This window comes from Streptococcus sp. HMSC078H12 (assembly GCF_001814615.1).
GTDB lineage: Bacteria > Bacillota > Bacilli > Lactobacillales > Streptococcaceae > Streptococcus > Streptococcus salivarius_F.
On the sequence record NZ_KV817320.1, the window covers coordinates 57672 to 115194 of the forward strand.

Below are 57523 nucleotides of genomic sequence, written 5' to 3' on the forward strand. Positions count from 1 at the left end.
ACGTCAGATTGAGAAGCTCAAGGTAGCCCAACCCCATATTGTTATCGGAACACCAGGTCGTATTTATGACCTAGTTAAGTCTGGTGACTTGGCTATCCACAAGGCCCATACCTTTGTTGTTGACGAAGCTGATATGACCATGGACATGGGATTCTTGGATACTGTGGATAAGATTGCGGCAAGTCTTCCTAAAGAAGTGCAAATTTTGGTCTTCTCAGCAACCATTCCTCAAAAATTGCAACCATTCTTGAAGAAGTATTTGACCAATCCAGTCATGGAACAAATCAAAACTTCAACAGTTATTGCAGATACCATTGATAACTGGTTGGTATCTACCAAGGGGCGCAACAAGAATGAACAGATTCTTGAGATGCTTAAGGGGATGCAACCATACCTGGCAATGATTTTCGTTAATACCAAGGAACGTGCTGACGATTTGCACAGCTACCTAGTGTCAAATGGTCTTAAGGTTGCCAAAATTCATGGAGGTATTCCACCACGTGAACGTAAGCGTATCATGAATCAAGTCAAGAAGCTTGATTTTGAGTACATTGTAGCGACTGACCTTGCAGCGCGTGGAATTGATATTGAAGGGGTTAGCCATGTTATCAATGATGCCATCCCTCAAGATTTGTCCTTCTTTGTTCACCGTGTAGGGCGTACAGGACGTAATGGTTTGTCAGGAACAGCCATCACCCTCTATCAACCAAGTGACGACTCCGATATTCGTGAGCTTGAAAAGATGGGGATTACCTTTGACCCTAAAGTCTATAAGGACGGCGAGTTTCAAGATACCTATGACCGTGACCGTCGTGCCAACCGTGAAAAAGCCTATCAAAAACTTGATACGGAAATGATCGGTTTGGTTAAGAAGAAAAAGAAAAAAATCAAGCCTGGCTATAAGAAGAAAATTCAGTGGAAGGTTGACGAAAAACGCAAACGTGAGCGTCGTGCGGCTAATCGTGCTAAGGGGCGTGCTGAGCGTAAAGCTAAGAAGCAAAGTTTCTAAGTATTGGCTTCTAGGTGTAAGAAAATTTAGATATGTAAAAACTTGGCAGAATGATTGTCAAGTTTTTTTATAGCAAAAGTGCTACAATAGGAGTCATGAAAGACAAGATTCGAATTCTTCATATCAATGATTTACACTCTCATTTTGAACAGTATCCACAACTCAAGCGAGCTGTGGATGATTTGAGTCAGACAGATAGAGAGTTGATCAAGGTAGATCTTGGGGACAATGTGGATAAGTCCCATCCCTTATCTGATGCGACAGCCGGGCGTTTTAATGTAGCCCTGATGAATGAGTTGGGGATAGACTATGCGACTATTGGAAATAATGAGGGGATTGGTCTGGCCAAGGAGGAGCTAGACTGTCTTTATGAGCAGGCTAAGTTTCAGCCGATCATAGGAAATCTCAAGGATGAGGGGAGACAACCTGAATGGGCTAAGCCCTATCTTATCCACAAAACTAAAGCAGGTACAAACATTGCTTTCTTGGCCTATACCTTCCCATATTACATCACCTATGCTCCCAACGGTTGGCAAGTGTTAGAGCCTATGGCTCGGTTGGAAGAGGATTTGGCTCGTCCCGAGGTAAGGGATGCAGATATAGTCGTCGTTCTTAGCCACCTAGGTGTACGTTATGATGAGCAGATTGCAGAGACATATCCACAGGTAAATCTTGTCATCGGAAGCCACACGCATCACCTTTTTGAAGAGGGCAAATTAGTCAATGAAACCTATTTAGCAGCTGCTGACAGATATGGTTATTATCTTGGCTGTATTGACCTTACTGTGAAAAATGGGCAATTGATAGAGTGTCAGATTGAGGCTATCCCCACCAAGTCCTACATCTTGGATTTAGACAAGGAGGACGAAGCCTTTATCAAGGCTATGCGTGAGGAAGGCCATCGTCGTTTAGCTCAGAAAAAAGTAGCTAATCTAGGTCGAGAACTAGATTTTGATGAGACCTGTCAATTGGTTTTGCAGGCTGTTTGTCAGGAGACTCATAGCCAATTAACGCTTTTAAATACTGGACTCATCATGAAGACTTTGGGTCCTCAAGTGACCATGGCAGACCTGCAAGAAGCCCTTCCTCATCAGATGCGGATGGCTCGTCTAGTCGTGACAGGACAAGAGCTCAAAGAAATCTGTCAGGAAGTTTTTACTAAGGCTGAACTCCTTAAAAATCAAGCTATTAAAGGTATGGGATTTAGAGGGAAGACATTTGGTGAAGTAATCACGGGGAATTTTGCTTACAAAAACGGTAATTTGTTGTATAATAGAAGGGTTGTAGATTCCAATGAGAAGTTTAGTTTGGTCCTTGTGGACCAGTACTACTTTGCTTCTTACTTTCCTACAATTAAGGAAAAGGAAGTTACTCTTCTTTTTCCAGATTTGTTAAGGGAACTTGTGGCCAAGTATTTAGGAAAAAATGGTGCCAATTGGGATAAAATATAGAGACTTTATTACAGCATCATGATAGAAAATAAGAGAGAGCAGAAAGGATGGCACATGCGTAAAGAAATCTTGCCAGAAATGTTTAATTATAATAAATATCCAGGGCCAGACTTTGTGTATGTGGCTGATCTTCTGAAATCAGATGCCTGTCAGTTTACAGTTCTTGAAAATCACAAGGATGCTTTAGACGCTACCCGCTTTGGGCAACGTTTTTCTGAAATCATGCTCAAGTATGATTATATCGTTGGGGACTGGTCCAATGATCAGCTTCGCCTTAAGGGATTTTACGAGGACGAGCGCCCTAATACGCGTAAGACAGACCGCATTAGCCGATTGTCGGAGTATTTGCGTGAATACTGTGCCTTTGGTTGCGCCTACTTTATTTTGAAAAATGAAGAGCCGCAATTAATCGTCTTTGAAGAGGAGACAGAACCTCGTCGCAAGCGCCGTCGTTCTAATAATCGTCGTAATGCTTCTCAGGAATCTAGAGAGCGCAATGCTTCTCAAAAGAATAAGGGGCAAAAAGCTTCTGCTAAGCAAAAGCCAGACAAGTCCAAACGAAGAGATAGGGATCAAGAGGGTCCAAGCTTTGAGAAAATCAAGCGTCGTCCTAAGTTCAAATCTAGATCTGAGGATGGTGGTCGTGAGCGTAAGCCTAACTTCAAGAAGAGTCAGAAGCAAGCTCCAAATTCTAAAGGTCAAAACACTCCATCGAAGAAACAAAGCCAGACCAAGTCAGATGGTCAGCATTTCACAATCAGAAAAAAAGGAAATTAAACTATGTCAGAAGTAACAACACAAGCAAAACCAGAACGTCGTAAACGTCAGAAGTTAGAGGATATGGAAGGCTACAAACCTTCTATTTATGGTCTTACTCGTGACGAGTTGATTGATTGGGCTATGGAACACGGTGAAAAGAAATTCCGTGCTACTCAAATTTGGGATTGGCTCTACAAGAAGCGTGTGCAATCTTTCGAGGAAATGACTAACATTTCTAAGGATTTCATTGCTAAATTGAATGAGAATTTCTGTGTGAACCCATTGAAACAACGTATCGTTCAAGAATCTAAAGATGGTACCGTTAAATATCTTTTTGAATTGCCAGATGGTATGTTGATTGAGACGGTTTTGATGCGTCAACACTATGGTTTGTCTGTCTGTGTGACAACCCAGGTTGGATGTAACATCGGTTGTACTTTCTGTGCCAGTGGTTTGATTAAGAAACAACGTGACTTGACTGCTGGTGAGATTGTGGCGCAAATCATGTTGGTACAAAAATACTTTGACGATCGTGGCGACGGTGAACGTGTAAGCCACGTGGTTGTTATGGGTATCGGTGAGCCATTTGATAACTATGACAATGTGCTTCGTTTCTTGCGTACCATTAACAATGATAATGGTCTTGCCATTGGAGCGCGTCACATTACCGTATCAACATCTGGTTTGGCACCAAAAATCAAGGAATTTGCTAACGAAGGTGTTCAAGTTAACCTTGCCGTATCACTTCACGCGCCTAACAATGACCTTCGTTCAAGCATCATGCGTATCAACCGCTCATTCCCACTTGAAAAACTCTTTGAAGCTATCGAGTATTACATCCAAACAACCAACCGTCGTGTAACTTTTGAGTATATCATGCTTAATGAGGTCAATGACCATCCTGAAAATGCACAAGAGTTGGCTGATTTGACTAAGAAAATCCGTAAGTTGTCATACATCAACTTGATTCCATATAACCCAGTATCAGAGCACGATCAATATAGCCGTTCAACTAAAGAACGTGTGGCGGCCTTCTACGATGTGCTTAAGAAAAATGGGGTTAACTGTGTGGTTCGTCAAGAGCACGGTACAGATATCGATGCTGCTTGTGGACAATTGCGTTCAAACACTATGAAACGCGACCGTCAAAAAGCAGTGGCAGAAGCTTCTGGTAAATCAGAAGGTAAGTAAGATGTTTCGGCTTAAGACTTGGGTAGATAAGGATGGAGAACTAACACCAAAAGGAAGAAAGCTAAGCCGAGTTTTGGTCTATACTTATCTCCTTTGTTTAGTGCTCCTGTGTTGGACACCCCAGTACGGGCTAGTTGAAGGTGTTGACACCCCTGGTATTCAACATTTTGGTCGTGTTGTGGTCCTATTAACCCCATTCAATAGTTTGACCAACTTTTATCAGCTGGATAGTCTTAAGGAGATTGTCTTTGTCCTTGGGCAAAATGTGACCAACATTTTCTTACTGAGTCCGCTGATTTTAGGGCTTTTAGCCTTGTACCCCAGATTCAGGTCTTGGAAAAAGGTCCTTTTAGCGACCTTTGTCATGTCTTTGACGATTGAGGTTGGACAAGTCATTCTAGACCTTCTCATTGATGCTAATCGTGTCTTTGAGTTAGATGATTTATGGACCAATACTTTAGGAGGTTTGCTGGCATTAGCTGCCTACCGCCTCCTTGTGAAACTGATTCAAACGCATTTTAAAGAGTAAAAAACCTGGGAGCTTACGCGTCTCAGGTTTCACTTATTTTCTATCATACAAATACAACACATTCAAAAGAGGGAAAAATGAATAAACACGTTTGGAGAAATAATGAAACATTTAATGATGACAGTAGTCACCGTATTAACGTTAGGAGTAACAATGACGATGGTTAAGGCAGATACCTATCAAAGTGGCCGTGATGCCGATATCATGCGAGAAAGAGGACAGGTTTGGAATTATTCTGAGGCTAAGAGAGAGCCTCAATTAGCTAACTACAACACCGATGGTCGCTATCTCAGTGAGGCAACTAACTTTGAATTGTACAATTTTGTCAGAGAGTATAAGACATCTGATGAAATCAGACGCATTTGGAACCCTAAGAAAGATGAATCCGTTATCCATGATAAGGATAGCTACTCTATGGATGATGGGCACAAGGTCTATAATTTTGATTCCTTTGCTTATCAATTGCCAGAGTCTACTGATTTTGGGAAGTTATCTTATATTGGTCACTTTCAGTTAGAAGATGGCACAATCTATCGCTATTGGAAGTAACCTTATCATACGAGACTTATACGAGGTCTATTATTAACCATTTGTAAGGATAGGAGGAGTAACTTGTCTTTTAAAGAATCAATCATTGCAAAACTTTGGTGGTTTTTCAAGTTAGAAAAACGCCGGTATATTGTCGGGATTTTGGCACTGAGTCTGGTTTCGGTTCTCAATCTGATTCCTCCTATGGTTATGGGGCGGGTCATTGATGCTATCACATCGGGAAAATTGACCAATCAGATCTTGCTTCTGAATCTCGTATATTTGCTTTTGGCAGCTCTGGGGATGTACTATTTGCGCTATGTTTGGCGCATGTATATCTTGGCGACTTCTTATCGCTTAGGCCAGATTATGCGTTCACGCCTTTTTGAGCATTTTACTAAGATGTCGCCTTCTTTTTATCAAAAGTACCGAACTGGGGACCTCATGGCCCATGCAACCAATGATATCAACTCTTTAACCCGCTTGGCTGGCGGGGGCGTCATGTCAGCCGTGGATGCCTCTATCACAGCCTTGGTAACCCTAATCACCATGTTTTTCAGCATTTCCTGGCAGATGACACTGGTGGCTGTCTTACCCCTCCCCTTCATGGCTTTTGCGACAAGTCGTTTAGGACGCAAGACCCATAAAGCTTTTGGAGAATCCCAGGCAGCCTTTTCAGAACTTAATAATAAGGTCCAAGAGTCGGTATCAGGTATCAAGGTAACCAAGTCTTTTGGCTATCAGGAGGCTGAGCTTCAGTCCTTCCAAGAGACCAATAAGATGACCTTTAAAAAGAATATGCATACCATGAAGTATGATAGCCTTTTTGATCCTTTGGTCTTACTCTTTGTTGGCTCATCCTATGTTTTGACCCTTCTTGTCGGTGCCTTTATGATTCAGGCTGGTCAGATAACGGTCGGAAATTTGGTAACCTTCATTACCTATTTGGACATGCTGGTTTGGCCTCTAATGGCCATTGGCTTCCTCTTTAATATCACACAGAGAGGAAATGTGTCCTACCAACGTATTGAAAATCTTCTGGAGCAGGAATCAGATGTTCAAGATCCTGCGCACCCTCTCCCAAGTATTGAAAATGGTCGCTTAGAATATGCGATTGACCGCTTTGCCTTTGAGGATGAGGATACTTTGAGAGATATTCATTTCACCTTGGACAAGGGGCAAACCCTTGGTTTGGTTGGACAGACTGGCTCAGGAAAGACGGCCCTTGTCAAGTTGCTCTTGCGGGAGCACGATGTTAATCAAGGAGCCATCTATTTGAATGGTCATAACATCCGAGATTATCGCCTATCAGACTTGCGTAGCTTGATGGGCTATGTTCCTCAAGACCAGTTTCTCTTTGCCAGCTCCATTTTAGACAATATCTGCTTTGGTAATCCGGATCTCTCCTTTGACAAGGTAGAAGAAGCGACTAAGTTAGCTCAAGTTTATGATGACATCAAGGATATGCCTGAAGGCTTTGAAACAATCATTGGTGAAAAGGGTGTCAGCCTATCAGGCGGTCAAAAACAACGTCTGGCCATGAGTCGGGCCATGATTTTGGATCCAGATATTTTGATTTTGGACGACTCCCTATCTGCGGTTGATGCCAAGACAGAATATGCTATTATTGACAATCTCAAACATACCCGCAAGGACAAGACAACTATCATTACCGCCCATCGTCTGAGTGCGGTGGTGCACGCTGACCTTATCTTAGTCATGCAGGATGGTCGTATCATTGAACGTGGCCGTCATGAGGATTTGCTAGCTAAGGGTGGTTGGTATGCCAAGACCTATGAGTCTCAACAGTTAGAAATGGAAGGAGGAGAAGAAGATGATGCCTAATCAAAACCAATGGTCTGTGTTTAAGCGTCTCTTGACCTATCTCAAGCCTTACAAATTCTTGACCTTTCTAGCTTTAGCCTTCCTCTTGTCCACAACGGTTATCAAGAGTATTATTCCCCTTGTGGCCTCTTATTTTATTGACCACTATCTTCATGATATGAATCAGGCGGCAAGTTTAATTCTGATTGGTTACTATGGTCTTTATCTTTTGCAGACACTAGTTCAGTATTTGGGAAATCTCTTTTTTGCGCGTGTGTCCTACAGCATTGTCAGGGATATTCGCCGAGATGCCTTTGCCAATATGGAGAAACTAGGCATGTCTTACTTTGACAAAACTCCAGCAGGCTCTATCGTTTCCCGCTTGACCAATGATACAGAGACTATTAGTGAGATGTTCTCAGGGATTCTGTCTAGCTTTATTTCGGCTATCTTTATATTTGTTACCACCCTTTACACCATGATGATCTTGGACATTCGTCTGACCGGGCTTATTGTGCTCTTTCTTCCTCTGATTGTTCTTTTGGTTAATCTCTACCGCAAAAAATCAGTGGTCATCATTGAAAAGACCAGAGCCTTGCTTTCAGATATAAATGCCAAACTGTCAGAGAGTATCGAAGGGATTCGCATCATTCAGGCCTTTAACCAAGAGAAACGCCTCAAAAAAGAGTTTGATGCCATTAATGAGGAACACCTGATTTACGCCAGCCGTTCCATGTCACTGGATTCTCTCTTTCTACGCCCAGCCATGAGTTTACTGAAGCTCCTGGGCTATGCTGTTCTCATGGCCTACTTTGGCTACCGAGGTATCTATTTGGGCATCACAGCGGGGACCATGTATGCCTTTATCCAGTACATTAACCGCCTCTTTGATCCCTTGATTGAAGTGACACAAAACTTCTCAACCTTGCAAACCTCGATGGTCTCAGCAGGTCGGGTCTTCGCCTTGATCGACGAGCGCACCTATGAACCTGAGCAGAGAGGCACAGATGCCAAGGTTACTGAGGGGAATATTCGCTTTGAAAATGTCTCCTTCTCCTATGATGGCAAGCACCAGATTTTGGATAATATTTCCTTCTCTGTCAATAAAGGAGAAACCATCGCTTTTGTCGGTTCTACAGGTTCCGGGAAATCCTCTATTATCAACGTGTTTATGCGTTTCTATGAGTTCCAATCAGGCCGAGTTCTTCTTGACGGTGTGGATATTCGCGATTATAGTCAGGCAGAGCTGCGTAAGAACATTGGTCTTGTTCTTCAGGAACCCTTTCTCTATCATGGCACGGTTAAATCCAATATTGCCATGTATCAGGATTTAACTGATGAAGAGATTAAAGCAGCCGCTGAGTTTGTGGATGCCAATCATTTTATCGACAAACTTCCAGAAGGCTACGATGCTCCAGTTTCTGAACGAGGTTCAAGTTTTTCAACTGGCCAACGCCAACTTCTAGCCTTTGCTAGGACCGTTGCTAGCCAGCCTAAGATTTTGATTCTGGATGAAGCGACAGCCAATATTGATTCGGAGACAGAGGCTATTGTCCAAAATTCTCTAGCAAAAATGCGTCAAGGACGCACAACCATTGCCATTGCCCACCGCCTATCGACAATCCAAGATGCCAACTGCATCTATGTCTTAGACAAGGGCCGCATCATCGAACACGGTAGCCATGAGGAGCTCCTAGCCCTCGGCGGCACCTACCACAAGATGTACAGCCTACAAGCAGGTGCAATGGAAGGAGAGTAAGCTAATCTAGACCATAGATTCTATATTCGAAAAGATTTCTTAAAAATCAAAATCGAGTGGTGACATACATGTCACTACTTTTTTGTTGGCTTGCAACCTATAATAAAACCATAGCTTAAGAGAAAAAGCTAAAAAATAATATTTTAGGAGGTTGTTAGAATGACAACACAAACAATGAACAATTTTGAAACACTCGATCTCGAGGCACTTGCAAACGTTGAAGGTGGAAATAGATGTAAAGATTTAATCTTTGGAGGAGCTTTAACTGGCGCAGGTGCTGGATTTACAGGTGGTATGGCAGCATTTGGTGTTACAGCATTTCCAGGAGCATTTGTAGGAGCACATGTTGGAGCAGTTGCTGGTGGGCTAGCATGTATCGGAGCGAGCTTTTAGAGAGGTTAAAAAATGAATGTGACTAAGTATAATAAGATGTGCGATGCTGAGCTAGAAATTATTTCTGGTGGTGGGAAAGTTGGAGCAGTAATTGGTGGCTGTCTAGGTGGTATGCTCATGGCATGGGCAGCAGGACCTGTTTCCGCAGGGGGTTATACTATGATATGTGCTACTTCGGGGCTTGCAAATGCTTATTTTTGATGTTCCCGAAGTAAAATTATTCTTGCTGATAATAGCGGAGATTATATTATATTTGATTGCATATCTTAGTAATAGAAAAAACAAAGATATGTATATTCGCCTATTTAAAGTATCAGTACTAATGACGCTACTGTATTACATCTCCAGTAGAATGTAATCGCTAAGGTCTTTTTTGAGATCTTACAGCAGTATAAAAAAATACAGAAAGGAATAGAGTTTAATGTAATAGCTTATTCAGTTTACAAGACTGACTGAGGTTATTCATAATTTAGGTGTTTTATCATGAAGTTAAAGAATGTTAGTTCGAGAGTATTGCGATTTTCTAGGGTCGTCACTGCTGTACTGGCAGTTTTCCTTATAAGTACCAGTATTTCTCTCTACAAAAGCAAGACCTCTCCAGAGATTTGGTTAGCAGTCGGAGCACTAGCTTTAGTAGTCATTTTTGTAAATGGGCTGCTCTACCATATTCTTAAGAAGCGTCCAGATTCAGTGAATCCGTTAACAATACGGCAGTCCTTCATTGTCTTTCTGGTCATCTCATTTCTAGTGCTTTGTGTAGAGTTTTACACATTACTTACATTCAGTGATACCACAGACCGTATAGTACTAGCCGTATTAATGCTTTTGTTAATCCTCTGTGATTTTCTAGCTTATTTGCAAGTCAAAAAATATTTTAAAAGATAAAAGGTATCTATAATCATGACTAAAAAACACCTAGTATCTCTAATGATGTCTATGGGCTTCATCCTTGTTGCCTTACATAACTTGGGAGAAAAACTGAATTTTGGACTTCAATGCCTAAATATTATTGGGTTATGTCTTTTTCTCTTTCTTATGTGTACGATTATCAAGGATATAAGGTCAGACAAGTAGTGACATTTATGTCACTACTTTTTTATCGGCTTCCAATCTATAATAAAAATCATAGCTTTGCACAGAAAGCTAAAAACACTTTAAGGAGAAAAGTATGTTCAAAAACTCAAAACCGTATTTACTGGCTACCATTCTCATCGGAATGGGCCTCGCTAATCTATTTAGAAGTTTGGATGCAGTCCACCATACCATTAACTTGTTGGGGCTAACCTTGCTTCTTTATAGTCTGCTTTTTAAAAAATGGACACAATTTAAGAAATAATGTTGAGTCCTAGATAATCCGATTACTTGTGTTTTGTCACTATCTTGAGAGGAAAAGACTCTAAAGCTCACTCTAACCCCACCATTCAGAAAATATAGTAACCGTTTGTGACATTATTCAATTTACGTTGCATAAAAGTGTTACAATAAGAAAGTGATTAATGAAACATGTGAAAATTAGAGTGAATTTCCAATGTTTGAAGGATATTCTTCTATCGTATAGACAAAACTTGCAGGGTCTGGGTCTTCAAAAAATGTCATGAAAGGAGGATTACTATTGGAACAATTTGTTATTTCTAGAAAATATATTAAATTTATCGTGCAAGTTATTTTGGCTGTCTGTATTCAATGTGTGATAACATTTTTCTGGCATCAAGAAAGAACATTTTTATTTTATACCTTGTCACTTTATGTTTCTTCATCGCTCTCTGATGATCTTAGTCAGCTGATTTGTAGAAATGAGAAGTGATGTCGTTACTCTAGTCTGTCACGATTAATGTGATATTTACGAGGTTTTAGCTATTCTAGATTCAGAAATAATAGCCAATCATTTCTATGATAATACCTTATAATTTGTTTAAATAGTCCTAGTAAAAAAGGAGTTAAAATGGTGATATTACAAAAATTTAGTTCTGCTGTGTTACGTTCGTTACGTGTCCTATCAGCAATCCTAGGAGTAGTCATTGGGAATATAGCTTTAAATGCCCTATCTAATCAGCATCCAATCTGGATTTGGCTACCTCTGGCATTGCTATCAATCTTTTTACTTGTGTTGCCCCTGTTGATTAAGCAAGAGCTTGACCGTCGTCCACTTGAAGAACGACAGTTTACTCTTAAACAAATTTACGCTGGTATGGGCTTGGCGCATTTGGCTATAATTTTAGCTGGTATTTATCGTTTGCTGACGGTGAGAGATGCCGAATGGCGTCTAATCATTATTGTTGTGATTGTTTTGGATATTTGTTTGCTAGCTTTTCTGACACCTAGAGTGCTTAAAGTTATTAAACAAAGTGAACGAGGCTAGAATTCAGTTTATGATAGACACGCCTATAAAAATTGCGATGCTGTAAGTTCTTATCTATGCTTTGGTAACTTTCTAGGTGTTGTGAAAACTTTCTGTTTGAGAGAACCGTGAGGTTTAAGTTTTATGTCAAAAAATCTACGTGCCATTACGGCCATTGTTTTGTCCCAATTGCTTATTGAGTGGATGGGATTCTTTTTAGGTATTCCTCTAAGTAAGATTCTGGTTTTAACAGTACTTAGCAGTCTAGCAGAGATTTTGATGCATCTTTTCCTAATCAAAAAATCTAAAGTTACTTTGGGCGATAAAGAGATATGGCATCAATACTTTTTATTCTTTAAGAAGACGCTGTGGCTCTCCATTTTGTTAGTTGCCATTTTACTTTTTTATACGCTGACTAAATCTGATAGCTTTATGCTTTATTTTTAATGGCATATCTTTGTGTTGTTCCACTGTCTTGGCTACATCATTTGTTTAAATAACATTAAAATGAATCGTAAAAATTGAAGACTAAATCTTGTTTATTTCCACACAATAAAAAAATCCCATGGGAGTTCTCATCCTATGGGATTTTTGCGATAAAGACTAATAAGGCAATGTCATCTGACTTTGGCTTAGGTCCACAGTTAATTCGTAGTCACTATTGTCACGAATGGTGTGCTCAAAGTCTGTGGTATAGAGAACAAGTCGGAGTTTGTCGCCCTTGTTGAGTTTGTAGATGGTTGGTTGCAAATCCAAACCGATAGTCATCCATTCATTTGGAGTGACATCCTCAATGGTGAGGAGGTCTTTACGATTTTGCAGGTTAAGGTGTCCCTTGGTAATGACACGGTATTTTGCCTGCTTGAATGGCAATTCACGTAAGGCTTCTTCCTTGAAGAGACGGCCATTATCTAAATTCATGCGTTTGAGTGCGGGAATAGGTGCGAGATACTTCTTGTCACCCATTTCCAGAACTTGGGCCGAAATGAGACCACGGTTTGTGCTAGATTTGACTTTGAGCTCTAGATGGACACGGCCATTAATCTGGATGTCTTGGTCCAGTTCAAAGTCCAAGGTAATGGCATTGGCTTTGTCTGCAAAGAGGGCATCCTTGAAGCTTTGGTATGCTTTACCGTATTTGGTGAAGGTTTCCTCTTTATAATGGTTAGCGATGCTGGCTTCAGTCTCACCAAGCTGAATGCTTTTACCATTGTCGTGTCCAAAGTTATCGAGAACTTCCCAGGTCTGTTCAGACTGGTTGTTTTGCCAGATAACAGTAGGCAGTGTGTAGCCATTCTCCAAACCAAGGAGTTTCTGACAAATCAAGGCGTTCATGCTTTCTCGGAAGTCAATAGACTGCCAAGCATTCATGTAAACGTGGGCACCATTGTGGAAGAAGAGGTGTTTTTCAAGAGAGTCTGGAAGAGCATTGAACATTTGATAGACGTTAATCGGTTTGACATTCCAATCTTGGCTACCATGTGTAAAGACAACAGTAGCTTTAACACGGTCTGCGAACTGCACATAGTTACGGTCATGCCAGAACTGGCTATAATCACCATGCTTACGATCAATGGCTGTGCTTAGCTCTTTGAGGTAGGCTTGGTAGTCTTTTTGGTGGCGTAGGTATTCTCCAGCTAATAGGGCACGAGAATAGGTAAATTCAGTCAAGGTGTCGAGATCTTCACCAGGATAGCCTCCAGGACTGACGAGGAGTCCATTTTCACGATAGTAGTCGTACCAAGAAGAAATACCTGCTTCAGCGATAACCATCTCCAAACCGTCAACACCAGTTGTAGCAAGGGCGTTGGACATGGTACCCAAGTATGAAAGTCCAGTAGTAGTCACCTTACCAGATGCCCAATCTGCAGTGATGGTATGCTGTCTACTACGACTAGTAAAGGCGCGTGCACGACCATTGAGCCAGTCAATGACAGCTTTATAGGCCAGAACTTGTTGATAGTCTCCAGAGGTCATGAAGCCTTCAGAGTTGAAGGTACCAACACCCGATACATAGATAGAAGCCACACCACGAGCCAACATGTAATCGTTAAGCGTGTAGGTATCTGTGTGAGCAAAACGCTCCTGAGCCTTTGTGACAGGATTGATAGGCGTAAGGTCTGCCTCTGGTGTCTTGATTTCTGGTTGGCTAAGGGAGATTTCACCTGCTGGTTTGACGAGCAAATCACCTTCCATCTTGTGGGTGAGCTTATCTGAAGCAGGCTCGTTAGTCCCTTGTTGATAAGGGCTTGCGGTCATCATGGCTGGAACTGGGAAGTCCACATCAGGACGTAAGATAGTCACCTTGACCAAGTCTAACTGGCCATCTTTATCGGTATCTACAGGTGTTTCGACATAAACCACCTCACGGTGAAGCTGATTAGTGTCAAATGTTGCCAAGCTCTTACCATTAAAGAAGACGTAGTTATTACTTGCAGGGATTAAATCCTGAGCTACTAACTGATCAATTAAGGTATTGCCAGACTGTGTGCGTGTTGCCAACAACTGGTGCAGGTTGTTAAGGCTACCATCAAAAGTGATTGGAAAAGCCATTTCCTCTAGGAAAGCAACACTATCTGTAAAGTCTACATTAGGGACAAATCCTAGCATTTGAAGAGCTACCAAACCAAAGACGTCAGCAGTCAAAGGACGGTCTGATTGGAAGAAGGTTAGGAGATCAGTCTCTGTATCAGCAATCCAATTTTTCAAAGCTAAATCAGTATCTTCAAAGAAAAGGAAGTGCTTGCGAACAAAAGCCTCAAAATTAGCTTTGGCACTAGCGTTTAAAGAGACTTCAAAGCCCAAAGAACGAAGTTCCTGACAAGCAATTTCAGGATTAACAGGGATGTAACTAAACTGGTTAAATTTCATACTTTAAAACCTCAAAAAAAGAATACGTAAACATTTCAGAAATATCTTTACATCAGACATTATACTTGATAAAATGATAGATGTCTAAATTATTGTAAAATGTGAAAGGAAATAAAGAGACAAATGAATGATTTTCTAAAAGAAGCGCTCAGTCATGATTGGATTATGAAGTACATTACTGAGTTTATTGGGACAGCTTTGATGGTTGCACTTGGTAATGGTTCGGTTGCCAATGTTGAGCTTAAAGGGACTAAGGGTAGTAAGTCTGGATGGCTTGTTATTGGTTTTGGTTATGGTTTTGCGGTAATGATGCCAGCACTTATGTTTGGTGATGTTTCTGGTAACCACATCAACCCAGCCTTCACACTTGGACTTGCTGCATCTGGCTTGTTCTCATGGGTAGCCGTTCCAGGTTACTTGATTGCTCAACTTCTCGGTGCTTTCTTAGGACAAGCTATCGTGGTTTGGGTTCACCAACCTTATTATCTTCAAACTGAGAATCCAAACAACATCCTCGGTACCTTCTCTACAATCTCTGCTGTTGATGATAACTCAGACTCAGAGGAAAATCACAAACGTGCTTGGCTTAATGGTTTTGCCAATGAGTTTGCGGGTTCATTCCTTCTCTTCTTTGGTGCTCTTGCCTTGACTAACAACTACTTTGGTCACAAATTAGTCTCACAAGCAGTTCAATATGGGTATGATAAAGAAGCTGTAACAGGTCAAATGGCTAATGGTGCACTTGCGGTTGCCCACATCGGTGTTGGTTTCTTGGTTGCAGCCTTGGTTATTTCGTTTGGTGGTGCAACAGGTCCAGCTCTTAACCCAGCCCGTGACTTGATGCCACGTCTTCTCCACCACATTTTGCCAACAACAGTTCTTGGTGAGCACAAAGGTGATTCTAAATGGTGGTATGCATGGGTTCCAGTTGTGGCTCCAATCTTAGCAGGAGTTTTAGCTATAGCTTTGTTCAAGTTCCTCTACCTTTAATCAATACAAAAAATCTGAAGTTAGTGCTTCAGATTTTTTTATGCTTAAAATTTTGAAAGTAATAAAAAACTGAGAAAATATTCTCAGTCACATTGGATTAGTCATTACTAGAATGGTAGCACCTAAGGTGTAAAGATTCCATAAAACATGAAGTGTGATACTTGCAGATAAGTTTTCTCTTTTTTGGTAGACCATAGAGAGAGCCAAGCCCATTCCGATATAAAGAGTGAGGTAGGCAAGATTAGTTGGCATATGAAAGAGACAAAAGAGCCCAGTGCTGACTAGCACAGCTGTTTTCGAATAAGGAGCTAACCAGGTGAAAATCCACTTGCGAAAGAGGATTTCTTGGAGGAAGGCTGCCGAAATCATACCAATGGCTACTGGAAGGATAGGCGTTGTTGTGAGCGTCTTTTGAAGTTCTGCATGGTAGTTGGTATGGGTTAGTAGCATAAGATTACTGCCAATGACTCCCATCAAGAAGATAGTGAGAAAGCCCCAGATAATTGCTTTAGCATCCTTGAGGTCTAGTCTAAAACGAGTCATCAATCCTTCACTCTTTGCCCAGAGATAGGTAAGGTAAAAAATGATGAGATTGATAGCGATGACTCCCCAGCTTTCAAGCTTCGTAAAAGTCAATCCAGTCTGATTGTTATATAAGGTTGTCATACCTAAGGTGATGTTTGGGATAGCTATCATCAGCAGTAAAAAAAATCCCTGATAGGCATGTCTAAATGCCAGATTATTGACAAGAGTTTTCATAGACTCTATTATACTCTAAAATGAGGAAAATGCTAGCCCCAAAGTAAAGATAATGTAATGATTTTCATAATTTGTGTGAAAGAAAGTGAAAAAATTACAATACTGTTTTTTCTTAGGAAAATCCTTGTCACACAAGCTCTTTTCGGATAAAATAGAGAAGAATGGAGGTTGTCATGACGCAATCAGGGAATTTTAAGTTTCACACACCAATCTTTCGTGTGAATAATAGACAGGAAAATATTGATTTTTACCAAAATACATTAGGATTTAAGCTTTTGACTGAGGAAAATGCCCTTGCTGTCTTCACAGATTGGACAGACCGTAACTCACTTTTTGTGATTGAGGAGTCACCAGCTTATCGTTGTCGCGCTGTTGAAGGTCCTAAGAAAATTAATAAAGTGGTCATTAAAGTCTCAAATCCACTTGAGATTGAATACCTTTTGGCGCGTGATGATCACCAAGCCAAGGCTATTTTCCAAGGGGAAAAAGGGTATGCCTTTGAAACAATCTCACCTGAGAATGGTCTTATTTTGATGCATGCTGAAGATGACTTGTCTACTCTCAAGACAGTTGAATACGCAGATGTTGAAGAAAAAGAAGATTTCAAAGGAGTGTCAGACTTTACGGTTGAGTCTTTGACCTTGAACGTTGTTGATACAGCCCAAGCAGCTTTCTTCTACGATAATCTTTTTGGCGAAGAATTGCCTTTGTCTATCCACTTTGAAAAAGCAGAAGGTCCTGACCTCCAAGTGAGTTCAGACCAGACTTGGGATTTGGAAATTCTAGAGTTTAAGGTAGCAGAAGACTATGACTTGGTTGCCTTGCATGATAAACTTGAAAAAGAACAGTTCTCTAGTTACCTAGACAGCAAAGGGAACTTGCTCGCACTCACTGACATGAGCAATATTGAGGTTTGGTTTACAAAGTAATGACTAATTTTCAACAAACATTGTCAACAATTACAGACTACATCAAGGCTGACATCTTTCCAGGTGCCAGCCTTGCACTTTATGACGGACAAGATTGGCAGGAGCATTATCTAGGAACTCAGGATGGAAATCATCCGGTAGTTCCAGGACTGACCTATGATCTAGCTAGCGTTTCCAAGGTAGTCGGAGTTGGGACTCTCTGTCTTTTCTACTTACAAGCGGGAAAATTGGACTTGGATGAGAAACTATCGACCTATTATCCTGAAGTAGTGGATAAGACGTTAACCCTTCGTCAACTTCTTTCTCACAGTAGCGGAATTGATCCTTTTATTCCAAATCGTGATGACTTAGACCAAGAGGGCTTGATTGCTGCTATTAATGCCATCAAAGTTAAGGCTGATAAACCTTTCTTGTATACAGATATTAATTTTATTCTCCTAGGTTTGATGCTTGAGAAAGTCTCAGGACAAACACTGGATAAGCTTTTTGACTCCGAAATTTTCCAACCGTTTGGTATGTCTGAAACACGGTTTGGGCCAGTTGACCTTGCTGTTCCAACTGTTGAGGGGGTTCCGGGTGGGACTGTTCATGATCCCAAGGCTCGAGTTCTCAAAGAACACACAGGGTCGGCAGGTCTCTTTTCAACCTTAAAAGACTTAGAGATTTTTGTTAACCACTATTTGACGGATGATTTTGCTAAAAATATGACGCAGAATATCAGCCAATCCAACAAGGAACGTAGTGTCGCTTGGGACCTTAAAGGAGAGTGGATTCTTCATACTGGTTATACAGGTACCTTTGTTCTGATTAACATCCCAGCTCAACGTGCGGCGATTTTCCTCAGTAATCGTACTTACTACAAGGATGAGAGAGCTCAATGGATTAAGGACAGAGATGTTTTAATTGAGATAATGAAGAAGGAGTTGGTACATTCTGACAAATAAAAATAGAAGAGGGACATCTTTTAATCCTCTAGAAGGTGAGATTAGTGTCGGGGCGACACAATTGTTTATCTTTTTGAAGATATGTTTGATAGTCTTGTCTTATGTGACATTTGTATGGCTGAAGCATCTATTTGGTGTTGGTCAGGTCGGGCAAAAGGTGGATATTCCAAAAGTTATTGCTGTCATACTTTTGGTTGTGACATTTTATAGGATGTGGAATGGCATCTTATTTAAACTTTTTCATTTCTGTGGTTACCATGCCCGCCCCTTTGGAGAAGAGGATTACCGAGGTAGAACGTCATATATAGTATTTTTTGAAAAAACGACAGATGCCTACAAAATACTATATGATAAGCGCTCTCTTAGACATCAATTTCTTTATTTCCTAGCGACTCTTGGTAGACTCTACCTCTTAATCATCTTAGTTATTCTAATCGGTTATAGCTTCACCTTAGGAAAAGTTGGCTATATAATCTTCTTGCTCTTATGTGGTGTTTTGATTTTTTCTGTAAGATGGCTCATACATCTGAAAAGTCACTTTGTCCGTTATTTTAACTTAAAAGTTATCTCAGAGGAGTATTTTTACCCTATTTTTCTAAAGAAATAAAGACTAAAGTGATGCTTATACGAAGGGCTCACCAAGTTAATCAAAAATTACCATGTTTTGATTGGAATCATGAAGAAGGAGTTCATAATGGAACGGTCGCTTAAGCCACCTAAACAAAGTAGATTTGTCTCCTGGTTTCTGAGTCTTCTCTTTTGCATGCTTAACGGGAGTAGTCTCTTTGTCTGTGGTATGTGTTTTACAGTGGTGATCATTTTTTTGACGACGGATAGAGATGTAGACTCTTTTGTAGTTTTGGTATTTATTAGCTTGTTATCTAACCTTATTATTTCTTTTTATATTTTGATAAGAGAACTACTATACAAACTGATTCATTGCCTTGGGTATCGTGCCCAACCCGATTTAAAAGTCCTTCGTATGAGAAGAGGGTTTGATATTCATTTTCCTGTGTTTGAAAAGTATGGTCAAGACTATAAGTTGCTCTACAAGAGGCGTTCCAAGAAGCTTCAAATAGAGTATTTGCTTATATGTTTAGGGTACTTTTGTGCACTCACTCATATTGTGATTGGTTACGCCTTTATACTCAGGAAAATTCTGGAGTCCTTAAAATTGACATTTACCGACTTTGCTAGATATCCTGCTTTTTTAGTTTATATGGTAACGATGATCGTTATCATTATGGGAAATCGTAGCTGGAAAAAAATCACAGAGAGATTAAAAGCTAGAAAAAATGTGACAGTTCTAGCTGTCGAGCATGGTTATCCTATATTTGCGACAAAAGAAGAAGCTTAAGCAGTAGGTCAACTGCTTAAGCTTTTTTACTTATTAAGGATTTTTCAACAGTAATGTGTTGGATACCAGCTTCTTCAAAGATGTTACCGACTTCTTGATAGCCATTATTGAGGTAGAACTTAAGTGCACCGAGTTGAGCATGGAGAGAAATAGTCTGGAAGCCTTGTTCTTGTGCAAAATCTTCAGCTTCTTTTAGGAGAATGATCCCCAGACCTTGACCTTGGTAGTCAACAAGCACCGCCATACGTTGGAGGGTAACCTGAGTCAAGTCTTTATTCGGTAGTAGGCGTACGGTTGCTGCAGCCTTGCCTTTGTCATCATATAGAACAAAGTGGATGCAGTAGGCTTCATTCGCATCAATCTCGATGGAGCGAGGAACGCCTTGACCCTTTACAAAAACAGTGTTTCGGATGGCTACGGCATCGAGGTAAGTTTCTGAGAGTGTGTCTCTTGTATGTTTGATAATCATAGGGCAAGTGTAACAAAGTCTATAGTTAGTTGTCAATGAAAAAAAGCTCGATGCGAGGAGGTATCATCAAGCTTTTGATCTTGTTTTATTCTTTAATTTTTCGACCGTTTGTATCTTGGATAGGGCGGTTATTTTCAAATCCAAGGGTTTGGGTGAATTTTTCCACTTGTTCTTTGCTAACGGTTTCTTGATTCTTGAAGACAATCCAGTTAACACCCTCAGTACATGGAGGTGTTGTCAAGGAACCTTCGAAGTTGTAGTAGTCCTTGTCTTCAGGATAGAAATCGTCTAGTGATATAGCCTGAGGAAGCTCGGTTTCTGTATTGGCCGCCTGAGGCATTTTATCCCAGATTTGTTTTAAGGCTTGATTTTCATCGCCATAATTATAGAGAACTGAGATAACTGTGATTTTTCCATTATCTGTCTTATAGACGAAGTGCCCCTCTAGAGGATAAGTCTGACCATCAATTTCATTCTCACTAGGTGCGTGAAAATGAAACTGCTGTAATTTATAGACATCATCACCAATCGTTAGGGTATTCTTTGGATTTTTAAAGCTGACTTCAATCGTATGCCCGTTATTTTCAACTTGAGCTTCTGATTCTTGATTATTAAGGTTTAGTTCTGGAAGATCAACGTCCTCAGCTCCGGTGATATTGATCGGAGATTGTTCTTTACCATTTTTGCTGAGTTCATAATCTTTAGAAAGGTCACCCCAATGGTCTGGACCAGTAGCACCAGTATAACCCCATTGAACGTCCTTGGACTTTGAGGATTCGTTTTTTGTATCAGACTGGCAGGCTACGAGTAGGACAGTGCTTGCTACGAGAGAGACTAATCCAATTATCTTAAAACTTTTCTTATTCATTTGTCCTCCTTATACTCTTTAATCTTATAACAATGATAGTCTACGTGTTATTAGAAACCATCCGTTTAACAGTCATTGAGTATCGTTTCTCTAAGGTGCTTCTGAGAAGGAAGCGTTTGGAGATACCAAACGGAAACGCTTTTATTTTATAGCTAATCTGATGAAAAGTCAAATGTAAATGATAGTAGATTTAGAAAAATATAATGAAAACTAGTTTTTGGCAAAAATAAAAGAACCCGCTATTGCGAGCTCTTTAGTTATTTTATCCCAAAGCGTCGTCCATTGAAAGAACTTCGTGGAAGACACGTTGTGTCAATTCAGTTTTTTGTTCTGGAGTGAGGTATTTAGTGTTTACACAGTATCCAGAGATACGTACGATAACATCTTCACCGCTCATGATCTTTTCGTAAACGTCTGACAAGTCCATAACGTTCAAGTTAACGTGTTGTCCACCGTTTTCGAAGTATCCGTCAAGGATAGTTACGAGGTTGTCAACTTGTTCGTCGTGAGTCTTACCAAGGGCACGAGGTGATACTTGAGTAGTAAGTGAGATACCGTCAGCCGCATAACCGAAGTCAAGGCTTGCAAGTGAGTTCAAGTTTTGCAACCATCCACCTTTAGCTTTGTTAGATGGGTTAGCACCTGGTGAGAAGAATTCCAATTTAGACAAGTTCACTGAACCATCTTCGTTGAGGTATACCCCTTTGTGAACTGGAGAGTTACCAGTTTGTTTAGAGTATGCAACGTTAGAAGTGATTGTAAGAAGTGAAACTGTAGCTTCTGCATCTTTGTAGAGTTTGTGGCTACGAAGACGAGTAGTATAAGCTTCAATCAACCATTCTGCCAATTCGTTTGAACGTGGGTCATCTTCACCCCAACGTGGGTATTCACCGATTGTTTCGTAGTCGTAGATGTAGCCATCTTCGTCACGGATTGGTTTAACTGTAGCGTATTTGATTGCTGACAATGTATCAACAGTATTTGCAAAACCACAGATACCGAATCCCATGTTAGCACGTTGTTTAGTTGGCAAGAAGGCCATTTGAACAGCTTCGTAGTTGTACTTATCAGTCATGTAGTGGATGATGTTAAGGGCATCTACGTAAGTGTCAGTCAACCAGTCAAGAGATTTTTCGAAGTTAGCTTTAACAGTGTCAAAGTCAAGAACTTCGTCACGGATTGGATCGATGTCAAATACTTTGTAGTCTTTATGAACATCGTCGTAACCACCGTTCAAACCAGTAAGAAGGGCTTTAAGTACGTTAACACGAGCACCGAAGTATTGGATGTTGTGACGTTGTTCTTCGTTTTCTGGGTCAAGTGGTGATACACAACATGAGATACAGCTCATTTCACCGTATCCGTCTTTAGCCATAGTAGTTACACCTTCGTATTGGATAGAAGAGTGTTTGTGGCTCATGTGCATACAGTAGCGACGGAATGAGTAAGGCAATTTATCAGTCCAAAGAACTGTCAAGTTTGGTTCTGGAGAGTTACCGATGTTATCAAGAGTGTTCAAGAAACGGTAGTCCATCTTAGTAACACGGTGACGTCCGTCAGCACCCATACCAGCCATAGAAGTTGTGATGAATGTTGGGTCACCTGAGTACAATTGGTCGTAAGCTTTTGTACGAGCAAACTTAACTGTACGAAGTTTCATAACGAAATCATCAACGAATTCTTGGATTTCTGATTCAGTGTAAGTACCACGAGCAAGGTCACGTTCTGCATATACGTCAAGGACGATTGGCACACGACCAAGTGAAGTAGCGGCACCGTTGATTACACGACATACTGCCATGAAGGCGATGTTTGTCCATTGGATAGCTTCTTTAGTATCGAAGGCTGGACGACGAACATCTACACCGTAAAGGTCACCAAGGCGAACAACATCTTGAAGTGCTTGGTATTGAAGGTTAACTTCTTCACGAAGACGGATAGTTTCTTCGTCGATTTCTTTGATAGCATTCCAGTCGTTAACTTTTTCTTGCATCAAGTAGTCAGCACCGTAAAGGGCAAGACGAGCGTAAACCCCGATGATACGTCCACGTGAGTAAGCATCTGGAAGACCAGTAACTGTGTGAGCGTGACGTGCACGACGGATGTTTGAAGTGTAAGCACGGAAGATACCATCGTTAACTGTAGTCACGTATTTTGTGAAAATTTCGTGTACAGCTGGGTCTGGTTCATAACCGTGTTCTTTCAAAGCAGTTTCCGCCATACGGATACCACCTTTAGGCATGAAGTTCAATTTGAAGAGCTCATCATTTTGGATACCATAGATAAGTTCATCTTCTTTTGAAATGTATCCTGCGTCAATGTCAGCGATTGAAGTTGGACGAGTATCCATTGGGAAGCGTCCTTCAGCTTCATAGCCTGCTTTAGTTTCATCTACGATTTTTTTAATTTTTAGAGAGCGTTCAGTTGGTCCTGCAAGGAAGCTTTCGTCACCATCATAAGGTGTGTAGTTTGCTTGAACGAAACGTGAAACGCTAGCTTTTTCTTTCCAGTCAGTTCCTTTAAAGCCTTCCCACGCTTTTTCAAAAACATCTGTGTTAGTTTTAACCGTTGCCATAGTTTGGATCTCCTCTAATTCTAGTAACAAAATCATCTGTTACATTCTCTAGAAGTATTCTATCACACAGTAACCGCTTACACAACTTTAAAACTGTGTTTTTAGAGACATTCTTTTATAATACAGTTTTGAAAACGACAAATCTGTATTATAAATTTCTGTTTTTTGGTAGATTTTGGTATCATAAGGGGAGAATGCTTTGTAGTCCCAAAGTTTTATGTGAAAAGCTTTACAATGAGATAAATCTGAGAAAGGAGGCAGGGAGCCATGTTAGAGTTTCCTCTAATAAATGATACCAGTCGGAAAATCATCCATATTGACATGGACGCCTTTTTTGCTCAGGTTGAGATGAGGGATGACCCCAGTCTTAAGGACAAGCCGGTTATTATCGGTCACGATCCTAGAAAAACAGGGGGACGTGGTGTGGTATCAACCTGTAATTACGAGGCTAGAAAATATGGTGTCCATTCAGCCATGTCTTCTAAGGAGGCCTATGAACGTTGTCCCAATGCTATCTTTATCTCAGGAAATTATAGCCATTACCGAGAGGTAGGGATGCAAATTCGTGAGATTTTTAAACGCTATACCGACTTGGTAGAGCCTATGTCTATCGACGAAGCCTATCTTGATGTGACGATAAATAAGCTTGGTATCAAATCGGCGGTTAAGGTAGCCAAACTTATCCAGTATGATATCTGGCAGGAACTTCACCTGACTTGTTCAGCAGGAGTTTCCTACAATAAATTTATCGCCAAACTAGCTTCTGATTTTCAAAAGCCTGCTGGTTTGACGGTGGTGCTTCCAGAGGAGGCTCAAGAATTTTTGGAAAAGCTACCTATTGAAAAGTTTCATGGGGTAGGTAAAAAGTCAGTTGAACGTCTTCATGACATGGAAATATACACCGGTGCCGATCTTCTGAAGATTCCTGAGATGACTCTGATTGATCGTTTTGGACGTTTTGGATTTGATCTCTTTCGTAAGGCTAGAGGGATTTCCAATAGTCCTGTCAGGCCCAATCGTGTCCGTAAATCTATCGGAAGTGAGCGAACCTACGGCAAGCTTCTTTATAATGAAGATGACATCAAGGCTGAGTTGACTAAGAATGCTAGGCGGGTAGCCGAAAGTGCTCAGAAAAATAAAAAAGTCGGTCGAATTATTGTCATCAAGGTCCGTTATTCGGATTTTTCGACCTTAACCAAGCGTATGACCTTGGACAAATCGACCCAGGATTTCGACACCATCGAAAGGATTGCACATATCATTTTTGACCAACTGGAGGAAAATAGCAGTGGTGTTCGCTTGCTCGGTGTGACGCTGACGGGTCTGGAAGATCAAGAAGGCAGGCAATTGGACCTAGATGATTTGGAGTCATTATAATAGTAGAGTTTTGATTTTTTCTTTTGGAAAGTGACCTTGAAGAATCATCAGACCTATGCTATCTTAAATAGTAACTAAAAGAAATGAGGGAATAATCTTAATGAAAAAAGTTCTTACCTATTTAGGACTGATTCTGGCAGCTTGCTTGGTTCTCGTAGCTTGTGCTTCCAATAAGCCAGCTGAGAAGAAAAAAGCGACACCAACTCCGACAGAACGTGCCAAGGCTGATGCGACAGTTTTAATTGATACTATGCTTGGAAAATCTAGTAACGGTTTTTCAAAACTCTACGGTGAAAATTACGAAACCTGGACTGAAACGAAAGTCTTTGAAAAACAAGTTGCAGATACTATCGAAGAAAAGGGGTATACACCGGAAGACAAGTATACGTTTAAATACATTGAAGGTTATGATGCTAAGACCCCAACTCAAGTGCTTTCTAAGTTCCTCAAGGTCCGTCGTAATATGATTGGTAAGATTCAGGACTATAAGTTGAAAGATGTCAAAGTTAAAGGAAATGAAGCGACAGTTACCTTTACTTCGCGTTCTGTTAGTGCCTATGGAGCTGCAGCTGCTGTTCGTACTCTCCTTATGAGTCTCTATGACAACGACATTGACAAGTTGAAACAATGGAATCAAGCAGATAACAACGATGTGGAAAAAGGTAAAGCCAAAGATCTCACAACGAAATTCCTTTATGGTGAAAACTTTAACGGCGATTTGACACAATTTAAGGATATTGATAAAGAAATGGCCTATACACCTTTGACAGGTGCTGATGATCTAGAAAAGACCTTCAAGCTAACCAAAGATGATGGAGGCAACTGGACGATTTCTATAGAAGATTATAAAGAGCTTGCCGAAGCCTTGGTTGACCATGATGAATCAGGAAGCAGAGCCGTTTACGCTGAACGCATCCATAAGAATTTGTCAGATTATCAACCTGAAGACAGTAGCGATTCAAGCAGTAAGTCATCAAGTAAGGATAAGTAGAGTTTTATTGCATTTGATGTTAAACATGTACGGAAAGCTTTTTTGGACGAGAAGAGTTGTCACACCAGTGGCAGCTCTTTTCTTATTGTTCGTTGTATCCATTCCCCCTATAACCATTTTCTATCACCACTTAGGTTTTTATTATTAGACGAGTTTGGAGGAAGATGGTAAACTGTTATCACTAACTATTAATGAAAGTATCGAGGATTATAGATATGAAAAAATGGCTTGCAGGTTTAGGGATTCTTGGCTTGTCGGTTTTGACTTTGGCTGCTTGTGGGAACAAGAGTGACAGTAAGGCATCTGGTGAAAAGCAGACGATTACTGTTGCGACAGACTCTGATACGGCGCCTTTCACTTTCAAAAAGGGTGATGACTTCAAGGGTTATGATATTGATTTGGTCAAGGCTATTTTCAAGGATTCGGACAAATATGAGGTCAAGTTTGTAACGACACCTTTTGATTCCATCTTGACAGGGGTGGATTCTGGACGTTATCAGATTGCGGCTAATGACTTCAACTACAATGAAGAACGTGCTCAGAAATATGGTTTCTCAGATCCGATTTCACGTTCTAACTATGCCATCACTAGTGCTGAGGGTACCAAGTATACTAGCCTAGATGATTTGTCTGGCAAGACAACAGAGGTGCTTCCTGGCTCTAACTATGCTCAGTTGCTTGAAAATTGGAACCATGCCAATGCGGACAAGACACCAATTACTATCAACTATGCTTCTAGCTCAACGGGTCTTTCAACACGTATTCAACACATTCAAGAAGGAAAGATTGACTTTATCCTTTATGATGCGATTTCGTCTGAGTACATTGTCAAAGATCAAGGCTATAAGCTAGCTGTAAACAAGATTAAAGATGATATTGGTATGAAGACTGATGGTCTTGAATATCTTCTATTCTCAAATGATAAGCAAGGTAAGGAACTCAAGACCTTTGTCAATAAACGTATCAAAGAGCTTAAGAAGGATGGAACCCTTGCCAAACTCAGCAAGGAATATTTCGGTGGCGATTACGTCAGTGATTTGAAATAAGACTGATGAAGGTTGAGGTTGCCATCTCAGCTGTGGATTAAACACAAAGCTTTCTTTTGAGGCTTTCCTGAGGTGATGACGGACGTCAGCGACCTTCGTCGAAGCTCCATGACTAAGTTTTGAGCCTAAGGTCTCAAAACTTCCGAACACCTGAAACTTTAAAGTTTCAGGTGTTTTTCTCACGCCGGAAAGCCTCGGTTTATGCTCACTTTGTTCGTTAAATAAGGAATTAGTTCAAATCTTTTTGGTCTTAACAAGTTATTATTATCAGTGATATGATTTCCTTATCACTATGATAAGAAAAGACTATTTCACAGACTTTCTGAGTCGTGCTAAAATGAATACTATAAAATTATAATAAGATATTTGAACGGTTAGCACTAGGCTAACCTACTTTTTTAGAAAGAAAGGGCGACATTGTGAAAAAGAGTATAGAAGCATTTAATCGGTCACCTTGGTATCTCCAAGTTATCATTGGCTTGGTTGGTTTGGCAGTAGCTGTTGCTTTAGCCATTCCCTTGTCTTGGCTAGTAGAAATTCTTTGGGGCTATGTTTTGCAATTGATTACAATTGTCTTCAAGTGGATCTCATCTTGGATGCCAGCTGGTAAGCTCTTCTCATGGAAGGCAGTCTTTGATGCTGTTCCTAAGATTGTGGAACGCTTGCCTTTGACTTTGGGATTGACCATTGCAGGTGCTTTCTTCGGTTTGATTTTGGCCCTTGTCTTTGCGGTCGTTAAGATCAATCGAGTACGTATCCTTTATCCAATTCAAGCAGTTTTTGTAAGCTTCTTGCGTGGGACACCAATCCTTGTACAACTCATGTTGACTTACTATGGTATTCCACTCTTCCTTCGTTATTTGAATGGTGAATTTGGTTTGGATTGGAATATTAATGAGATTCCACCAGCTATCTTCGCGATTACAGCCTTTGCCTTTAACGAAGCAGCTTACATGAGTGAAACCATTCGTGCAGCGATTCAGGCTGTTGATGCTGGGGAAATCGAAGCTGCCCGTTCTCTTGGGATGACATCAGCACAGGTTTACCGTCGTGTTATTATTCCAAATGCGGCAGTTATTGCAACACCAAGCTTGATTAACAGTTTGATTGGTTTGACTAAGGGAACATCACTTGCCTTTAGTGCTGGTATCGTCGAAATGTATGCACAGGCTCAAATCTTGGGTGGTGCCGACTACCGTTACTTTGAACGTTATATCTCAGTTGCCCTTGTATACTGGGTAATCTCAATCTTGATTGAGTATATTGGTCGTTCAGTTGAAAATCACATGGCCATTAAGGCGCCTGAAGTGACTGACATTTCTGGAATTGGAGGTGACCGCTAATGATTAGTATCAAAAATTTGACCAAGGAATTTTCAGGTCAAAAGGTTCTCGATGGTATTGATATTGACATTAAAAAGGGTGAAGTTGTGGCTCTTGTTGGTGCCTCTGGTGCAGGGAAATCAACAATTCTTCGCAGCTTAAACTATTTGGAACAACCTGATTCTGGTACTATTACCATTGATGATTTCAAGGTAGATTTCGAAACAATTACCAAAGAACAAATCCTTACTCTTCGTCGCAAGTTGGCCATGGTTTTCCAACAGTTCAACCTCTTTGAACGTCGTACAGCCTTGGATAATGTTAAGGAAGGTCTTAAGATTGTTAAGAAACTTTCTGACGAAGAGGCTACTAAGATTGCGAAAGAAGAGCTTGCTAAGGTTGGGCTTTCTAATCGTGAAAATCACTACCCACGTCACTTGTCAGGTGGTCAAAAGCAACGTGTGGCCTTGGCCCGCGCCCTTGCAATGAAGCCTGATGTGCTCTTGCTTGACGAACCAACATCTGCTCTTGACCCTGAGTTGGTTGGTGAGGTTGAAAAATCAATCGCTGATGCAGCTAAGTCAGGTCAAACCATGATTTTGGTCAGTCACGATATGAACTTTGTTTATCAAGTGGCTGACAAGGTGCTCTTCCTTGAAAAAGGTCGTATCCTTGAACAGGGAACACCTGATGAAATCTTTAACCATCCAAAAGAAGAACGAACAAAAGAATTTTTCGCTTCTTATTCAAAACAATATCTTTAAGATGGGATTTTTGTTACAATAGAAAAGGTGGTGGGAGTGGGCGACATTTTAGTCCATAGTACAAGTCCCACAAGGATGATTAGGAACTTTTGAATGTTTCAAAGGCGACTATAGTCCAATCAGAGACTGCATCGAGCAGTTATTACTAGTCGAATTTAGGGGTTGGAGAATGTTATCTCAGCCTTTTCTATTTCTCACTTTAGGATGATTTATGTTATTAAATATTTTTAAATTTTACCTCTTAGGCCTTGTGATTGCTTTCTTTGTGTGCTTGGTGATTGGTGCCATTTGGCTTGGATGGCGTGCTTTACGTCGTGCGGACAAAACTGTGAAGGAGCGTCAAGGTGCCCTCTATGATGCTATTATGATGTCGATGGTGTCGATTCCCGTTTTGGCATTTGCTTTTATGGCGATTCTGATTGTGCTGAATGCATAATTCTAGCTTTGTTGGCACATTAGGTGTAAGATATCTCTACAAGAAAATCATATAAGGAGTTACTCATGTACGATACAATTGTTATTGGAGCTGGTCCTGCGGGGATGACTGCAGCACTCTATGCAGCACGTGCCAACCTTAAAGTGGCAACTTTGGAGCAAGGCGCTCCTGGTGGACAGATGAATAACACGTCTGATATTGAAAATTACCCTGGTTTTGAAAGTATTTCTGGTCCAGAATTGTCAATGAAGATGTTCGAACCTTTGGAAAAATTAGGCGTTGAAAATCTTTATGGTATCGTGTCTGGTATCGAAGACAAGGGTGACTATAAGGTTGTCAAAACTGGTGACGAGGAGTACCAAACCAAGACAGTTATCATCGCGACTGGTGCCAAACACCGCCACATTGGTGTTGCTGGCGAAGAAGAGTACAACAGCCGTGGGGTATCTTACTGTGCGGTGTGTGATGGTGCCTTCTTCCGTAATCAAGACCTCTTGGTTGTTGGTGGTGGAGACTCTGCCGTTGAAGAAGGAATTTATTTGACACGCTTTGCCAATAGCGTGACCATTGTTCACCGTCGTGATGAATTGCGTGCCCAAAAGGTTCTTCAAGACCGTGCCTTCGCTAATGAAAAGGTCAAGTTTATCTGGGATTCAGTCGTTGAAGAAATCAAGGGTGATGACATCAAGGTTCGCAGTGTTGATATCAAGAATGTCAAAACTGGTGAGGTGACTAACCACGAATTTGGCGGTGTCTTCGTTTATGTGGGACTTGATCCTGTTTCAGATTACTTGACAGGTCTCGACATCACTGACCAAGACGGTTGGGTAATTACAGATGATAAGATGGCGACACGTATTCCTGGTATCTTTGCCATTGGGGATGTTCGTCAGAAAGACCTTCGCCAAATTACAACAGCCGTAGGTGATGGTGCCACAGCTGGTATCGAAGCTTACAACTACGTGACTGCACTTGGTGATAAGTAAAATGAATAGAAACTCGGGAGGTTCTCGAGTTTTTTGTGTTCTCTTGGGGGGATTTAGCTTGTCTAGTCCCCTTTGGACCAACATCTATGCGTAATTTTTGTTATAATAGAAAAGTCTTACTAAAAATCAGTAAAAACGAGGTGACCGACTTGCGTGTTGTAGCAGGTGAATTTGGCGGACGTCCGCTTAAAACGTTAGAAGGCAAAACGACTCGTCCAACAACGGACAAGGTCAAGGGTGCCATTTTCAATATGATTGGTCCTTTCTTTGATGGAGGGCGTGTTTTGGATTTGTTCTCTGGGAGCGGTAGTCTGGCTATTGAGGCAGTTAGTCGTGGCATGTCGTCTGCTGTCCTCGTGGAAAAGGATCGTCGGGCACAGGCTGTTATCCAGGAAAATATCAAGATGACTAAGAGTGAGAAGCAGTTCCAGCTTTTGAAGATGGATGCGGCGCGTGCGCTGACACAATTGACAGGTCAATTTGATTTGGTACTTTTAGATCCGCCTTATGCCAAAGAGCAGATTGTAGCCAATATTACTCAGTTAGAGGAGCAAGGACTCTTGGCTGAGGAAGTTATGTTGGTTTGCGAGACGGATAAGGCTGTGGACCTGCCTGAAGAAATTTCAAACTTTGGGATTTGGAAACAGAAAACTTATGGTATCAGTAAGGTGACCGTATACGTGCGTTAGCCTTTGATAGGGAAGTTGTAGAAAGGAATGCTATGACAAAGATTGCTATGTTTACGGGGTCTTTTGATCCGATTACTAATGGGCATATGGATATTATTGCCAGAGCCAGCAAGCTCTTTGATGAGCTTTATATCGGTCTCTTTTATAATAAAAATAAGCAGAGCTTCTGGGACGTGGAGACTCGCAATCGTATCTTGAAAGAGGTTGTGGCAGATCTTTCCAATGTCAAGGTTATAACGGCTCACGATAGTTTGGCTGTAGATGTCGCTAGAGATCTTGGGGTGACTTATTTGGTCCGAGGTCTTCGTAATGCGACAGATTTCGACTATGAGGCTAATATGGATTATTTCAATAAGGGGTTGGCACCAGAGCTAGAAACGGTTTATTTGATTGCCAGTCATGAGGTGACACCAGTGTCCTCGAGTCGAGTGCGTGAGTTGATTTATTTTGAGGGGGACATTAGTTCTTATGTTCCTCAAGCAGTTGTTAAGGAAGTGGAGGCCAAGCGTGGCAAACAAGAACGAATCTAAATCACTATTAGGGAAACTTTGGCGGATTAAGTGGTGGTTGTTAAGTATTTTTACGGTACTTTTCCTCATATTTGCCCTCTTTTTCCCGCTAAATAATTATTATGTTGAGCTTCCGGGTGGTGCTTTTGATACCAAGGAAGTCTTGACTGTAGACAAGAAAGCTGATGATTCAAAAGGATCCTACAATTTTGTGGCGGTAGCTCAAACCAAGGCGACTTTAGCCTTGATGCTCTATGCTCAGCTTAATGATTTTGCAAATCTTCAAACGGCTGAAGAGGCAACTGGAAATTACTCTGATGAAGATTTCATGCGTATCAACCAATTTTACATGGAGACTTCCCAAAACCAAGCGATTTATCAGGGCTTGACTCTGGCTGGTAAGGAGGCTAGCTTGGAGTATATGGGTGTCTATGTGCTTCAGGTGGCTGATGATTCTAGCTTCAAGGGTGTCCTCAATATTGCCGATACGGTGACGGCTGTCAATGGCAAGTCTTTTGATAATTCTGCTGACTTGATTAAATATGTTCAAGGACTTAAGCTGGGTTCAAAAGTCATGGTCACTTATACGACAGATGATAAAGAAAAGACTGCTACTGGTAAGATTATCAAGATTGCCAATGGTAAAAATGGTATTGGTATCGGTTTGACAGACCATACCGAGGTCAAGAGTCCTGAAAATGTGAAGTTTAAACTTGATGGTGTCGGTGGACCAAGTGCGGGTCTTATGTTTACTCTAGCTATTTACGATCAGGTGTCTGGTCAAGATCTTAAGGCTGGTCGTAAGATTGCTGGAACAGGAACCATTGAAAAGGATGGTTCTGTCGGTGATATCGGTGGAGCCTACCTTAAGGTGAAATCAGCGGCTGATAGTGGTGCAGACATTTTCTTTGTGCCAAATAATCCAGTAACTAAGGAAATGAAAAAGGCTGATCCGGATGCCAAGACTAACTATCAAGAGGCCAAGGAAGCTGCTAAGAAACTGGAAACCAAGATGAAAATCGTCCCCGTTAAAACAGCTCAAGAAGCTATTGATTATTTGAAAAAGACTAAATAAGAAGCGAGAGTAGGACAGGCAGAAATCCATGTTTTTTGTCTGAGTCTTACTCTCTTTTTTAGGTCAAAGTGTTATAATAGTCTTTATGAAAAAACGTTATAGAACAGTCAATGATTACTATCGTGAGATTTTTGGCGAAAAGATTTTCAAACTACCAATAGATGCGGGTTTTGATTGTCCCAACCGTGATGGCACAGTGGCCCACGGTGGCTGTACCTTTTGTACGGTATCGGGGTCTGGGGACGCTATTGTAGCTCCTGAGGCACCGATTCGTGAGCAGTTTTACCATGAGATTGACTTCATGCACCGCAAGTGGCCAGAAGTTCAGAAATATCTGGTTTATTTTCAAAACTTTACCAATACCCACGCGCCGCTTGAAGTTATCAAGGAACGCTACGAACAGGCTATCAATGAGCCTGGTGTTGTTGGTATCAATATCGGTACCCGCCCAGACTGTTTGCCAGATGATGTGATTGATTATCTGGCAGAACTCACAGAACGTATGCATGTGACCGTCGAACTTGGCTTGCAGACGACTTATGAAGAAACGTCAGAGCTCATTAACCGAGCACACAGCTATGATCTTTATGTGGAGACGGTTAAGCGTGTGCGTGAGCGTGCGCCAAAGGCTGAGATTGTGTCGCATCTGATTAATGGGCTGCCAGGGGAAACCCACGAGATGATGGTGGAGAATGTTCGCCGTTGTGTGACGGACAATGACATTCAGGGGATTAAACTCCACCTCCTCCACCTGATGACCAATACGCGTATGCAAAGGGACTACCACGAGGGTCGTCTTAAATTGCTGAGTCAGGAAGAGTATGTGTCCATCATCTGTGACCAGTTGGAAATCATCCCTGAGGATATCGTCATTCATCGAATCACAGGTGATGCACCGCGAGATATGTTGATTGGTCCTATGTGGAGTCTCAACAAATGGGAAGTCCTCAATGCCATTGACAAAGAGATGGAACGTCGTGACTCATGGCAAGGGTGCAAAGTAGCTAACGAGAAGGAGGAAAAAGCATGATTAAACGACCAATTCATCTGTCTCATGACTTTCTAGCAGAAGTGCTGGATGATGAGAGTGTTGCTGTCGATGCAACCATGGGAAATGGTAATGACACAGCCTTTCTGGCTGGTCTTGCCAAGAAGGTTTATGCCTTTGACGTGCAGGAGCAGGCGCTCGAAAAGACTCGTCAACGCTTGTCGGACTTGGAAATTGAAAATGCGGAACTCATTTTAGACGGTCACGAAAATCTGGACCGTTATGTCACGGAACCTATTCGTGCAGCTATTTTCAATCTGGGTTATCTGCCATCTGCAGATAAGAGTGTTATTACCAAACCCCACACGACCCTTGAGGCCATTGAGAAAATTCTTGACCGTCTAGAGGTGGGTGGTCGTTTAGCTATTATGATTTACTATGGTCATGATGGTGGCGATATGGAGAAGCATGCTGTGCTTGAGTACGTTATCGGTTTGGACCAGCGTGATTTTACAGCTATGCTTTACCAACCCCTTAATCAAATTAATACCCCACCATTTTTGGTGATGTTGGAGAAATTACAATGATTACAGATATTAAAGAAAAGCTTGCAGATATGCAGGCCAAATATATAGATAAGCAAAGTTCCGAGGATACTTTGAAGAAGGTTGATAATCGTAAAACGGCTAAAATTAAGAAAAAGTTAGCTAGTCTTGAGGTCGAACGTTGCCATAAACTTTTGGCCAAGGAAGATGTCACTGCCATTGATAAAAAGATTAGTAAGCAAAAAGAACTATTCTCAAACTGTTGTCATAAGGAAGGGTAGGAGGAGCTATGCATTTATCATTAGCTTTGCTTGTTCTTCTTTTTAGCTTGATTTTATCGAACGTTATCAATCGTGTCTTTCCACGTCTTCCCCTACCTTTGATTCAAATTATTTTTGGGGTTGGTATTGGTTTACTTTTTAAGGGACGCGCTTTCGAGCTTGAAACAGAACTTTTCCTAGCTTTCATTATTGCTCCCTTGCTGTTTCGGGAGGGAGAAGAAAGTGATATTACCAGTATTTTACGTAACTGGAAACTTATTTTATTTTTGATTTTTCCAGTTATCTTTGTGTCTACTTTGGGAATCGGTTATCTTGCTAAGGCCGTCTTGCCTGCTTCGGTCCCCTTATCTGCCTGTCTAGCCATTGGTGCTGCTCTTGGGCCAACGGATTTAGTGGCCTATTCGGCTATTTCCAAACGTTTCAGTTTTCCAAAGTGGATTAGCTATATTTTGCAGGGTGAAGGTCTTCTGAACGACGCCTCTGGCTTGGTTGCCTTTCAGGTGGCGGTGACTGCATTGACCACAGGTACCTTCTCTCTCCTTGGGGCGAGCTGGAATTTGGTTATTTCTGTGCTTGGTGGTTTTTTAGTTGGCTTGATTACAGCCTTATTTAATCGTCTCTTTTTAACCATTTTGGACAATATGGATGCTGCAGATGTCACAGGTGCTCTCTTACTAGAGTTGGTACTACCGATTTCCTCTTACTTTGTAGCCGAGGAAATTCATGCTTCCGGAATTATTGCTGTTGTCGTAGCAGGGATTTCACTTGCCAGTCGCTTTAAAAAAATCACCGTTTTTGATGCCAAGTTGGATAGTGTTTCTCATACGATTTGGGGAACCATTACCTTCATGCTTAATGGCATGGTCTTTTTCCTCTTGGGGACAGAACTTCCAACCCTAGCAGCCCCAGTACTGCGTAGCACTACCTATGATAATCTCTGGATGCTTCTTGCTATCGTCCTTTTAACAGCGACCATGTTTGGCATTCGTTTTGTTATGATTAGTGCGGTATTTGCCCAAAGAGCTTGGAGGGCCAAACGATCACTGAAAAAAATCTGGAAGGGTGCTACTCTTTTAACCTTTTCTGGGGTCAAAGGAACGGTCTCTATTGCAACCATCCTTTTGCTTCCGGTTGCCAATATGACGGCTTTGGAACATAGTCTCTTGCTCTTTACGGTAGCGGGTATCACTTTATTAAGTTTCTTAACAGGTATCTTAGTCCTACCTAAGCTAGCCACTGGACCAGCGCACACAACCAACCATTATATGCAGATTGCCATTCTTAATGATGTGGTCGGTGAGTTGGAAAAAGATCTAAAACAGTCAACTAATCAAGGAGCTGTCTATGCTACTATTGACAACTACAATCAACGCTTGGAAGATTTAATCTTGGAGCAGGAATCAAATGATGTCAAAGAAGAGTTGGCCAATATCCGAGTCATGATTATGGAAATTGAGAGTGAGGGTCTGGAATATGCCTACAAGAAGGGTAAGATTTCAGAACTCGAATACAATCTCTACCAACGTTATATCAAGGGCTTAGAGCGTCGTATTAACCGTGGTTTTGTCTCTAGTCTTTCTTACGCTCTAGCTGTCTTTGTGCGTGGCCTTCGTAGATTGTTGCACTTGACTCTTACTTTCAAGTTTCGTATTAATCAGGATGAAACTAGGAGGGGTCCTAGGTTGACGGAAGAAAACCGTGACCATATGGCTGAACTTTATTTAACAAATACTGAGCAGATTTTGGAAGCCTTGAGTAATCTGGAAGGTGTTTATCACTCAGATCTCTTGTCTTATCTGAAGCGCAATCGACTTCAAGAAGCTGAAATAATTCAGTCAGGTGCCTTTGTTGAGCGGGTTATCACCCACCTTCATCCAGACAATGTCGATGAAATGTTACGAGGCTACTATTTGGAACGTAAGGTTATCAACGAGTACGAGCAGGCTGAGCTTATCTCTAGCCGTTATGCCAAGCAGCTTCGTAAGGAAGTCAATACTTTGGAGGATTACTCTCTCAAAGAAACTAGCAACACTTTAACCTATGATATGATTAATCTGGCTCGAGGTCGAGCTTAAGTGAAGAAGCCAAGATTTTTCTTGGCTTCTTTTTAATGTCTCTCTTTTTCATTATCGTGGTTTGGAAAAAGAAAGCCCAGTCCTAGACATGTTAGGATTCCTGCAACAATCAGGATACTGTTTGAGATAGGGAGCAAGTCATAGATTGCATTAGCAATCATTAAACCAATCAAAGTACTCATGAGGCTAGATTTATAATCTTTTTTGATAAGATTTTCTATTGCAAAGAAAGCAAAAAGAGCGACTGGAAAGAGTGGCCAAAGGGACACCTCCAATTTTGGGAAGCCGAGAATACTGTAAGTGATAACTGTTACTGCCGTACCGATTAATCCAATACCTATTACTTTAGTCATGTTTTTACCTCGTTTTCTATGTCTGAAAGATATTTTGTTTTAACACCTACTAAGTTATCAAAAGGTTAACTTACGGACAATATTATTTGTCTATGTGGTTCATTCTAGAATCTATTCGGTCAAAAAGGACTGTTTTGTTATCAAGTAAAGAAAAGTGGAGATATTTTACTGTAAAGGTAAAACGCTTACATAAAAAGGAGTATAATGATATTGAAAGATGTTTTCTCTAAGATTAAATGAAAGGTGGGGTAGTTGTATGTCCAGAAAAACTTGGTATTATATACTTATCTTTTTTGAAGTATTGTTAGCTCTTTCTATGCTTAGGTCTTATGGTTTGCATTTTGAGTATGAAACGCTCAATTCTGTATCTGTACTAAGTTCTCAACTTCCACAGCAAGTCGTTTTAGTATGGTTTGTTTTTAGGCTTTTGAAGGACAAGCGGAAAGCTGAGGGCGTCTTAGCTGTGCTTGCCTTCCATATTTGTCAGCTAGTTACCTATTTCATAATACCGGCTTCCATTTTTAAGCCTTGGTTGGTTTCCCCAGTTTTAACTATTATGTGCCTAATTTGGCTTGTCATTACGATTAGGAAGACAGAGCTTCCAACACTCTTAGCCTCCCTTAAAAGTTCGTCAGCTTGGCAGTCCTCTGTTCCCCTTATTGGACTAGGGATGGTAGCTGTAGTATGGAGCACACACTATATACATATTGATTTAGATGATTTAAGTAGTCTTACTTACATACTGTATCCAATATTAGAGTGTGCAAGTATCTTCCTACTCCTTATATTGATGACTGAAGAAAACCAAAAGAAATTAAGAATCTCTTCAATCCTTCTCATAATCATTAGTTTACTTGAGTTGATTTATGCTTTCTTGGTTGACCATATCATTACTGACGTTTCTCTTTTTCTCCTGGTAGTTTCATCTTATCTTGTCTACCGCACAAACGGAAACACTTCAACATTAGTTGAAAAATGGCAGCAGAAGTATGGCTTTGAGGTTAGAGAAGATGATCTGTTGGTGGAGAAAAAGACTAAGCCAGTCATTGAAAAGCGTAAGGTTTATGATTATGCGGAGAGCCAAAGACAACTCAATCTTCAAATTCTTCATTCTCCTTGGCTTTGGACCGCTTTTATTTTAGCGCTTAGGGATTTAGTTGTTAATTTAACTTCTGTCATTTACTATCCTATAGACGAATCTAATCCCTTAGCAGGTATTGGTTGGTTTATGTACTTCATTATGATGACTCCATTAATTATTATTCCTACTATGATGCTTCCAAGAGCTATAAGCACCGCTAACAAAAACCGTCTATATGTAGTTGCTGGGCTATTCATTGTTTCATATGGTTCTATAGAACAGCTTATCGTTCCAGCCTTAATTTTGTACGGCGTATCGAAAATAAAAGAGGAGTAGCCATAAAACAACAAGTCCCCTAGACCTAGTCTGGGGGACTTGTTGTTTTAGAATTGGCCCTAAATCAAGTTAATTTATGACTTGTCTCTATAAAAGAGGGTTAATGTAAAAACGATGGTCGTCAATTGGGATAATTTGAACAGGATTTTGGTAGAAGTCAGCTAGAACTTCCGGTGTGATAATATCGTTTTTTGGTCCTTGTGCCACGATTCTTCCCTGACGGAGTAGGAGAATGTGGTCCATTTTTTCAGTAATCTCTTCAGCGTGGTGGGTGACGTAAAGAACCAATGGAGCATGTGGAAGCGAGGTGATACGGTCAATCTGACGTAAGAGCTTTTCGCGGGCAAAGAGATCCAAGCCAACAGTTGCCTCGTCAAGGATAATGATGTCGGGATCTTCCATCAGACTACGAGCAATTAAACAGATTTGCTTTTCTCCCTGAGAGAGCCCACGGTATTTACGACCAATCAAATCTCCAGCACCAAGTGAAGTCAGCATATCCTTGGCTTCTTGTAGCTCTTTGTCTCCATAGGCTTTGTAGAGGATTGAGCTCTTGTATTTACCTGTAAGGACGATTTTTTCAGCAGTCATATGTTGAGGCAGACGCTCAGTGATAAAGGAACTGACGATACCGATGTGTTGACGAAGACCTGTGATGTCTCCATTACCAAAGGTGTAGCCAAGTATCTCAGCCTTCCCTTCAGAAGGGAAAAATTCAGCTGTCAACAAACGTAAGAGGGTTGATTTTCCAGCACCGTTAAGTCCCAGGATAGCCCAAGTTTGACCTTTTTCAACTGTCCAGTTAAGGCCAGACAAGAGAGTTTTTCCTTGACGGGCCAAGCTGACATTTTCTAATCGTATAAGTGACATAAGTCTCTCCTTTGATGATAAATTACTCTAATTATAGCATAAAATAGACACCTTTATTGGGAAATTATGGTATAATAAAAGTCAGAATTTTTTTTAGAGGAGAAGAAAAAATGGAAGACTCGAGTGGTCAGTCCTTATTATTTCAATCTATATTACTACTAATTTTAACCTTGCTTACAGCCTTTTTCTCAGCATCTGAGATGGCTCTCGTTTCTCTTAACCGCTCACGTGTAGAGCAAAAGGCGGAAGAAGGTGATAAGAAATTTATTCGCCTACTCAAGGTTCTTGAAAATCCAAACAACTTCCTATCAACTATCCAAGTAGGTATTACCTTTATTAGCCTCTTACAGGGGGCAAGTCTTTCTGCGTCACTAGGTGCAGTGATAGCGACTTGGTTTGGTCATGCGGCTTGGGCTAAGACACCGGGTAGCATGATTTCTTTGGTTGTCTTGACCTATATCTCTATCGTTTTTGGGGAACTTTATCCAAAACGTATCGCTATGAATCTCAAGGAAAATCTAGCCATCTACTCGGCACCTGTCATTATTGTTACAGGTAAGATTGTTAGTCCCTTTGTTTGGATTCTTTCGGCGTCAACCAATCTTTTGTCTCGTTTGACACCTGCTACCTTTGATGATGCAGATGAGCAGATGACACGTGATGAGATTGAGTACATGTTGACCAAGAGTGAGGATACGCTTGAGGCTGAAGAAATTGAAATGCTCCAAGGGGTATTCTCTCTTGATGAATTGATGGCGCGTGAGGTTATGGTCCCTCGTACGGATGCCTTCATGATTGATATTGAAGACAACACTCAAGAAAATATCCAAGCTATTCTCAAGGAAAGTTTCTCTCGTATTCCTGTTTACGAAGATGACAAGGATAAGATTATCGGTGTCATTCATACCAAAAATCTTCTTAAAGCAGGTTTCGAACTTGGTTTCGAAAATATCAAACTTCGTCGAATCATGAACGAACCTCTCTTTGTTCCTGAGACTATCTTCGTAGATGATCTCTTGGCAGCCTTTCGTAACACCAATAATCAGATGGCTATCTTGCTTGATGAATACGGCGGTGTTGCTGGTCTTGTTACCTTCGAGGACCTTTTGGAAGAAATCGTTGGTGAGATTGACGACGAAACAGATAAAACTAGTGTGGAAGTTCGTGAAATTGGTGAGAATACTTATATTGTCGAAGGAGCTATGACTCTTAATGACTTCAATGAACATTTTGATACAGAACTTGAGAGTGATGACGTTGATACTATCGCAGGTTATTATTTGACTGGTGTGGGGGCCATCCCAACTCAAGAAGTTAAGGAACACTATGCAGTTATCAACAAGGACAAACACCTCGAATTTATCAATGATAAGGTTAAGGATGGTCGCGTAACCAAACTTAAGGTAATCATCACGGCAGCTCCAGAAGAGGCAGAAGAATAGTTTTCTACATGTTTTTATTAGAAAATATTGGAACTTAAAAGCGACTATTTACTAATTAGGCACTTTCTCTCATTATGAGTGAAAGTGCTTTTTCTTATCTATCTTGGAATATCAGCTTATCAAAATAATACGATTAGAAAACGTCTATAAAACACGTCATAAAGCCTTTTTAACCTATCAAAACTGCCAGACTTTGTCAGGAAAACAACCATAATTTTGGAGATGTTCTAACATATTTTAGCGTATTGATAGATTCAGAATAAAAATAAATAAGATTTTAATTAAAACAGTCTTTTATTACTTTTTTATGGTAGAATATAAATTAACTGATAAATGAAAAAAGGAGAATCTTAATGGCTTCTAAAAAATCTATATATAGTAGCTTGCTTTTACTCACCTTTACCCTAGGAGCTTTTGTACCAGTAACTTCTTTTGCGGACGATGGTATTGCGACAAATGATGCTGTTCTTACACAACCAACGACAGATCGTGCAGTAACTGGTCCTTCAACAGCCCCAAGTGATGGAGACTTGGCTCGTAGCAATGATTCAAACACAGGTGCGGCAACGCCAACAACACCAACACCTACAGTTCCTGAAGTACCAGCTGAACCAACAACACCAGCAACTCCAGAAACACCTGCGACACCGGCTCCAACAGCTGATTCATCTACAAAACCAGCTGATAAACCAACTGAGAAACCAGCCGATAAGCCGGAAGACCCAGCTTCAGCAACTGATAAAGGGACAAGCGAAGCACCTCAAAACCCTGAAACTCCAGCAGTGAATGTTAATGGACAACCTGTTGTTACTGTAACACCGACAGCTCCAGTTATCACTGCAGCTGGCCAAACAATTGTGTCTACACAAAATAGCCAAATTGTTATCGCTAACACTGATGGTACAACAAGTGTTGTTGCTCCTGAAACAGTAGGATTCAAAGTGAACGCTGACGGTACATTGACTGGTAAAGATGCTAAAGGTAAGGAAGTTACACTTCCTAAGACTGGTGAAGCATCAACAGTAATCTTGACAATGGTAGGAACATTCTTCCTTGCTGCTGCAGCCTTTTTGGGGCTTAAGAAACGTGCCTAGTAATATAGATGATAAAAGACTGGATTTTTCCAGTTTTTTTGTTTTTCTTCTGGTATAGTATAGATATTCCTTAATTTCAGATGTATTATAGTATAACCTTTGCCTGAATTCAGGCAGATATGGAGCATGTTTCTGATAAAAGAGGTATAATAAAAACATGTAAAAAGCGTTTTCAAGGAGGCTGCCATGGCAGAAATTGATTACAGTCAGGTGACTGGACTTGTTCATTCAACCGAAAGTTTTGGATCCGTAGATGGTCCTGGTATCCGTTTTATTGTTTTCATGCAAGGCTGTAAGATGCGTTGCCAATATTGTCATAACCCAGATACTTGGGCTATGGAGTCAAATAAGGCTGTTGAACGTACAGTTGAAGATGTCTTAGATGAGGCTCTTCGTTTCCGTCATTTCTGGGGTGAGCATGGTGGTATCACTGTATCAGGTGGTGAGGCCATGCTTCAGATTGATTTTGTCACTGCCCTCTTTACAGAGGCTAAGAAGCTAGGGATTCATTGTACGCTTGATACTTGTGGGTTTGCTTACCGCAATACTCCTGAGTATCATGAAGTTGTTGACAAACTTTTGGCTGTTACTGACTTGGTCCTACTTGACATCAAAGAGATTGATCCTGAACAACACAAGTTTGTGACCCGTCAACCTAATAAAAATATTTTGGAATTTGCTCAATATCTGTCTGATAAACAAGTTCCAGTCTGGATTCGCCATGTTTTGGTACCTGGTTTGACAGACTTTGACGAACACTTGGTTAAGCTTGGTGAGTTTGTAAAAACCTTGAAAAATGTCGATAAATTTGAAATTCTTCCCTATCATACAATGGGTGAGTTCAAATGGCGTGAGCTCGGTATTCCATATCCTTTGGAAGGGGTCAAACCACCAACGGCAGATCGGGTTAAAAATGCCAAAGCTCTCATGCACACTGAAACGTATCAAGAGTATAAAAATCGTATCGGTGTTAAAACCTTGGATTGAAAAAGAAGCTCTTGACAAGAGCTTTTTAACTTTGCTATTATTTAGGGAGCAATAAAGAGTAGGTAAATTATGTTTCGTATTTTAAAATTTGATGATGACTTTGTTTATCTCAGTCATCCTGACGGGCGACTTAAGAAAATAGATCGCACGCTTTTTGATTTTGATATAAAATTAGGAGACCGTATAGATGTCTATCAGGATGGGGACTTGACAGTTGTTACTCCGGCAGAAGTCCAAACGGACTTGAGCCTAGAGGGAGACAAATCTGTTAAATCACACCTCTTGCAGGGGATTTTAGATCTTTTCCTTGAGACCCTTAATATTCACAATAATCATTTGGGTGACTTGAAGAAGATTTTCACACAGTTATTGATTACACTCTTCATGGCTTGGAGCTTGTTGGGAGTTATTCTGGTTGAGATTCTTCTCTTTGCAGAGTCAATTATTGTCTTCCTATGGAGACTCTTGGTTCGTCTTATTAAGTGGATGCATATTAAAGACAATACTAAGGTCTTGATTGATGAGACGCAAAAACGTCATGCTAAGCGTGAGCGTCAAAAAGCCCAAAGACGTGAGCAGGAAAGACGTCGTCAGGAAGAACTTGAAGAACGTGAATATCTTCGTGAAACAGAACGTCAAAAGGAACTCATGATTGTTGAAGCTAGCCTTAGTCAGGAAGCAGAGCGTGAGAGCCTTTCAACTAGTCTTGCTTTGGAGCAAGCAGGTGCCTCAAGTCAATCTGCTAGTGAAGACTTGGCCGAAGAAAGCCAGTCAACTTCAGAGTCAGAAGTGATGTCTGAATCAGCAAAGTCTGAAAAATAGAACAGAAAAAAGAACTGAGATTTAGATCTCGGTTCTTTTTCATATGAGAAAAGCACCAGAGGTGCTTGTGAGAGGTGACTAAAGTGTTTTTTCAGAGTCACGAACAATGAGCAAGTCAACTTTTGCGTGACGGAGAATGTATTCAGAAGATGAACCAATAAGCAAGCGTTCAAAAGTATTGAGACCTGTGGCACCAACCATAATAAGGTCAACATTTTCCTTATCAGGGATATCAACAGCCAAGAGGCTCTTAGGATTACCGAACTCAATAACTTTGCGAATCTTGGTTAAACCAGCTTCTCTGGCTTGGCGTTCAAAGTCAGCCAAAACAGCTTTAGCTTCGTCTTCTAGTTTTTCATAGATGTAAGAGTCGAAAGTCGCAACGCTTTGAAGGGCGCGTGTATCGATAACGTGTACCAATAGTAACTGAGCATTATTACGTTTTGCAACGTGCACACCTTTAATAAAGGCCAGTTCTGATTCGTAAGAACCGTCGATAGCTACCATAATACGTTCATATTGTTGAGACATAAGCTCTACCTCCTATCTTTAGCTTTATTATACTCCTTTAATCTAAAAAATGAAAGCGTTGTTATAGATTTTCTGAAATCTTTTTTTGACTGCTTACTTTAGGACGCTCTTAGTAATGTGAAGATTTCAGTATTATCTAAAAATTGAAGATTGCTTGAAAAAGAGGTATAATACAATCTGTTATTAGCTTCGTAAGAAACATGATAATTAAAAAAGAGGAAGACAAGTCTTCAGAAATGATACCAAATGGCCAAGCCTAAAGTTGGTGTCAATAAAAGTGGAAATCCCCATCAGGTGTTGAATTTTCTTATTTTCTGCTAGATGTATCTACTTTTAGTATCTTTTGAAAGGATTAACTTATGAAAACATTTGATAAATCATCAAAGTTGGATCACGTTGCCTATGATATTCGTGGACCAGTTTTGGATGAAGCCAACCGTATGATTGCCAATGGTGAAAAGATTCTTCGTCTTAATACAGGAAATCCTGCGGAATTTGGCTTTACAGCACCGGATGAAGTCATTCGTGATTTAATTATGAATGTTCGTAACAGTGAAGGGTATTCGGATAGTAAGGGGATTTTCTCAGCTCGTAAGGCGATTATGCAGTACTGCCAGCTAAAGGGATTCCCAAATGTAGATATTGATGATATTTATATTGGTAATGGTGTTTCAGAAATGATTTCCATGTCTATGCAGGCCTTGCTTGATGATGGAGATGAGGTCTTGGTCCCAATGCCAGACTATCCTCTTTGGACAGCTTGCGTCAGTCTAGCTGGCGGTAATGCCGTACACTATGTCTGTGATGAAAAATCTAACTGGTATCCAGATATTGATGATATCAAATCAAAGATTACGTCAAATACTAAGGCAATTGTAGTCATCAATCCCAATAATCCTACAGGTTCGCTCTATCCTAAGGATGTTCTTGAACAGATTGTAGATATTGCTCGACAAAATGATTTGATTATCTTTGCGGATGAGATTTATGACCGCTTGGTTATGGATGGTAAAAAGCATACTGCGATTGCTAGTCTTGCACCAGATGTTTTCTGTGTGTCTATGAATGGTCTTTCTAAGTCTCACCGTATCTGTGGTTTCCGTGTAGGTTGGATGGTTCTCTCTGGACCTAAAAAGAATGTCAAAGGCTATATTGAAGGGCTTAATATGTTGGCCAACATGCGTCTCTGTGCCAACGTGCTCTCTCAGCACGTTATTCAGACTTCACTTGGTGGCTACCAATCTGTGGATGAACTCTTGATTCCTGGTGGTCGTATCTATGAACAACGTGAGTTTATCACGAATACCGTAAACGCTATTCCAGGACTATCAGCTGTTAAGCCAGATGCAGGGCTTTACATCTTCCCTAAGATTGACCGTAACATGTATGATATTGAAGATGATGAAGAATTCTGTCTTCGTCTCTTGAAGAAGGAGAAGGTTCTTCTAGTTCCAGGTAAAGGCTTTAACTGGAATGAACCAGATCACTTCCGTATTGTCTACCTTCCTCGTGTGGAAGAGTTGGCTGATCTCGGTAACAAAATCGAACGAGTCTTGTCATATTACAAGCGTTAATTTCTTGAAAAACTGGACAAAAAGGCTTGTCCAGTTTTTATTGTCTCTAAAAAGGGAGATGTATTTGAGCAAAATCCGAACATTTTTCCTAAAAATGCCATAATATACATAATATAATGAATAGTAAAATAATAAATAATTTTCAGACAATTGTTTGCAATTTCTGGGTTAAGTGTGCTATAATGATAGGGCTAGTAGGTCTTGACGCAGAAGATTAGTACAAGGCTTGATATTATTATGATTACAATAGAAAGTGAAGACAATAAATATGGCAAATTTGCTGGCTAAAACACGTAAAATTACATCTATCTTGCAACGCTCAGTAGACAGCTTGGAAGGAGATCTTCCATACAACAATATGGCTGCTCAATTGGCAGATATCATTGATTGTAACGCTGCTATCGTTAATGGTGGTGGTGCTCTCCTTGGTTTTGCCATGAAGTACAAAACCAACAATGATCGTGTAGAAGAGTTTTTTGAAGCCAAACAGCTTCCAGAAGAGTATACACGTGGTATCAGCCGTGTTTATGACACTCAAGAAAACATTGGTATTGACAGTGACTTGACCATTTTCCCTGTGGAATCAAAAGACGACTTCCCAGATGGTTTGACTACAATTGCCCCTATCTATGGTGGTGGTATGCGTCTTGGTTCTTTCATCATTTGGCGTAACGATCATGACTTTGTAGATGAAGATCTTATCTTGGTTGAGATTGCCTCTACAGTAGTTGGGTTGCAGTTGTTGAATCTTCAAACAGAGAACTTGGAAGAAACAATTCGTAAACAGACAGCTATTAACATGGCTATTAATACCTTGTCTTACTCGGAAATCAAGGCAGTTTCAGCTATCTTGAATGAGTTGGACGGTTTGGAAGGCCGCTTGACAGCGTCTGTTATCGCTGACCGTATTGGAATCACACGTTCAGTTATCGTTAATGCCCTTCGTAAGTTGGAATCAGCTGGTATTATTGAGAGCCGTTCACTCGGTATGAAAGGGACTTATCTTAAAGTCCTTAACGAAGGTATCTACGATAAATTGAAAGAATACGAATAAGAAGAATACTGAAGGAAAGTGAGGTAGGAGGAACCTGCCCCACTTTTTTTAAAAGGAGAAAGTAATATGACAAAGGCATTGATATCAATTGATTACTCTTATGATTTTGTGGCAGATGATGGGAAGTTGACGGCTGGAAAGCCTGCCCAAGCCATTGAAGACCGCATTGCCCAGGTAACTCAAGAGGCCTATGATAATGGGGATTATATCTTCGTTGCTATGGACCGACATGATGAAGGAGATACCTTCCATCCTGAAACTAAGCTCTTTCCACCGCACAATATTGCAGGGACATCTGGGCGAGAACTTTATGGAAAGTTAGCTGGTGTATATGATGCCATCAAGGATGATAATCGTGTCTTTTGGATGGACAAGCGACACTATTCAGCCTTTTCGGGAACGGATTTAGATATTCGTTTGCGTGAGCGTCGTGTGACGACAGTTGTTTTGACAGGAGTTTTAACGGATATTTGTGTCCTACATACAGCCATTGATGCCTATAATTTGGGCTATGATATCGAGGTTGTAGCGAGTGCAACAGCTTCCTTGACGCCTGAAGCTCATGACTTTGCTATCGGGCATTTTAAGAATGTTCTTGGAGCAACAATTGTGGAGTAATAAGAATTATAATCGAGAGTGGGAATCTGTCCTACTCTTGTTTTTTGTCAAAAATCATAGGATAGTATCAGTTTTTCGTAGTTTACTATAAGAAAACGATTCCAGATTACTATATACTATTACTGAAATAATCTTGAATCATAAGAGGTAGAAGAATGACTAAAAAAATGACTTTCCCTGACGGATTTTTGTGGGGTGGGGCGACAGCGGCCAACCAATGTGAGGGGGCCTATGATGCTGATGGGCGTGGTCTAGCCAATGTTGACGTGGTGCCAATTGGTGAGGATCGCCTTTCTATTATCACTGGACGTCGTAAGATGTTTGATTTTGAGGATGGCTATTTCTATCCAGCTAAGGAAAGTATCGACATGTACCATCGTTACAAGGAAGATATTGCTCTTTTTGGTGAAATGGGATTTAAGACCTATCGTCTTTCTATTGCTTGGTCACGTATTTTTCCTAAGGGGGATGAGGCTGAGCCAAATGAAGCTGGGCTTGCCTTTTATGAGGACCTCTTCAAGGAATGTCACAAGTATGGTATTGAACCTTTGGTAACGATTACACACTTTGATTGTCCCATGCACTTGATTACCGAGTATGGCGGCTGGCGTAACCGTAAGATGCTTGGCTTCTATGAAAATCTTTGCCGTACCCTTTTCACACGTTATAAAGGTTTGGTTAAGTACTGGCTCACTTTCAATGAAATCAATATGATTCTCCATGCACCATTTATGGGAGCAGGACTCTGCTTTGAAGAGGGTGAGAATGAGGAACAGGTTAAATACCAAGCAGCTCACCATGAGTTGGTAGCTTCAGCTATGGCGACCAAGTTGGCCCATGAGATTGACCCTGAAAATAAGGTCGGTTGTATGTTGGCAGCAGGTCAGTATTATCCAAATACAGCCCACCCACGCGACTACTGGGCAGCCATGCAAGAAGACCGTAGTAGTTATTTCTTTATTGATGTTCAAGCTCGTGGAGAGTATCCAAATTATGCTAAGAAACAGTGGGAACGTGATGGCATTGAGATTGAGATGACTGAAGAAGATTTGGCCCTTCTTAAAGAGCATACTGTTGATTTTATTTCTTTCTCTTACTATGCAAGTCGTGTGGCTTCAGGTGATCCAGAAGTTAATGAAAAGACCGCTGGAAATATCTTTGCCTCTATTAAAAATCCATATTTGGAAGCTTCAGAGTGGGGCTGGCAAATCGACCCGCTAGGTCTTCGTATTACCCTTAACGTTATTTGGGATCGTTATCAAAAACCGATGTTTATTGTTGAAAATGGTCTCGGTGCTGTGGATACACCAGATGAAAATGGTTATGTCGAAGATGATTATCGTATCGACTACTTGGCAGCCCACATCAAGGCCATGCGTGATGCTATCAATGAAGATGGTGTAGAGCTTTGGGGCTACACAACATGGGGCTGTATTGACCTTGTTTCTGCTGGAACTGGTGAAATGAAAAAACGTTATGGCTTCATCTATGTGGACCGTGACAACGATGGTAATGGTAGCCTTAAACGCTCTAAGAAGAAATCATTTAACTGGTACAAAGAAGTTATCGCAAGTAACGGTGCCTCTGTAGAATAGTCTATGAGTTGAGAGGTGTTCGGTGTTTTGAGCTGTGTGTTTGTCTGAATTCTATTTTACGCATTTAACGAGCACTAAAAGAAAATTGATCTCCAATTAAAGTCAGCCTTAGGGCTGGCTTTTTTTGTAAGGGATAGAAATTGTAATGTTTTCTAAAAAATGATATTCTTATTAGAGTTTGAGAGGAAGAAAACATGGGTAAAAAATCAGTTGTATTTGTAGCAGAGCTATCCTACATGGAAAAGTTAGAGGTGGCTCTTAAATCTTTGTGTGCACATAAAGGGCAGTGGAAAATTTATGTGCTAAATGAGAATTTACCAACAGAATGGTTTACGCTGATGAATCGTCGCCTAGAGGCTATTGATTCTGAAATTCTCAATTGTCGTGTGTCTGCCGAAAGCTTTAAACAATTTTCGCTTCCAAGTGCGCATATACATTATGCGACTTTTTTCCGTTATGCAATTCCTGAGTTTGTTCAAGAAAATCGTGTTCTCTATTTGGATTGCGATATGATTTTTACGCAGGATTTGTCACCACTTTTTGAAGTGGATCTTGGCGGATTGGGTATTGGAGCGGTAGTGGACCGTCCGACGACAACAGATGGTTTTAACGCTGGTTTGATGGTTATTGATACCGATTGGTGGCGACAACACAAGGTGACAGACTCTCTTTTTGACTTGACAAAAGAGCATCATCAAAATGTTTATGGGGATCAAGGAATCTTGAATCTTTATTTCAAGGATGCTTGGTATCAACTCCCATGGACCTATAATCTCCAAGTGGGTTCTGATAAGGACCAGTATGGTTATGGGGATTTGGAATGGTATGATGCTTTCAAAGGGGTACCAGCGGTTATTCATTACACTTCTCACAATAAACCTTGGACGTCCAAACGCTTCAATCGTTTCAGGGATATTTGGTGGTTTTATTATGCCCTGTCTTGGGAAGAAATCTTATTGAGAAAGCCATCCTTAAAGATTAGCTTTAGCGATATGGTAGGTGATTTTCCTTACCATACGGCGATTTATACTAATACTGCAGACATCTTTGAATTGGAACATTTGCTGCAGGCTCTTCCGGATGTAGCTTTTCATGTTTTGGCTCATTCTCATTTTGGGTTTAATTTGGTGAAGTTGGAGCAGTATCCAAACCTTATTCTCTATCCATCCTTTGATCCCTTGACCAGTCGAAAGGTCTTGGAAAAAATAGATTTCTATATGGATATCAACCCATTTGACGAGGTTGATCATATCACAGAAACGATTCATCAGTTGGGGCTTCCGATTTTCTCTTTTGAAGGAACAAATCACGACCAAACTGGGAAAAATCAAGTGTTCAAGAATGACCAAGTAGACCAAATGGTAGAGGCAGTTCGAGAATATATAGATACGATTGAGAGATAGACCATGGAAAATAAAGAAGTAGTTAGTATTGTTATTCCCATTTATAATGTGGAAGCTTATTTAAAGCAGTGTTTGGAAACGATAGTGAATCAGACTTATCCAAATCTTGAAATCATTCTTGTCAATGATGGTTCTCCTGATAAGTCAGAGGAGATTTGCAAGGAATTTTTCAAGCGAGATTCGCGTATTCGCTATGTGCGACAAGTTAATGGTGGCCTATCTGCAGCTCGAAATACAGGGATTGACCTAGCCACAGGTGATTACATCACTTTTGTAGACCCAGATGATTGGGTAACAGATGATTATGTGGAGACCTTGTACACTCAGCTTAAGAAGTATGAGGCAGATGTTTCTATTGCCAACTATAACTTATTCAACGAGAGTACTAGTAAGTTTTTGATTAAGGTAACGGAGAACGATTATTCTGAAACCCTTTATGAGGGGAGAGAGATTATAGACCAGGATGCCATTCAAGAGACAAGAGATATGGCCTGGGCATGTGCTATGATGAAACTCTATAAAATCTCCTTATTTGAGGACCTTCGTTTTCCTGTTGGGAAGAATGTCGAAGATAATTTCCTTATGTACAAACTCTTGTTAAAGGCCAATCGTGTTGTTCATACTGAAAAATGTATTTACTGGTACCGAGTGGGTCGTAAGGATACGCTGTCGCAGGTCTGGACGGAGAAACGTGTCTTAGATGAGATGGAAGCCAAGAATGAAAAACTAGCTTTACTAGGTATGTTGGGCTATGATTTGACCTGGCACCGTTATATTTATAAGACACGCCTGAAGCGGGCGATTGAAAAAATGGAAGAAGCTAATCTTCAAGATACTGAGACCTATAAGACGGCGCAGGTTAACTTGAGATTTTTGGAGCAATAAAGGTCGAGGGTTAAGCTATTTATTGCTTGGATTAGTCAGAAAGGATAACTATGCTTATTATTGCACAAGAACCTAGTCAGGCAACGGAAAAACTGAGAAGATTACTAGACTCCTTTGGTATCCAATCCCGTGTGTTTTACACGAATTTTGAAACGGATGTTGATAAGGACACTATTAGTTTAGCATCGTCATTTATTTATTCCTCTGAGGAAGATTATCAAGGGAAACCACTCTTTTTTAACGATTTGTCAGTTCCCCTCTACTGGGAATTGTGGACTTTGGGGATTACGACTTACATTTTTGATGGTCAAGACCGCCGTGCCAGTGTCATTTTTCGTGACAATCTAAAGGAACGTACGGTCAAACAAGTCCAATGGTTTGGACAAGGGGAAAAAGTTGTTGCGGTTGATGACTATAATCGCTATGGTTGGCGGACCAAACAGCGTCTTCTGGATGATCAGGGGCAAGGCATAATGGATATTTACTTTAATCGTAATCAAGAAGAGGTCTTGCTTCACTATATTCAAGATGGGTACTTGATTGATCAGGGGGCTGAAGGAAGAGATAGGATTTTCTCGGGTAGGGAAGAATTAACTAAGGTTGTTTTGAATCAAGTCCTAAAGTCAGACGAAGCTATCATCTGTATGGATTCCAATCTAATCCCGATTTTGCAGACCTTGAATGCTAATCGTCTGGTCTATTGCTCCGACAGTCATGATGGTCTTGAGTTTATTCAAAGTCAAGTGAATCATGTTTTGATTACTAATTATTATCCACAAGAGGAACGTTTGTTAGGCATGATTTATTTAGCTGGTGCTAAACAAGAAGGTTCTCAGACTTTTGTGCCTCAGGCTATGGTGATGACTGCTTCTGAAAATATTGAGGGGCTAGCTGACTTAGTTGATGCTTTCCCGGATATTGACTTTCATATCGGAGCTCAAACTAGTATGGGACCAAAGTTGACTTGTCTCGAAGAGAAGAGAAATGTCTATCTTTACCCAGGAATTCATCAAGAGAAAAATCAAGAGCTACTGAGGAAATGTTCCATTTATTTAGACTTGAATTATGGAAGTGAAGTGTCTGATGCAACATTGGATGCAATTGAAAATGGGCAGTTACTTTATGGCTTAGAATCAACGGTTCATCGTCCCTACTATAAGGGCTTACCAACGGTCTATACTTCCTTAGAGGAACTAGAGCAGGGGTTCCGACAACTCTTACAACAATCAGAGTTTTACCCTAAGGCTCTTGAAAGTCAGAGAGAGGTTTTGAAACTCGTCGAGAGGAAAGAAATCTTAGCTTTCTTTACTAGATTGGAGGGGGAAAAAGATGACGATTTACACCTTTAACCTATTGGTGGGTTATGAGCCTAATGGTGTGGATGTGGCTCAGGCATCTAGAGCTTTGATGCTACGTGAATTAAAGGAGCCTGCTAAGTTTGTCTTTACGACCTGGCCGCAACCCTATAAATTAGATTACTATCTTTCTTTAGGACATCGCTACGAGGAGCTCCTCCATGCCTATCTTAGCTTTACAGATCAAGACAGTCATATCCCATCTTTGACAGTGGGGGCCTTGCAGCAAAAATTTAAGTTGACACGTCTAGATTTGAAGAGCCAAAGCGAAACAGACTCTGTGTATACCTGTTCTGATGGTACTTCTTTGGTCTTCAAGATGGATCCCTACCAAAAAGGTAGTGTGCGGTATGTAGACTACCACGTTAATGGTATGCTATTGAAGCGTGAGTGGTATGGAACAAGTAAATTAGTCACAGAATACTTTGAAAAAGGCATCATCATCAGGAGAAGTTATCATAATAAAGATGGTCGCATTGCCTTTGAAGAACTCAAGCAAGGAGCCAGTTGGTTATATAGGCTGGGCACTGAGATTTTAGTGACCAAGACAGAGGTCATGCGTCGTTTTCTAGCAAGGCTTCCTTTGACAGCTGAGGATACCTTGTTGCTGGATAGGGCTTCCTTGATGGAATTTATGCGACCGATTTATGAACTGGACTCACCTGCAAAGCTAGGTTTTGTTTTTCATTCAGAGCATGAGTTTGAAAATGGGGACCTCTACTATGAGTATTATTACATCTTTAAGTACGCCCAACGCTTTGACTTCTTTATCACAGCTACTGAGGCACAAAAGGCTGTTTTAGAAAATACCCTGCAAAAGCAAGGTGTCACAGACGCCGCTATTTATGCCCTAGCAGTGGGACATTTGGATAAACTTAGTTTTCCAGAGGAGCAGAGGAAGCCTCTTAGTTTGATGACGGCTTCGCGATTGGACCCACGTAAACGCTTGGATTTGGCTATAAGAGCCGTTGCCCTTGCCCATCAAAAAGAGCCTAACCTTCGCTTTGACATCTACGGTAAAGGTGGGGAGCAAGAGAATCTACAAGATCTAATTGATACTTTAGGGGCGAATGATTACATCCAACTTAGAGGACATGCGGATTTACGTGATGTCTACCCACAGTACGAACTTTATGTCACTACCTCTCAGTGGGAGACCTTTGGTTTGACCCTGATGGAAGCAGTAGGAGCAGGTTTAGCCCTGGTTGGTTTTGATGCCCGTTACGGCAATCCAACCTTCATCAAAGATGGTGAGAATGGCTATCTGGTTACTTATAGCGAGACTATGGATGAGGACCTGCTTGTTTCTCAGATGGCGGATAAAATTGTATTTGCCTTAGAGAGTGATCTTGAGTCTATGCACCAAGTTTCATATGACCTGGCAAAACAGTATTTGAAACCTGAAATTCTAGAGGCTTGGAGAAAGCTCTTGATAGCCATACGATAAGTGTTTTGAAAAAGCTCTATCTCTGTAAACTGTAATGACAAAAAAGTTACTACAGTTTTTTTATCATCCAAGCAAAATAGGCTAAATTATGGTAAAATAGAAGGTATTGAAAAATCATCATTTCACGAAAGGAAGCAAGATGAAAATTACGCAAGAAGAGGTAACCCACGTTGCCAATCTTTCAAAATTGAAATTCTCTCCAGAAGAGACAGCTGAGTTTGCGACAACCTTGTCTAAAATTGTCGACATGGTGGAATTGTTGGAAGAAGTGGACACAACAGGTGTTGCCCCAACAACGACCATGGCTGACCGCAAGACCGTATTGCGTCCGGATGTTGCTGAAAAAGGGACTGACCGTGACCGCTTGTTTAAAAATGTACCTGAAAAAGATAACTACTACATCAAGGTACCAGCTATCCTAGAAGATGGAGGAGATGCCTAATGTCATTCAACAATAAAACCATTGAAGAGTTGCACGACCTCCTTGTCTCTAAGGAAATTTCAGCAACGGAATTGACACAAGCGACGCTTGACGATATCAAGGCGCGTGAAGAAGCAGTCAATGCCTTTGTAACGGTGGCCGAAGAAGCTGCCCTTGCGCAAGCTAAGGCCATTGATGAAAAAGGAATCGATGCAGACAACCTCCTGTCAGGGATTCCACTCGCTGTCAAAGACAATATCTCAACAGATGGCATCTTGACAACAGCGGCTTCAAAAATGCTCTATAACTACGAGCCAATCTTTGATGCGACAGCTGTTGCCAATGCGAAAGCCAAAGATATGATTGTCATCGGGAAGACCAACATGGATGAATTTGCCATGGGTGGATCTGGTGAAACATCTTACTATGGCGCGACTAAAAACGCTTGGGACCACAGCAAGGTGCCTGGTGGATCTTCTAGTGGTTCAGCAGCTTCTGTAGCTTCAGGGCAAGTCCGTTTGTCCCTTGGTTCAGATACAGGTGGTTCTATCCGCCAACCAGCTGCATTTAACGGGATTGTTGGTCTCAAACCTACTTATGGAACAGTTTCACGTTTTGGTCTCATTGCCTTTGGTAGCTCACTTGACCAAATCGGTACTTTCTCACCAACGGTTAAGGAAAATGCCCTCTTGCTTAATGTCATTGCCAGTGAAGATGCCAAGGATTCAACATCTGCGCCTGTTCGTGTAGCAGACTTTACTTCTAAGATTGGTCAAGACATTAAAGGCATGAAGATTGCCCTTCCTAAGGAATACCTCGGTGAAGGGATTGACCCAGAAGTCAAAGAAACTATCCTTAATGCGGCTAAACACTTTGAAAAATTGGGAGCGACTGTCGAAGAAGTCAGCCTGCCTCATTCTAAATACGGGGTTGCCGTTTACTACATCATCGCTTCATCTGAAGCTTCTTCAAACTTGCAACGTTTCGACGGTATTCGCTATGGTTTCCGTGCAGAAGATGCTAAAAACTTGGATGATATCTACGTGAACACTCGTAGTCAAGGCTTTGGCGATGAGGTCAAACGCCGTATCATGCTTGGTACCTTTAGTTTGTCATCTGGTTACTACGATGCTTACTACAAGAAAGCTGGTCAAGTCCGTACCCTTATTATCCAAGACTTCGAAAAAGTCTTTGCGGATTATGACCTTATCCTTGGTCCAACAGCTCCAAGTGTAGCCTTTGATTTGGATTCGCTCAACCATGATCCGGTTGCCATGTACTTGGCTGACCTCTTGACCATTCCAGTTAACTTGGCAGGTCTTCCAGGGATTTCGATTCCTGCAGGTTTTGCGCAAGGTCTTCCAGTTGGTTTGCAGTTGATTGGTCCTAAGTATTCTGAAGAAACTATCTACCAAGCTGCAGCTGCCTTTGAAGCAACGACGGATTACCACAAGCAACAACCCCTTATTTTCGGAGGTGACAATTAATGAACTTTGAAACAGTCATCGGACTTGAAGTCCACGTTGAATTGAATACAAACTCAAAAATTTTCTCACCAACCTCTGCCCACTTTGGGAACGAGCAAAATGCCAACACTAATGTGATTGACTGGTCTTTCCCAGGGGTGCTTCCTGTCTTGAACAAGGGTGTTGTGGATGCTGGTATCAAGGCTGCTTTGGCGCTAAACATGGATATCCACCAGCACATGCACTTTGACCGTAAGAACTATTTTTACCCTGATAATCCAAAGGCTTACCAAATTTCGCAATTTGACGAGCCAATCGGTTACAACGGCTGGATTGAAGTGCAATTAGAAGACGGCTCAACCAAGAAAATCGGGATTGAACGGGCCCACTTGGAAGAAGATGCCGGTAAGAACACCCATGGAACAGACGGCTTCTCTTATGTAGACCTTAACCGTCAAGGGGTGCCATTGATCGAAATCGTATCTGAAGCAGATATGCGTTCTCCAGAAGAAGCCTACGCCTATTTGACAGCTTTGAAAGAAGTCATCCAGTACACAGGTATTTCAGACGTCAAGATGGAAGAAGGGTCTATGCGTGTAGATGCCAACATTTCCCTTCGCCCATACGGTCAAGAGGAATTTGGTACCAAGACTGAGTTGAAAAACTTGAACTCTTTCTCAAACGTCCGTAAAGGTCTTGAATACGAAGTGCAGCGCCAAGCGAAAATCTTGCGTTCAGGTGGTGTCATTCGTCAAGAAACACGCCGTTATGATGAAGCCAACAAGAGCACTATTCTTATGCGTGTCAAAGAAGGAGCAGCCGATTACCGTTACTTCCCAGAACCAGACCTTCCATTGTTTGAAATCTCAGATGAGTGGATCGAGGAAATGCGTACTGAGTTGCCAGAGTTTCCAAAAGACCGTCGTGCTCGCTACGTGGCAGAGCTTGGTTTGTCTGACTATGATGCCAACCAATTGACAGCTACGAAAGTTACTTCTGACTTCTTTGAAGCAGCCGTAGCCCTTGGTGGCGATGCCAAACAAGTGTCTAACTGGCTCCAAGGTGAAGTCGCGCAATTCTTGAACGCAGAAGGCAAAACGCTTGAAGAAATCAAGTTGACACCAGAAAACTTGGTCGAAATGATTGCCATCATCGAAGATGGAACCATTTCATCTAAGATTGCCAAGAAAGTCTTCGTTCACTTGGCGAAAAACGGTGGCGGTGCGCGTGAATACGTCGAAAAAGCTGGTTTGGTACAGATTTCGGACCCTGAAGTCTTGATTCCAATCATCCACCAAGTCTTCGCAGACAATGAAGCAGCCGTAGCCGACTTCAAGTCAGGTAAACGTAACGCTGACAAAGCCTTCACAGGCTTCCTCATGAAAGCAACCAAAGGCCAAGCCAACCCACAAGTAGCCCTCAAGCTACTTGCTCAAGAATTGGCTAAGTTGAAAGAAGATTAATAGATAAAGAACCAGCCGAAAGGTTGGTTCTTTATTTTTAGGGTATACAAAAACTCCTAACGAGTAGGATTCGTAGGAGTTTTTGAAAAAGACTAAGTT

Annotated in this window: 57 protein-coding genes (1 of these 57 running past the window's edge); 49 read left to right on the forward strand and 8 right to left on the reverse strand. The window is 41.0% G+C overall.

What is annotated here, in order from left to right:
• From HMPREF2979_RS04630 to HMPREF2979_RS04690, 14 genes are all read left to right on the forward strand, one after another.
• Positions 1-1009 carry the 3' portion of a DEAD/DEAH box helicase gene (locus HMPREF2979_RS04630; RefSeq protein ID WP_014632645.1) on the forward strand. It extends 335 nt beyond the left edge of the window, so only the last 1009 of its 1344 coding nucleotides appear in the window; its start codon lies off the left edge, out of view; it ends in the stop codon at positions 1007-1009.
• Between the two features lie 95 nt (positions 1010-1104).
• Positions 1105-2460 (forward strand): bifunctional metallophosphatase/5'-nucleotidase, encoded by a 1356-nt coding sequence (locus HMPREF2979_RS04635; RefSeq protein WP_048674863.1) that lies wholly within the window; start codon positions 1105-1107, stop codon positions 2458-2460.
• 54 nt (positions 2461-2514) lie between these two features.
• Complete coding sequence (locus tag HMPREF2979_RS04640; RefSeq protein WP_048674861.1) at positions 2515-3237, forward strand: YutD family protein; 723 nt, start codon at positions 2515-2517, stop codon at positions 3235-3237.
• A 63-nt stretch (positions 3238-3300) separates the two neighbouring features.
• Complete coding sequence (gene rlmN, locus HMPREF2979_RS04645; RefSeq protein WP_096832658.1) at positions 3301-4410, forward strand: dual-specificity RNA methyltransferase RlmN; 1110 nt, start codon at positions 3301-3303, stop codon at positions 4408-4410.
• Position 4411: 1 nt separating this feature from the next.
• The gene (locus HMPREF2979_RS04650; RefSeq protein WP_014634995.1) at positions 4412-4939 is read left to right on the forward strand and encodes a VanZ family protein; all 528 of its coding nucleotides are present in this window, start codon (positions 4412-4414) and stop codon (positions 4937-4939) included.
• Positions 4940-5041: 102 nt separating this feature from the next.
• Positions 5042-5488 (forward strand): hypothetical protein, encoded by a 447-nt coding sequence (locus tag HMPREF2979_RS04655; RefSeq protein ID WP_002891741.1) that lies wholly within the window; start codon positions 5042-5044, stop codon positions 5486-5488.
• 63 nt (positions 5489-5551) lie between these two features.
• Positions 5552-7312, forward strand: a complete 1761-nt coding sequence (locus HMPREF2979_RS04660; RefSeq protein ID WP_060971665.1) for an ABC transporter ATP-binding protein — start codon at positions 5552-5554, stop codon at positions 7310-7312.
• Positions 7302-9050, forward strand: a complete 1749-nt coding sequence (locus tag HMPREF2979_RS04665) for an ABC transporter ATP-binding protein (RefSeq protein WP_398584218.1) — start codon at positions 7302-7304, stop codon at positions 9048-9050. The genes HMPREF2979_RS04660 and HMPREF2979_RS04665 overlap by 11 nt, the downstream gene beginning before the upstream one ends.
• 159 nt (positions 9051-9209) lie before the next feature.
• Entirely contained in the window at positions 9210-9443 is a 234-nt protein-coding gene (locus tag HMPREF2979_RS04670) for a Blp family class II bacteriocin (protein WP_048674859.1), read from the forward strand.
• Positions 9444-9455: 12 nt separating this feature from the next.
• Complete coding sequence (locus HMPREF2979_RS04675; protein WP_049553855.1) at positions 9456-9644, forward strand: hypothetical protein; 189 nt, start codon at positions 9456-9458, stop codon at positions 9642-9644.
• 282 nt (positions 9645-9926) lie between these two features.
• Positions 9927-10328: a hypothetical protein gene (locus tag HMPREF2979_RS10545; RefSeq protein WP_048674851.1), complete on the forward strand. Its 402-nt coding sequence runs from the start codon at positions 9927-9929 to the stop codon at positions 10326-10328.
• A gap of 283 nt (positions 10329-10611) precedes the next feature.
• A complete protein-coding gene (locus HMPREF2979_RS10305; RefSeq protein WP_048674846.1) occupies positions 10612-10779 on the forward strand; it encodes a hypothetical protein in 168 nt (55 codons plus the stop codon).
• 606 nt (positions 10780-11385) lie between these two features.
• Positions 11386-11802, forward strand: coding sequence for a hypothetical protein (locus tag HMPREF2979_RS04685; RefSeq protein ID WP_070655380.1), 417 nt, complete (start codon positions 11386-11388; stop codon positions 11800-11802).
• Positions 11803-11925: 123 nt separating this feature from the next.
• Positions 11926-12228: a bacteriocin secretion protein gene (locus HMPREF2979_RS04690; protein ID WP_261787291.1), complete on the forward strand. Its 303-nt coding sequence runs from the start codon at positions 11926-11928 to the stop codon at positions 12226-12228.
• Positions 12229-12384: 156 nt separating this feature from the next.
• Here the strand turns inward: HMPREF2979_RS04690 and HMPREF2979_RS04695 are convergent, their stop codons facing one another.
• Positions 12385-14652 (reverse strand): Xaa-Pro dipeptidyl-peptidase, encoded by a 2268-nt coding sequence (locus tag HMPREF2979_RS04695; RefSeq protein ID WP_070655382.1) that lies wholly within the window; start codon positions 14650-14652, stop codon positions 12385-12387.
• Between the two features lie 123 nt (positions 14653-14775).
• Here HMPREF2979_RS04695 and gla point away from each other — a divergent pair, with 123 nt between their 5' ends.
• The gene (gene gla / locus HMPREF2979_RS04700; RefSeq protein ID WP_021143668.1) at positions 14776-15642 is read left to right on the forward strand and encodes an aquaglyceroporin Gla; all 867 of its coding nucleotides are present in this window, start codon (positions 14776-14778) and stop codon (positions 15640-15642) included.
• An 87-nt stretch (positions 15643-15729) separates the two neighbouring features.
• On the opposite strand, the gene HMPREF2979_RS04705 is transcribed toward gla, so the two are convergent.
• A complete protein-coding gene (locus tag HMPREF2979_RS04705) occupies positions 15730-16308 on the reverse strand; it encodes a CPBP family intramembrane glutamic endopeptidase (RefSeq protein WP_225791564.1) in 579 nt (192 codons plus the stop codon).
• 266 nt (positions 16309-16574) lie between these two features.
• Here HMPREF2979_RS04705 and HMPREF2979_RS04710 point away from each other — a divergent pair, with 266 nt between their 5' ends.
• The 4 genes from HMPREF2979_RS04710 (at position 16575) to HMPREF2979_RS10310 (ending at position 19631) form a co-directional block, all read left to right on the forward strand.
• Entirely contained in the window at positions 16575-17330 is a 756-nt protein-coding gene (locus tag HMPREF2979_RS04710) for a CppA family protein (protein WP_045772015.1), read from the forward strand.
• Complete coding sequence (locus tag HMPREF2979_RS04715) at positions 17330-18274, forward strand: serine hydrolase domain-containing protein (protein ID WP_070655384.1); 945 nt, start codon at positions 17330-17332, stop codon at positions 18272-18274. Before HMPREF2979_RS04710 ends, HMPREF2979_RS04715 begins: the two co-directional genes overlap by 1 nt.
• A gap of 103 nt (positions 18275-18377) precedes the next feature.
• Positions 18378-18881, forward strand: coding sequence for a hypothetical protein (locus HMPREF2979_RS04720; RefSeq protein ID WP_142255245.1), 504 nt, complete (start codon positions 18378-18380; stop codon positions 18879-18881).
• An 87-nt stretch (positions 18882-18968) separates the two neighbouring features.
• On the forward strand, positions 18969-19631 hold the full coding sequence (locus HMPREF2979_RS10310; protein ID WP_048674824.1) for a hypothetical protein: 663 nt from the start codon (positions 18969-18971) through the stop codon (positions 19629-19631).
• Positions 19632-19647: 16 nt separating this feature from the next.
• Here HMPREF2979_RS10310 and HMPREF2979_RS04730 read toward each other — a convergent pair whose 3' ends face one another.
• From HMPREF2979_RS04730 to pflB, 3 genes are all read right to left on the reverse strand, one after another.
• A complete protein-coding gene (locus tag HMPREF2979_RS04730) occupies positions 19648-20100 on the reverse strand; it encodes a GNAT family N-acetyltransferase (RefSeq protein ID WP_070655386.1) in 453 nt (150 codons plus the stop codon).
• A gap of 85 nt (positions 20101-20185) precedes the next feature.
• Complete coding sequence (locus HMPREF2979_RS04735; protein ID WP_070655388.1) at positions 20186-20968, reverse strand: carbonic anhydrase; 783 nt, start codon at positions 20966-20968, stop codon at positions 20186-20188.
• Between the two features lie 262 nt (positions 20969-21230).
• Positions 21231-23543 (reverse strand): formate C-acetyltransferase, encoded by a 2313-nt coding sequence (gene pflB, locus HMPREF2979_RS04740; RefSeq protein ID WP_002891716.1) that lies wholly within the window; start codon positions 23541-23543, stop codon positions 21231-21233.
• 267 nt (positions 23544-23810) lie between these two features.
• On the opposite strand from pflB, the gene dinB reads away from it, so the two are divergent.
• The 14 genes from dinB to HMPREF2979_RS04810 all read left to right on the forward strand — a co-directional run bounded on the left by dinB (position 23811) and on the right by HMPREF2979_RS04810 (position 36627).
• Positions 23811-24920: a DNA polymerase IV gene (dinB, locus tag HMPREF2979_RS04745; protein ID WP_070655391.1), complete on the forward strand. Its 1110-nt coding sequence runs from the start codon at positions 23811-23813 to the stop codon at positions 24918-24920.
• A gap of 100 nt (positions 24921-25020) precedes the next feature.
• A complete protein-coding gene (locus HMPREF2979_RS04750; RefSeq protein ID WP_070655393.1) occupies positions 25021-25911 on the forward strand; it encodes a peptidase in 891 nt (296 codons plus the stop codon).
• A gap of 215 nt (positions 25912-26126) precedes the next feature.
• The gene (locus tag HMPREF2979_RS04755) at positions 26127-26957 is read left to right on the forward strand and encodes a transporter substrate-binding domain-containing protein (protein ID WP_048674808.1); all 831 of its coding nucleotides are present in this window, start codon (positions 26127-26129) and stop codon (positions 26955-26957) included.
• Positions 26958-27553: 596 nt separating this feature from the next.
• The gene (locus HMPREF2979_RS04760) at positions 27554-28300 is read left to right on the forward strand and encodes an amino acid ABC transporter permease (protein ID WP_096832659.1); all 747 of its coding nucleotides are present in this window, start codon (positions 27554-27556) and stop codon (positions 28298-28300) included.
• Positions 28300-29043: an amino acid ABC transporter ATP-binding protein gene (locus tag HMPREF2979_RS04765; RefSeq protein WP_048674802.1), complete on the forward strand. Its 744-nt coding sequence runs from the start codon at positions 28300-28302 to the stop codon at positions 29041-29043. The genes HMPREF2979_RS04760 and HMPREF2979_RS04765 overlap by 1 nt, the downstream gene beginning before the upstream one ends.
• A gap of 211 nt (positions 29044-29254) precedes the next feature.
• Positions 29255-29479 (forward strand): DUF4059 family protein, encoded by a 225-nt coding sequence (locus HMPREF2979_RS04770; RefSeq protein ID WP_002884393.1) that lies wholly within the window; start codon positions 29255-29257, stop codon positions 29477-29479.
• Between the two features lie 32 nt (positions 29480-29511).
• Positions 29512-30465, forward strand: a complete 954-nt coding sequence (gene trxB, locus HMPREF2979_RS04775) for a thioredoxin-disulfide reductase (RefSeq protein WP_255296714.1) — start codon at positions 29512-29514, stop codon at positions 30463-30465.
• Positions 30466-30614: 149 nt separating this feature from the next.
• Entirely contained in the window at positions 30615-31154 is a 540-nt protein-coding gene (rsmD, locus tag HMPREF2979_RS04780; protein ID WP_070655394.1) for a 16S rRNA (guanine(966)-N(2))-methyltransferase RsmD, read from the forward strand.
• Positions 31155-31186: 32 nt separating this feature from the next.
• Positions 31187-31684, forward strand: coding sequence for a pantetheine-phosphate adenylyltransferase (gene coaD / locus HMPREF2979_RS04785; RefSeq protein WP_070655396.1), 498 nt, complete (start codon positions 31187-31189; stop codon positions 31682-31684).
• Positions 31662-32738, forward strand: coding sequence for a SepM family pheromone-processing serine protease (locus HMPREF2979_RS04790; protein WP_070655398.1), 1077 nt, complete (start codon positions 31662-31664; stop codon positions 32736-32738). The genes coaD and HMPREF2979_RS04790 overlap by 23 nt, the downstream gene beginning before the upstream one ends.
• Positions 32739-32823: 85 nt before the next feature.
• Positions 32824-33768 carry a tRNA modification radical SAM protein MnmL/YtqA gene (locus HMPREF2979_RS04795; protein WP_004183328.1) on the forward strand — a complete coding sequence of 315 codons (945 nt, stop codon included), beginning with the start codon at positions 32824-32826 and terminating at the stop codon, positions 33766-33768.
• Positions 33765-34313 (forward strand): tRNA 5-(aminomethyl)-2-thiouridylate-methyltransferase MnmM, encoded by a 549-nt coding sequence (locus HMPREF2979_RS04800; RefSeq protein ID WP_070655400.1) that lies wholly within the window; start codon positions 33765-33767, stop codon positions 34311-34313. The genes HMPREF2979_RS04795 and HMPREF2979_RS04800 overlap by 4 nt, the downstream gene beginning before the upstream one ends.
• Positions 34310-34552: a hypothetical protein gene (locus HMPREF2979_RS04805; RefSeq protein ID WP_070655402.1), complete on the forward strand. Its 243-nt coding sequence runs from the start codon at positions 34310-34312 to the stop codon at positions 34550-34552. The genes HMPREF2979_RS04800 and HMPREF2979_RS04805 overlap by 4 nt, the downstream gene beginning before the upstream one ends.
• Before the next feature lie 8 nt (positions 34553-34560).
• Positions 34561-36627: a cation:proton antiporter gene (locus HMPREF2979_RS04810; protein ID WP_070655404.1), complete on the forward strand. Its 2067-nt coding sequence runs from the start codon at positions 34561-34563 to the stop codon at positions 36625-36627.
• 32 nt (positions 36628-36659) lie between these two features.
• Here HMPREF2979_RS04810 and HMPREF2979_RS04815 read toward each other — a convergent pair whose 3' ends face one another.
• A complete protein-coding gene (locus HMPREF2979_RS04815; RefSeq protein ID WP_013991101.1) occupies positions 36660-36980 on the reverse strand; it encodes a hypothetical protein in 321 nt (106 codons plus the stop codon).
• Positions 36981-37236: 256 nt separating this feature from the next.
• Here HMPREF2979_RS04815 and HMPREF2979_RS04820 point away from each other — a divergent pair, with 256 nt between their 5' ends.
• Complete coding sequence (locus HMPREF2979_RS04820) at positions 37237-38397, forward strand: hypothetical protein (RefSeq protein ID WP_070655406.1); 1161 nt, start codon at positions 37237-37239, stop codon at positions 38395-38397.
• A gap of 87 nt (positions 38398-38484) precedes the next feature.
• On the opposite strand, the gene HMPREF2979_RS04825 is transcribed toward HMPREF2979_RS04820, so the two are convergent.
• Entirely contained in the window at positions 38485-39267 is a 783-nt protein-coding gene (locus tag HMPREF2979_RS04825) for an ABC transporter ATP-binding protein (RefSeq protein WP_070655408.1), read from the reverse strand.
• Positions 39268-39377: 110 nt separating this feature from the next.
• Between HMPREF2979_RS04825 and HMPREF2979_RS04830 the strand changes: the two genes are divergently transcribed.
• From HMPREF2979_RS04830 to HMPREF2979_RS04845, 4 genes are all read left to right on the forward strand, one after another.
• Positions 39378-40709 (forward strand): hemolysin family protein, encoded by a 1332-nt coding sequence (locus HMPREF2979_RS04830; protein WP_070655410.1) that lies wholly within the window; start codon positions 39378-39380, stop codon positions 40707-40709.
• A 353-nt stretch (positions 40710-41062) separates the two neighbouring features.
• Positions 41063-41803: an LPXTG cell wall anchor domain-containing protein gene (locus HMPREF2979_RS04835; RefSeq protein WP_070655412.1), complete on the forward strand. Its 741-nt coding sequence runs from the start codon at positions 41063-41065 to the stop codon at positions 41801-41803.
• Between the two features lie 186 nt (positions 41804-41989).
• Complete coding sequence (gene pflA / locus HMPREF2979_RS04840) at positions 41990-42790, forward strand: pyruvate formate-lyase-activating protein (RefSeq protein WP_021143691.1); 801 nt, start codon at positions 41990-41992, stop codon at positions 42788-42790.
• Positions 42791-42859: 69 nt separating this feature from the next.
• The gene (locus HMPREF2979_RS04845; RefSeq protein WP_014634961.1) at positions 42860-43612 is read left to right on the forward strand and encodes a hypothetical protein; all 753 of its coding nucleotides are present in this window, start codon (positions 42860-42862) and stop codon (positions 43610-43612) included.
• A gap of 78 nt (positions 43613-43690) precedes the next feature.
• On the opposite strand, the gene HMPREF2979_RS04850 is transcribed toward HMPREF2979_RS04845, so the two are convergent.
• Positions 43691-44143, reverse strand: coding sequence for a universal stress protein (locus HMPREF2979_RS04850; RefSeq protein WP_002891687.1), 453 nt, complete (start codon positions 44141-44143; stop codon positions 43691-43693).
• Positions 44144-44502: 359 nt separating this feature from the next.
• On the opposite strand from HMPREF2979_RS04850, the gene HMPREF2979_RS04855 reads away from it, so the two are divergent.
• The 11 genes from HMPREF2979_RS04855 to gatB all read left to right on the forward strand — a co-directional run bounded on the left by HMPREF2979_RS04855 (position 44503) and on the right by gatB (position 57424).
• On the forward strand, positions 44503-45717 hold the full coding sequence (locus HMPREF2979_RS04855; RefSeq protein WP_002884715.1) for a pyridoxal phosphate-dependent aminotransferase: 1215 nt from the start codon (positions 44503-44505) through the stop codon (positions 45715-45717).
• A 268-nt stretch (positions 45718-45985) separates the two neighbouring features.
• The gene (gene codY / locus HMPREF2979_RS04860; RefSeq protein ID WP_002884784.1) at positions 45986-46771 is read left to right on the forward strand and encodes a GTP-sensing pleiotropic transcriptional regulator CodY; all 786 of its coding nucleotides are present in this window, start codon (positions 45986-45988) and stop codon (positions 46769-46771) included.
• 66 nt (positions 46772-46837) lie between these two features.
• Positions 46838-47389 (forward strand): cysteine hydrolase family protein, encoded by a 552-nt coding sequence (locus HMPREF2979_RS04865; protein WP_004183314.1) that lies wholly within the window; start codon positions 46838-46840, stop codon positions 47387-47389.
• A gap of 155 nt (positions 47390-47544) precedes the next feature.
• The gene (locus HMPREF2979_RS04870; RefSeq protein WP_070655414.1) at positions 47545-48984 is read left to right on the forward strand and encodes a 6-phospho-beta-glucosidase; all 1440 of its coding nucleotides are present in this window, start codon (positions 47545-47547) and stop codon (positions 48982-48984) included.
• 194 nt (positions 48985-49178) lie between these two features.
• Positions 49179-50387 (forward strand): glycosyltransferase, encoded by a 1209-nt coding sequence (locus HMPREF2979_RS04875; protein WP_002884633.1) that lies wholly within the window; start codon positions 49179-49181, stop codon positions 50385-50387.
• A gap of 3 nt (positions 50388-50390) precedes the next feature.
• Entirely contained in the window at positions 50391-51272 is an 882-nt protein-coding gene (locus HMPREF2979_RS04880; RefSeq protein ID WP_002884465.1) for a glycosyltransferase family 2 protein, read from the forward strand.
• 50 nt (positions 51273-51322) lie between these two features.
• Positions 51323-52621 (forward strand): glycosyltransferase family protein, encoded by a 1299-nt coding sequence (locus tag HMPREF2979_RS04885; protein ID WP_070655416.1) that lies wholly within the window; start codon positions 51323-51325, stop codon positions 52619-52621.
• On the forward strand, positions 52602-54074 hold the full coding sequence (locus tag HMPREF2979_RS04890) for a glycosyltransferase (protein WP_070655418.1): 1473 nt from the start codon (positions 52602-52604) through the stop codon (positions 54072-54074). Before HMPREF2979_RS04885 ends, HMPREF2979_RS04890 begins: the two co-directional genes overlap by 20 nt.
• Before the next feature lie 139 nt (positions 54075-54213).
• Positions 54214-54516 carry an Asp-tRNA(Asn)/Glu-tRNA(Gln) amidotransferase subunit GatC gene (gatC, locus tag HMPREF2979_RS04895; RefSeq protein WP_002884769.1) on the forward strand — a complete coding sequence of 101 codons (303 nt, stop codon included), beginning with the start codon at positions 54214-54216 and terminating at the stop codon, positions 54514-54516.
• Complete coding sequence (gene gatA, locus HMPREF2979_RS04900; RefSeq protein WP_070655420.1) at positions 54516-55982, forward strand: Asp-tRNA(Asn)/Glu-tRNA(Gln) amidotransferase subunit GatA; 1467 nt, start codon at positions 54516-54518, stop codon at positions 55980-55982. The genes gatC and gatA overlap by 1 nt, the downstream gene beginning before the upstream one ends.
• On the forward strand, positions 55982-57424 hold the full coding sequence (gene gatB, locus HMPREF2979_RS04905) for an Asp-tRNA(Asn)/Glu-tRNA(Gln) amidotransferase subunit GatB (RefSeq protein WP_037611909.1): 1443 nt from the start codon (positions 55982-55984) through the stop codon (positions 57422-57424). Before gatA ends, gatB begins: the two co-directional genes overlap by 1 nt.
• Positions 57425-57523: the final 99 nt, after the last annotated feature.

Excerpts from the sequence above, each read along its gene's own strand:
- HMPREF2979_RS04635 (WP_048674863.1), top strand. The coding sequence starts at position 1,105 with ATGAAAGACAAGATTCGAATTCTTCATATCAATGATTTACACTCTCAT.
- HMPREF2979_RS04640 (WP_048674861.1), top strand. The coding sequence starts at position 2,515 with ATGCGTAAAGAAATCTTGCCAGAAATGTTTAATTATAATAAATATCCA.
- rlmN (WP_096832658.1), top strand. The coding sequence starts at position 3,301 with ATGGAAGGCTACAAACCTTCTATTTATGGTCTTACTCGTGACGAGTTG.
- HMPREF2979_RS04650 (WP_014634995.1), top strand. The coding sequence starts at position 4,412 with ATGTTTCGGCTTAAGACTTGGGTAGATAAGGATGGAGAACTAACACCA.
- HMPREF2979_RS04655 (WP_002891741.1), top strand. The coding sequence starts at position 5,042 with ATGAAACATTTAATGATGACAGTAGTCACCGTATTAACGTTAGGAGTA.
- HMPREF2979_RS04665 (WP_398584218.1), top strand. The coding sequence starts at position 7,302 with ATGATGCCTAATCAAAACCAATGGTCTGTGTTTAAGCGTCTCTTGACC.
- HMPREF2979_RS04670 (WP_048674859.1), top strand. The coding sequence starts at position 9,210 with ATGACAACACAAACAATGAACAATTTTGAAACACTCGATCTCGAGGCA.
- HMPREF2979_RS04675 (WP_049553855.1), top strand. The coding sequence starts at position 9,456 with ATGAATGTGACTAAGTATAATAAGATGTGCGATGCTGAGCTAGAAATT.
- HMPREF2979_RS10545 (WP_048674851.1), top strand. The coding sequence starts at position 9,927 with ATGAAGTTAAAGAATGTTAGTTCGAGAGTATTGCGATTTTCTAGGGTC.
- HMPREF2979_RS10305 (WP_048674846.1), top strand. The coding sequence starts at position 10,612 with ATGTTCAAAAACTCAAAACCGTATTTACTGGCTACCATTCTCATCGGA.
- HMPREF2979_RS04685 (WP_070655380.1), top strand. The coding sequence starts at position 11,386 with ATGGTGATATTACAAAAATTTAGTTCTGCTGTGTTACGTTCGTTACGT.
- HMPREF2979_RS04690 (WP_261787291.1), top strand. The coding sequence starts at position 11,926 with ATGTCAAAAAATCTACGTGCCATTACGGCCATTGTTTTGTCCCAATTG.
- HMPREF2979_RS04695 (WP_070655382.1), bottom strand. The coding sequence starts at position 14,652 with ATGAAATTTAACCAGTTTAGTTACATCCCTGTTAATCCTGAAATTGCT.
- gla (WP_021143668.1), top strand. The coding sequence starts at position 14,776 with ATGAATGATTTTCTAAAAGAAGCGCTCAGTCATGATTGGATTATGAAG.
- HMPREF2979_RS04705 (WP_225791564.1), bottom strand. The coding sequence starts at position 16,308 with ATGACAACCTTATATAACAATCAGACTGGATTGACTTTTACGAAGCTT.
- HMPREF2979_RS04710 (WP_045772015.1), top strand. The coding sequence starts at position 16,575 with ATGACGCAATCAGGGAATTTTAAGTTTCACACACCAATCTTTCGTGTG.
- HMPREF2979_RS04715 (WP_070655384.1), top strand. The coding sequence starts at position 17,330 with ATGACTAATTTTCAACAAACATTGTCAACAATTACAGACTACATCAAG.
- HMPREF2979_RS10310 (WP_048674824.1), top strand. The coding sequence starts at position 18,969 with ATGGAACGGTCGCTTAAGCCACCTAAACAAAGTAGATTTGTCTCCTGG.
- HMPREF2979_RS04730 (WP_070655386.1), bottom strand. The coding sequence starts at position 20,100 with ATGATTATCAAACATACAAGAGACACACTCTCAGAAACTTACCTCGAT.
- HMPREF2979_RS04735 (WP_070655388.1), bottom strand. The coding sequence starts at position 20,968 with ATGAATAAGAAAAGTTTTAAGATAATTGGATTAGTCTCTCTCGTAGCA.
- pflB (WP_002891716.1), bottom strand. The coding sequence starts at position 23,543 with ATGGCAACGGTTAAAACTAACACAGATGTTTTTGAAAAAGCGTGGGAA.
- dinB (WP_070655391.1), top strand. The coding sequence starts at position 23,811 with ATGTTAGAGTTTCCTCTAATAAATGATACCAGTCGGAAAATCATCCAT.
- HMPREF2979_RS04750 (WP_070655393.1), top strand. The coding sequence starts at position 25,021 with ATGAAAAAAGTTCTTACCTATTTAGGACTGATTCTGGCAGCTTGCTTG.
- HMPREF2979_RS04755 (WP_048674808.1), top strand. The coding sequence starts at position 26,127 with ATGAAAAAATGGCTTGCAGGTTTAGGGATTCTTGGCTTGTCGGTTTTG.
- HMPREF2979_RS04760 (WP_096832659.1), top strand. The coding sequence starts at position 27,554 with ATGCCAGCTGGTAAGCTCTTCTCATGGAAGGCAGTCTTTGATGCTGTT.
- HMPREF2979_RS04765 (WP_048674802.1), top strand. The coding sequence starts at position 28,300 with ATGATTAGTATCAAAAATTTGACCAAGGAATTTTCAGGTCAAAAGGTT.
- HMPREF2979_RS04770 (WP_002884393.1), top strand. The coding sequence starts at position 29,255 with ATGTTATTAAATATTTTTAAATTTTACCTCTTAGGCCTTGTGATTGCT.
- coaD (WP_070655396.1), top strand. The coding sequence starts at position 31,187 with ATGACAAAGATTGCTATGTTTACGGGGTCTTTTGATCCGATTACTAAT.
- HMPREF2979_RS04795 (WP_004183328.1), top strand. The coding sequence starts at position 32,824 with ATGAAAAAACGTTATAGAACAGTCAATGATTACTATCGTGAGATTTTT.
- HMPREF2979_RS04800 (WP_070655400.1), top strand. The coding sequence starts at position 33,765 with ATGATTAAACGACCAATTCATCTGTCTCATGACTTTCTAGCAGAAGTG.
- HMPREF2979_RS04805 (WP_070655402.1), top strand. The coding sequence starts at position 34,310 with ATGATTACAGATATTAAAGAAAAGCTTGCAGATATGCAGGCCAAATAT.
- HMPREF2979_RS04810 (WP_070655404.1), top strand. The coding sequence starts at position 34,561 with ATGCATTTATCATTAGCTTTGCTTGTTCTTCTTTTTAGCTTGATTTTA.
- HMPREF2979_RS04815 (WP_013991101.1), bottom strand. The coding sequence starts at position 36,980 with ATGACTAAAGTAATAGGTATTGGATTAATCGGTACGGCAGTAACAGTT.
- HMPREF2979_RS04820 (WP_070655406.1), top strand. The coding sequence starts at position 37,237 with ATGTCCAGAAAAACTTGGTATTATATACTTATCTTTTTTGAAGTATTG.
- HMPREF2979_RS04825 (WP_070655408.1), bottom strand. The coding sequence starts at position 39,267 with ATGTCACTTATACGATTAGAAAATGTCAGCTTGGCCCGTCAAGGAAAA.
- HMPREF2979_RS04830 (WP_070655410.1), top strand. The coding sequence starts at position 39,378 with ATGGAAGACTCGAGTGGTCAGTCCTTATTATTTCAATCTATATTACTA.
- HMPREF2979_RS04835 (WP_070655412.1), top strand. The coding sequence starts at position 41,063 with ATGGCTTCTAAAAAATCTATATATAGTAGCTTGCTTTTACTCACCTTT.
- pflA (WP_021143691.1), top strand. The coding sequence starts at position 41,990 with ATGGCAGAAATTGATTACAGTCAGGTGACTGGACTTGTTCATTCAACC.
- HMPREF2979_RS04845 (WP_014634961.1), top strand. The coding sequence starts at position 42,860 with ATGTTTCGTATTTTAAAATTTGATGATGACTTTGTTTATCTCAGTCAT.
- HMPREF2979_RS04850 (WP_002891687.1), bottom strand. The coding sequence starts at position 44,143 with ATGTCTCAACAATATGAACGTATTATGGTAGCTATCGACGGTTCTTAC.
- HMPREF2979_RS04855 (WP_002884715.1), top strand. The coding sequence starts at position 44,503 with ATGAAAACATTTGATAAATCATCAAAGTTGGATCACGTTGCCTATGAT.
- codY (WP_002884784.1), top strand. The coding sequence starts at position 45,986 with ATGGCAAATTTGCTGGCTAAAACACGTAAAATTACATCTATCTTGCAA.
- HMPREF2979_RS04865 (WP_004183314.1), top strand. The coding sequence starts at position 46,838 with ATGACAAAGGCATTGATATCAATTGATTACTCTTATGATTTTGTGGCA.
- HMPREF2979_RS04870 (WP_070655414.1), top strand. The coding sequence starts at position 47,545 with ATGACTAAAAAAATGACTTTCCCTGACGGATTTTTGTGGGGTGGGGCG.
- HMPREF2979_RS04875 (WP_002884633.1), top strand. The coding sequence starts at position 49,179 with ATGGGTAAAAAATCAGTTGTATTTGTAGCAGAGCTATCCTACATGGAA.
- HMPREF2979_RS04880 (WP_002884465.1), top strand. The coding sequence starts at position 50,391 with ATGGAAAATAAAGAAGTAGTTAGTATTGTTATTCCCATTTATAATGTG.
- HMPREF2979_RS04885 (WP_070655416.1), top strand. The coding sequence starts at position 51,323 with ATGCTTATTATTGCACAAGAACCTAGTCAGGCAACGGAAAAACTGAGA.
- HMPREF2979_RS04890 (WP_070655418.1), top strand. The coding sequence starts at position 52,602 with ATGACGATTTACACCTTTAACCTATTGGTGGGTTATGAGCCTAATGGT.
- gatC (WP_002884769.1), top strand. The coding sequence starts at position 54,214 with ATGAAAATTACGCAAGAAGAGGTAACCCACGTTGCCAATCTTTCAAAA.
- gatA (WP_070655420.1), top strand. The coding sequence starts at position 54,516 with ATGTCATTCAACAATAAAACCATTGAAGAGTTGCACGACCTCCTTGTC.
- gatB (WP_037611909.1), top strand. The coding sequence starts at position 55,982 with ATGAACTTTGAAACAGTCATCGGACTTGAAGTCCACGTTGAATTGAAT.